The 45065-nt window shown below is 60.6% G+C and carries 35 protein-coding genes; 16 read left to right on the plus strand and 19 right to left on the minus strand.

Features of this window, described 5'->3' with window-relative positions; all coding sequences use genetic code 11:
- On the plus strand, positions 1 to 1069 hold a 1069-nt coding region (locus tag R3C19_25410), incomplete at its 5' end, for a Gfo/Idh/MocA family oxidoreductase (GenBank protein ID MEZ6063701.1).
- An 827-nt stretch (positions 1070 to 1896) separates the two neighbouring features.
- Here the strand turns inward: R3C19_25410 and R3C19_25415 are convergent.
- Both R3C19_25415 and R3C19_25420 read right to left on the minus strand, forming a co-directional pair.
- Positions 1897 to 2235, minus strand: coding sequence for a P-II family nitrogen regulator (locus tag R3C19_25415; protein MEZ6063702.1), 339 nt, complete (start codon positions 2233 to 2235; stop codon positions 1897 to 1899).
- Positions 2236 to 2440: 205 nt separating this feature from the next.
- Entirely contained in the window at positions 2441 to 3865 is a 1425-nt protein-coding gene (locus tag R3C19_25420) for an ammonium transporter (GenBank protein MEZ6063703.1), read from the minus strand.
- 400 nt (positions 3866 to 4265) lie between these two features.
- Between R3C19_25420 and R3C19_25425 the strand changes: the two genes are divergently transcribed.
- From R3C19_25425 to R3C19_25445, 5 genes are all read left to right on the plus strand, one after another.
- On the plus strand, positions 4266 to 5837 hold the full coding sequence (locus R3C19_25425) for a calcineurin-like phosphoesterase family protein (protein MEZ6063704.1): 1572 nt from the start codon (positions 4266 to 4268) through the stop codon (positions 5835 to 5837).
- 497 nt (positions 5838 to 6334) lie between these two features.
- Positions 6335 to 6640 (plus strand): hypothetical protein, encoded by a 306-nt coding sequence (locus tag R3C19_25430; protein ID MEZ6063705.1) that lies wholly within the window; start codon positions 6335 to 6337, stop codon positions 6638 to 6640.
- A gap of 77 nt (positions 6641 to 6717) precedes the next feature.
- Positions 6718 to 7545, plus strand: a complete 828-nt coding sequence (rlmB, locus tag R3C19_25435; GenBank protein ID MEZ6063706.1) for a 23S rRNA (guanosine(2251)-2'-O)-methyltransferase RlmB — start codon at positions 6718 to 6720, stop codon at positions 7543 to 7545.
- Positions 7546 to 7805: 260 nt separating this feature from the next.
- Positions 7806 to 8591 (plus strand): carbohydrate-binding family 9-like protein, encoded by a 786-nt coding sequence (locus R3C19_25440; GenBank protein MEZ6063707.1) that lies wholly within the window; start codon positions 7806 to 7808, stop codon positions 8589 to 8591.
- 953 nt (positions 8592 to 9544) lie between these two features.
- Entirely contained in the window at positions 9545 to 13141 is a 3597-nt protein-coding gene (locus R3C19_25445; GenBank protein ID MEZ6063708.1) for an FG-GAP-like repeat-containing protein, read from the plus strand.
- Positions 13142 to 13363: 222 nt separating this feature from the next.
- On the opposite strand, the gene R3C19_25450 is transcribed toward R3C19_25445, so the two are convergent.
- The 6 genes from R3C19_25450 to R3C19_25475 form a co-directional block, all read right to left on the minus strand.
- The gene (locus R3C19_25450; GenBank protein ID MEZ6063709.1) at positions 13364 to 15244 is read right to left on the minus strand and encodes a cytochrome c3 family protein; all 1881 of its coding nucleotides are present in this window, start codon (positions 15242 to 15244) and stop codon (positions 13364 to 13366) included.
- A gap of 424 nt (positions 15245 to 15668) precedes the next feature.
- Positions 15669 to 16997, minus strand: a complete 1329-nt coding sequence (locus R3C19_25455; protein MEZ6063710.1) for a tetratricopeptide repeat protein — start codon at positions 16995 to 16997, stop codon at positions 15669 to 15671.
- A complete protein-coding gene (locus R3C19_25460) occupies positions 16994 to 19912 on the minus strand; it encodes an FG-GAP-like repeat-containing protein (GenBank protein MEZ6063711.1) in 2919 nt (972 codons plus the stop codon). Before R3C19_25460 ends, R3C19_25455 begins: the two co-directional genes overlap by 4 nt.
- Before the next feature lie 84 nt (positions 19913 to 19996).
- Entirely contained in the window at positions 19997 to 21094 is a 1098-nt protein-coding gene (locus R3C19_25465) for a DUF1559 domain-containing protein (protein MEZ6063712.1), read from the minus strand.
- Between the two features lie 287 nt (positions 21095 to 21381).
- Positions 21382 to 22932, minus strand: coding sequence for a CRTAC1 family protein (locus R3C19_25470; protein ID MEZ6063713.1), 1551 nt, complete (start codon positions 22930 to 22932; stop codon positions 21382 to 21384).
- Positions 22933 to 23231: 299 nt separating this feature from the next.
- Positions 23232 to 24296 (minus strand): tetratricopeptide repeat protein, encoded by a 1065-nt coding sequence (locus tag R3C19_25475; GenBank protein MEZ6063714.1) that lies wholly within the window; start codon positions 24294 to 24296, stop codon positions 23232 to 23234.
- Positions 24297 to 24679: 383 nt separating this feature from the next.
- Between R3C19_25475 and R3C19_25480 the strand changes: the two genes are divergently transcribed.
- Complete coding sequence (locus R3C19_25480) at positions 24680 to 25006, plus strand: hypothetical protein (protein ID MEZ6063715.1); 327 nt, start codon at positions 24680 to 24682, stop codon at positions 25004 to 25006.
- Between the two features lie 289 nt (positions 25007 to 25295).
- Here R3C19_25480 and R3C19_25485 read toward each other — a convergent pair whose 3' ends face one another.
- The 6 genes from R3C19_25485 to xseB form a co-directional block, all read right to left on the minus strand.
- The gene (locus R3C19_25485; GenBank protein MEZ6063716.1) at positions 25296 to 26606 is read right to left on the minus strand and encodes an NAD(P)/FAD-dependent oxidoreductase; all 1311 of its coding nucleotides are present in this window, start codon (positions 26604 to 26606) and stop codon (positions 25296 to 25298) included.
- 70 nt (positions 26607 to 26676) lie between these two features.
- Positions 26677 to 27219, minus strand: a complete 543-nt coding sequence (locus R3C19_25490; GenBank protein ID MEZ6063717.1) for a hypothetical protein — start codon at positions 27217 to 27219, stop codon at positions 26677 to 26679.
- A 128-nt stretch (positions 27220 to 27347) separates the two neighbouring features.
- Positions 27348 to 28772 (minus strand): coproporphyrinogen-III oxidase family protein, encoded by a 1425-nt coding sequence (locus R3C19_25495; protein ID MEZ6063718.1) that lies wholly within the window; start codon positions 28770 to 28772, stop codon positions 27348 to 27350.
- Positions 28773 to 28917: 145 nt separating this feature from the next.
- Entirely contained in the window at positions 28918 to 30090 is a 1173-nt protein-coding gene (locus R3C19_25500) for a PQQ-binding-like beta-propeller repeat protein (GenBank protein MEZ6063719.1), read from the minus strand.
- A 159-nt stretch (positions 30091 to 30249) separates the two neighbouring features.
- On the minus strand, positions 30250 to 31413 hold the full coding sequence (locus R3C19_25505) for an iron-containing alcohol dehydrogenase (protein ID MEZ6063720.1): 1164 nt from the start codon (positions 31411 to 31413) through the stop codon (positions 30250 to 30252).
- A gap of 474 nt (positions 31414 to 31887) precedes the next feature.
- On the minus strand, positions 31888 to 32148 hold the full coding sequence (gene xseB, locus R3C19_25510) for an exodeoxyribonuclease VII small subunit (GenBank protein MEZ6063721.1): 261 nt from the start codon (positions 32146 to 32148) through the stop codon (positions 31888 to 31890).
- Positions 32149 to 32798: 650 nt separating this feature from the next.
- On the opposite strand from xseB, the gene R3C19_25515 reads away from it, so the two are divergent.
- The 9 genes from R3C19_25515 to R3C19_25555 all read left to right on the plus strand — a co-directional run bounded on the left by R3C19_25515 (position 32799) and on the right by R3C19_25555 (position 40636).
- The gene (locus R3C19_25515) at positions 32799 to 33944 is read left to right on the plus strand and encodes an RDD family protein (protein MEZ6063722.1); all 1146 of its coding nucleotides are present in this window, start codon (positions 32799 to 32801) and stop codon (positions 33942 to 33944) included.
- Positions 33941 to 34921 carry a stage II sporulation protein M gene (locus R3C19_25520; protein MEZ6063723.1) on the plus strand — a complete coding sequence of 327 codons (981 nt, stop codon included), beginning with the start codon at positions 33941 to 33943 and terminating at the stop codon, positions 34919 to 34921. The genes R3C19_25515 and R3C19_25520 overlap by 4 nt, the downstream gene beginning before the upstream one ends.
- Entirely contained in the window at positions 34918 to 35397 is a 480-nt protein-coding gene (locus R3C19_25525; protein ID MEZ6063724.1) for a hypothetical protein, read from the plus strand. Before R3C19_25520 ends, R3C19_25525 begins: the two co-directional genes overlap by 4 nt.
- Positions 35398 to 35480: 83 nt before the next feature.
- Positions 35481 to 35753 carry a hypothetical protein gene (locus R3C19_25530; GenBank protein ID MEZ6063725.1) on the plus strand — a complete coding sequence of 91 codons (273 nt, stop codon included), beginning with the start codon at positions 35481 to 35483 and terminating at the stop codon, positions 35751 to 35753.
- Positions 35750 to 36655, plus strand: coding sequence for a hypothetical protein (locus R3C19_25535; GenBank protein MEZ6063726.1), 906 nt, complete (start codon positions 35750 to 35752; stop codon positions 36653 to 36655). Before R3C19_25530 ends, R3C19_25535 begins: the two co-directional genes overlap by 4 nt.
- The gene (locus R3C19_25540) at positions 36624 to 37262 is read left to right on the plus strand and encodes a DUF4350 domain-containing protein (GenBank protein ID MEZ6063727.1); all 639 of its coding nucleotides are present in this window, start codon (positions 36624 to 36626) and stop codon (positions 37260 to 37262) included. The genes R3C19_25535 and R3C19_25540 overlap by 32 nt, the downstream gene beginning before the upstream one ends.
- A complete protein-coding gene (locus R3C19_25545) occupies positions 37216 to 38193 on the plus strand; it encodes a hypothetical protein (protein ID MEZ6063728.1) in 978 nt (325 codons plus the stop codon). Before R3C19_25540 ends, R3C19_25545 begins: the two co-directional genes overlap by 47 nt.
- Before the next feature lie 170 nt (positions 38194 to 38363).
- On the plus strand, positions 38364 to 39323 hold the full coding sequence (locus tag R3C19_25550; protein MEZ6063729.1) for a MoxR family ATPase: 960 nt from the start codon (positions 38364 to 38366) through the stop codon (positions 39321 to 39323).
- Positions 39320 to 40636 carry a DUF58 domain-containing protein gene (locus R3C19_25555; GenBank protein ID MEZ6063730.1) on the plus strand — a complete coding sequence of 439 codons (1317 nt, stop codon included), beginning with the start codon at positions 39320 to 39322 and terminating at the stop codon, positions 40634 to 40636. Before R3C19_25550 ends, R3C19_25555 begins: the two co-directional genes overlap by 4 nt.
- A gap of 75 nt (positions 40637 to 40711) precedes the next feature.
- On the opposite strand, the gene R3C19_25560 is transcribed toward R3C19_25555, so the two are convergent.
- The 5 genes from R3C19_25560 to R3C19_25580 all read right to left on the minus strand — a co-directional run.
- Positions 40712 to 41647 carry a hypothetical protein gene (locus R3C19_25560; protein ID MEZ6063731.1) on the minus strand — a complete coding sequence of 312 codons (936 nt, stop codon included), beginning with the start codon at positions 41645 to 41647 and terminating at the stop codon, positions 40712 to 40714.
- On the minus strand, positions 41634 to 41978 hold the full coding sequence (locus tag R3C19_25565; protein MEZ6063732.1) for a PadR family transcriptional regulator: 345 nt from the start codon (positions 41976 to 41978) through the stop codon (positions 41634 to 41636). The genes R3C19_25560 and R3C19_25565 overlap by 14 nt, the downstream gene beginning before the upstream one ends.
- Positions 41979 to 42144: 166 nt before the next feature.
- Positions 42145 to 43131 (minus strand): DNA polymerase III subunit delta, encoded by a 987-nt coding sequence (holA, locus tag R3C19_25570; GenBank protein ID MEZ6063733.1) that lies wholly within the window; start codon positions 43129 to 43131, stop codon positions 42145 to 42147.
- Between the two features lie 102 nt (positions 43132 to 43233).
- Positions 43234 to 44811 (minus strand): arylsulfatase, encoded by a 1578-nt coding sequence (locus R3C19_25575; GenBank protein MEZ6063734.1) that lies wholly within the window; start codon positions 44809 to 44811, stop codon positions 43234 to 43236.
- Between the two features lie 27 nt (positions 44812 to 44838).
- The coding region (locus R3C19_25580) for a hypothetical protein (protein MEZ6063735.1) at positions 44839 to 45065 on the minus strand (227 nt) is incomplete at its 5' end.

Consider the following 45065-nt stretch of genomic DNA (forward strand, 5'->3'; position numbering starts at 1 on the left):
GGAGTTCACTGACTTTCGCCGGATGCTGGATCAGGCCACGGATGTCGACGCCGTCCTGTGCGCGACTCCCGATCATACTCACGCGGTCGTCTCCGTGGCGGCGATGCGAGCCGGCAGGCACGTGTACTGCGAAAAGCCGCTGACTCATAACGTGGCCGAAGCCCGGCTGGTGGCGCGCGTGGCTCGTGAAACCGGCCTGGCGACTCAAATGGGCAACCAGGGACATTCCAATGACGGTATTCGCCAGACGGTGGAATGGGTTCAGGCCGGGGCGATTGGAAACGTCACCGCCGTGCACGCCTGGGTTCCGGCGACGCGCTGGAACGTCGGACTCAAGGGAGCGCCGACAACGGCAGATCGTCCGCCCGCGGGACTCGACTGGGACCTGTGGCTGGGTCCGCGAGACGACCGGCCCTTCCATTCCACGTATGCTCCCGTTTCGTGGCGCGATTACTGGCAGTTCGGCTGTGGAGCAATGGGTGACTTCGGCTGCCACGACTTGGATTCCGCCTGCTGGGCGTTAAACCTGAAGGCTCCGGATGTCGTGGAAATGCATCCTGCCGGTTACATGGACAAGGACATCGCTCCCTATGGCGAAATCGGTTACTTCGATTTCTCGGAACGTGGTGATCAGAAAGCTGTGCGAATCACCTGGTACAGCGGAGGTCTTCAGCCGCCGCGTCCAGGTGAACTGCCGGTCGGCCTGGAACTGCCGCGTCGCGGAGTCCTGTTTGTCGGCGACAGGGGCATTCTTGTCTGCGGCGGCGCGGGAGGACCGGCGGAACTGTTCCCGGAAAGCCGTCGCGCGGAATTCACTCCGCCGCAACCAACGATCCCGCGATCCAACGGCCATCATCGCGACTGGATTGATGCGATCAAAGGCGGTCCGGCAGCCAGTTCCAACTTTGAATACGGAGCCCGTCTGACGGAAATTACGCTGCTGGGAGTCGCGTCGCTGCGAACCGGCAAACGGCTTGTCTGGGATTACGACAACATGACGGCAAAGGGTGTACCCGAAGCGGAAGTGGTGCTGAACGGCAGTTATCGTCCCGGATGGAAGCCCGCGTAGTGCTTCGCCCGCCAGGCATTGATGGATCGCCCGCGCTCGAGAATCGGCAGAAGCTTTTCGCCGATCGGTGCCCGCGCCGTCGGGCGGCCGGAAACGACACCTTGCGCTGACTGAAACTGAGCCACAGATTTCGCAGATGGACACAGATTTTTTTGCCCTTCCGCGGAATGGGGGTATTGCTGAAGGATCGGTCGATGAAGGCTTGCTGATGTTCGCCGTCATTCCTGCGGAGACTTCGATCAGATCTGACGCTGCGATCCGACAAACTCGCGTTTCCGGTTGCTGATGCCCGGAGGGCAGCCACAACGTCAGCCGGAGCCGGCAGGCTTCCGGAAGCTGGTGTCTCCGCGTCCGCAGGCATGAAGGGCCGACACATGCACTGCGGATAATGCTGTATCGCCCCTCCGGGGCTTTTGCCAGGAATTCCGCACCTGACCGGTGGCTGACGCCACCGGCTGACGTTGTGTCGGCCCGCCGGGCCTGAAACGCTGTTCAAGCAACACCCCCATTTTCCGGATGAGTCGATTGTTTTGCCGTGTCAATCTGTGTGAATTTGCGAAATCTGTGGACAGACCTTCGCATGGCACGCAGCGCGCAGGCTGCTGCGGACGCGTTCCGTCGGACCATCAGCACCTGCTGCCTTGTCCATCGTGTTTCGATGTGTGCCACTGGCTTTGCCAGTGTGTTCAATGTTGCAGAGCACTGGCACGGCCAGTGGCACACGACCCATGTCGTCCCAATCGTGGCGACCAGCCGGTTACCGTGCTCTCTCGGGTGAGTCCGGTCCAGGCGATGACGGGAATCGCAGTTTCGCTGTGCAGCCGCGTTCAGAGCGCCTCTTCACCCATTTCTCCAGTTCGAATTCGCACGACGCGTTCGATGTTGGAGACAAAAATCTTTCCGTCACCGACCTGTCCGGTGCGAGCGGAAGTCACAATGGCTTCCAGAACCTTTTCCAGATCCTGATCCGCGACAATCACTTCCACTTTGACCTTGGGCATGAAATCCACGATGTATTCCGCGCCGCGGTAGGTTTCCTTGTGACCCTTCTGGCGTCCGAAACCGCGGACTTCGGTCACGGTCATGCCGTGGACACCGACTTCGGTCAGGGCTGACTTGACGTCTTCAAGTTTGAAGTGACGGACGATCGCTTCCACGCTCTTCATGGTTGGTTCTCCGGTTGGAATCTGTTCAACGGCGATGGTTGCCTGTGTCGAAATGCCCCGAGGACAAAGCCGCCGGCATGTGAGGTCATGTTCCTGATTTGCTGCGAAGTCTTGCACAGGCCGGGGCAACTGTCATGCGGCGACGAAAACCGAGACATCTCCGGTTGCCGGTCGACGCGATGGCCCGAACGACTGAACGGCTGCTTTACTGAAAAATGTAGCCTTCTTCACCGTGCTGACTCAGGTCGAGCCCGCGGATTTCGTCTTCCGTCGAAACACGCAGACCGATCACCGCGTCCACGATTTTCAGCAGCACAAATGATCCGATGACGGCGATGACCACCGCTGCGGCGATGCTGACAACCTGCGGCACCAGTTGACCGGGGCTGCCATCCAGCAGGCCGCCGCGGCCTCCCGTCACCGCGCTTGTGGCGAAGACGCCGGTCAGCAACGCTCCGAGTGCTCCGCCCGCGCCGTGAATACCGAACGCGTCGAGTGAATCATCGTAGCCGAACATGTTCTTCACCGTCGTACACATGACGAAGCAAAACGCGCCGGCTGCCAGACCGAGCACCAGACCGCCGACAGGAGTCACCGATCCGGCGGCCGGAGTTACGCAGACCAGTCCCGCGACGGCACCGGAACAGGCTCCGAGAATCCCCGCCTTGCCGTCCTTCATGCGTTCCAGCAGTGTCCAGCCAAGGATTCCAGCGGCCGCGGCAAAATGTGTCGCGACGAATGCGTTCACCGCCAGACCGTTGGATTTCAATGCGCTGCCGCCGTTGAAGCCAAACCAGCCGACCCACAACAGACCCGCTCCGATGCAGGTGTAGGTCAGGTTGTGCGGCGGCATGGGTTCCTTCATGAATCCGTGTCGTTTGCCAATCAGCAGAGCACAGACCAGGGCGGAAACTCCCGAACTGATATGCACCACGGTGCCTCCGGCAAAGTCGAGCGCCGGAAACGCGGCCGCTTCGTTCCATTCACACAGCCAGCCGGAGTCGGACCAGACCCAGTGGGCGATGGGACAGTACACGAAGGTTCCCCACAGCACAGAGAACGCGCACATGGCGGAAAACTTCATGCGTTCCGCGAACGCACCGCAGATCAGTGCCGGAGTAATGATGAAGAACATTCCCTGGAAGACCATGAAGATCATTTTGTCAGCCAGAGCATCGGGAGAACCGGCTTCCGCCGACGGAACGATGCCCCGCAGCAGCACGTGATCGAAGTTGCCGACGTACGGGTTGCTTCCGCCGAACGCCCAACTGTATCCGAAGACCGCCCAATAGACGGTCATCAGTCCCATCAGGAAGACGCACTGCATCATCACGCCGATGATGTTCTTCTTGCGAACCAGGCCGCCGTAGAACAATGCCAGTCCCGGACAGGTCATCATCAGCACAAAAGCCGACGACACCAGCATCCACGCGACGTTTCCGGTATCCGGAGCGGCCGATGCGTCGGCGCTGCCTTCCGAGGTCGCTGCGCCGGCGTCGGTTTCAGCGGATGTCGCGACATCGGGCAGGGACTCTGATGGATTGGCGGCATCCTGAGCCACCGCTGCCACTGTCCCCGACAAAAACGCAACCGCGCAGGCGGTCATAAAGAACCTGGTCAGAGTGTTCATCGTCAACTTCTCTCCCGCTCCGGACACATCCCCAGTAACGCGCGCACTGGCAGCGCAGACGGTTCTGACGGATCAAACTGAGAAACGTTTCTCGCCTGTTTCTCGCGCCGGTCGGGCGGGTTGGCCCGGGAATGGAAGTTGGATTCCGGCTGTCACTCCTGAACGCGGAATAACGAATCGACTGGCGATCTGCAACCTGACCGTGCGTCTTGCGAGTTTCGAAAGGTTCTCGCCGCGGGTTTTCTCGTGCCCGGTACGAATTCGGCCGCACGCCGTGGCAATCGCCGGGCGGACGGCAGCGGTTCCAGTCGTTCCCGACCAGACGGTTTCGAGCCCGCGGCATCCGAGTTACCATACCGGCCCTCCTGACGCTTCCCGCCTTTTTTCGGAACAGTCTGTGATGCGAATTCTGCCAGCTCTGGTCTTCACCGCCTGCCTGTTCGCCGCCATGCCGGAACCTGCCGGCGCTGACGAAAAAGCTCGCGGCACGGTCTTTGTCGACGCGAATTCAAACGGAATCCTGGACGCCGGAGAAACCGGTCTGGCGGGAGTAGCGGTTTCCAACGGCCGCGACGTCGTGAAGACCGATGCTGACGGGCACTATTCCATTTCCGTCACCGACGATTCGATTGTGTTCGTCATCAAGCCGCAGGGCTACCGCGCGCAGATGGACGAAAACCACCTTTCGCGGTTCTACTACATTCACAAGCCGAACGGTTCGCCGACGCATCTGAAATTCCCCGGAGTCGAACCGACGGGGCCGCTGCCTTCAAGCATCGATTTCGCGCTGACCCGGCAGGACGAACCGGCCGCGTTTGATGTCCTGTTCTTCGGCGATCCGCAGCCCCGTGATCAAAGGGAGATCGACTATATCGCTCACGATGTCGTCGAGGGCCTGATCGGCAGCGAAGCGGCATTCGGCGTGACTCTGGGTGACATTCTGTTTGACGACCTGAGCCTGTTCGACAGCTTCAACCGGACGATCGGACGGATCGGGATACCGTGGTACAACGTGATCGGCAACCACGACATCAACTTCGCCGCCGACCGCGATGAACTCAGCGACGAAACGTATGAACGAGTCTACGGGCCGGCGTACTACTCGTTCGACTATGGTCCCGTGCACTTTGTTGTCGTCGACGACGTCCACTGGATGTCCGACGGCGAAAAGATGTTCTACCGCTCCGGGCTGAGCGACGCGCAGCTTGATTTCATTCAGAACGATCTGGCGGTCGTGCCGCAGGATCGGCTGGTTGTCGCCATGATGCACATCCCGCTGGTGAAGTCGACTCCCTGGCTGGAACCGAAACGCGACCGTCTGTTCCGAATCCTGGAAAGCCGCGAACACTGTATCTCGCTGTCCGGCCATACTCACCACCACGAACACGTGATGATCGGCGGCGATGACGGCTGGCGGAAACCGAAGCCGCACCACCACATGATCAACGTTACGGTGTCCGGATCATGGTGGTCGGGCAAACCGGACGAACACGACATCCCGCACACGATGTGCGCCGACGGAACACCGAACGGTTACACGATCATGCACTTTGACGGGCTGAAGTACCTGCTGGAATACCGGGCCGCTCGCCGCGAATCGGACTACCAGATTCGAGTCATGGCGGATGAAGTCGTGCGCCGCGAAGACATCGGCACGAAGAAATTCCACGCCAATGTTTTCAACGCCATGCCTGGCGCTGACGTAACCTGGCGACTTGACGATCGTACCGATTGGAACGCGATGCAGAAAGTCGTGGAACCGGATCCTCTGTTCCTGAAACTCTGGACAGAAGAACAGCCGGACCCGGATTCTCTGGCGTGGCGAGCACTTCCCAAACCGATGCCATCGCCTCATCTTTGGCAGGCAGCGCTGCCGGAAGATCTGGAACCGGGCACGTTCACAATTCGCGTCAAAGCGGTCAATCCAAATGGTCAGACATTGCAGGGACAGCGGATTGTTCGGATTGAATAGTTCTTCGGTGCCGCATTCCCTGACAGCCGTTCACACCTGACCGGTGTCGTCGAACCGCCCGGCAAGACCGTCGACGGGACGACTCCCCACGTCCGCAGCACGATTCGCGCGCCGCAGGCAATGTTCTGCGGATTCACGATCGGCACGCCACTGCGAACAGCGAACGCAGCGCGGTCATCGGGGACGGCCGAACGGTGCGTTGCGTCGATCCGGCCGGAGCCTGCCGCGTTTTAGGACCGATCGCCAACATTCAGTGATGAAGTTCAAAATCACCGATGCTTGCGGAAGTTGCGGCTGCGAGAGTTCCAGTTACTTCGATCCTGCCGTTGGGCAATCTCATAGCGGCTGTGCGTGAGACCTGCCGTGGATGGAAGTGGACTCCGCTCCGGCGACGATACATTTCCTGCCGTTGCCGGACAGCGGCACATTCTGCGGTTCGCGTCCGGACGCCGTTTCGACATGCTCGACTTCACAGTCGCCTGACTTTCGGATAGCCCATGAATTCACCCGCTCCCGCATGTCTGAACCCGGCTTCGCCGTCGGAGATTCGCACGCTGGAACACGTGAGGGCATTTATCCACATCGCTCTTTGCCGCCGCGAAAACCTGCTCGAAAACCATTTTCCAATGACGGAACTGGTGCTGACGCAAAACGGTGTGCGATGCGGCATGCAGTTCGTTCTGCACGGCCCCCGCAGCGTTAAACTGGCGGCCGTCTGGGCGGAATCGAAGAACGAGATTCTGCTGTACGACGCCACCGGGAAGCGATTCAGTCGCATTCGACTGCCCAATCCGGTGAAATGAGCGCCGTCGCCACCCGTCAACGGCCTGTCGCCGCCGGGGCATCGGCGGTTTGGCGGATCATGCCCTGAATGCCGTGAATGTCTGAACGATCCGGAAAGCGCAAAAGCCGTCGCCGCCAGCTCCGGACGAGCCACCAGAAGAACTGGCTTGTCGGACGCTACTCCGTTCTGGAAACGCTTCGAGCAGGCCGCTGGCCGGTCGACGAACTGTTCGCTTCTGACGAACTGGATTCCGATTCCGCGAACGAAGTTCTGCAGTTGGCGGCGGACCGCGGCGTTTCCGTCGAAACCGTTTCGACGACCCGAATGTCGCAGCTTTGCCACACCGAACATCACCAGGGCCTGGCGGCTCGGATGGGCGAGTTTCCGTATTCCACGATGGCCGATCTGCTGCCGGAGTCGGGTTCCACCAGAACGGCGGCCGCCAGCGCAGCCGCCGGCGAACGATCGCCGCTGATTGTGATTTGCGACCGCATCCAGGACGCGTTCAACTTCGGAGCGATCCTGAGATGCTGCGATGCCATGCAGGTTGCGTCGGTCGTCATCGGAACGACGCAGCAGGTTTCCGTCACGCCGCAGGTGGCCAGGTCGTCCGCCGGTGCCGTGAACTATCAGCACATCATTCGCGTCGACGACATCGTTCCCGCAGCTCAGCAGATTCGCGACGCGGGTTTCAGACTTGTCGCAGCCACTGAAAAAGCGTCGGCGGCGGCGTGCGAAGCGGATTTGTCCGGTGACGTTGCATTGATCGTCGGCAGCGAAGCGTTTGGAGTTTCCCCGCCACTGCTGGAACTCTGTGACCTGCAGGTTGCAATCCCGATGCTGGGCCATGTCGCATCGCTGAACGCCGCCGTCGCCGCGGGAATCCTGCTGTACGAAATTCGAAGCCGGCAGATGCGAGGATAATCTGGCCGACGTTTTTCGGTGCGTCGGTCCGCAGTTTCCGACGGCCGCACCGCGCAGCTTCTGCGAAGATGCCGTACCCGGACTCGCTGCCAGGACGAACCGCAACGATCCTGGCCGAACACCGAGCCCTGTGCCCGCGACTTTGTCTTCAGCGAACCATGCACGCACGGCAGCGACTTCCGAATCGCGTTATCATCCGGCAAAATGGAAGTTCACAAAACGCCTTCGGCAATTTTCCAACCGAGTCACGGGAGCCAGCGATGACGCACAATTCGGGTTTCTTCCGGAAACTGTTTCAGGGCCGACCGCACATCGCACATGCGATCGCCGTCGCGGCGATGGCCGCACTTGGCGCGTCGTCTACACAAGCAATGGCCGACGAAAAGACCGTCGCCGAACGACCGACGATGACGGTCAAACACTGCAGCGACTTCAAAGTGAACGGCAAAGGTGATGCTGCCGCGTGGCAGACGACGGAGTGGGTCAGTCTCAACCGTCGGCCTCAGGCACAACACGACTACACGGCTCGCATCAAGATGCTGTATTCCGACACCGGTGTGTATGTCCTGTTTGACGGTACCGATACGAAGCTGACATCGACGATGCAGGAAGATTTTGCGGACCTGTGGAACGAAGACGTCTATGAATGCTTTTTCTGGACGGACGAAACTCACCCGGTGTACTTCGAGTATGAGATTTCGCCCTTGGGTTACGAACTGCCCATTCTGGTTCCGAATATGGACGGCACATTTCTGGGCTGGCGGCCGTGGCACTACGACGGCGTTCGCAGAATCCAGAAACACGTGTCAGCAACCGGAGGCAGCGTTGCGTCAATGTCGGAAGTTGAAGGCTGGCGGGCCGAAGTCTTCATTCCCAACGCGCTGCTGGCGCCCCTGAAGAATGTTCCGCCGAAACCGGGAACGAAGTGGCGAGCCAACTTCTACCGCATGGACTATGACGGCGGCGGGAAATCGCAGTGGGACTGGGCTCGCGTCGGTCCGAGCTTCCATGAATTCAAAAGCTTCGGCACGCTGGTCTTTGAGTGACGCCGTCCACCGCGCCGCGTACCACATCTTCGAAGAAGTTGTGCGGCGCAGCCATCGGAAAGCGTTGTGGGACGTTTTGCCGCCATCAGAATTGCGGTTCGAATTAGCCGTCCACGGATTTCACAGATTCACACAGATGGCAGCCTCGGGAGGGCGAAGCTCCTGCTGAGCCGCTGCCGCAACGGACGTCCTCTGGCACACGCGGCTCGGCAGGAGCCTCGCCCTCCCGGACGTTCGATCGCCGTCTGGGTACCACATCTTCGAAGAAGCTGCGCAGCAGCCGTCGGAAAGCGTTGTGGGACGTTTTGCTGCGATCAAACGTTGCGGTCCGAATTGGCCATCCACGGATTTCACAGATTCACACAGATGGTACCAATGGGAGGGGCGAGGCTCCTGCCGAGCCGCTGCCACGATGGGCGTCTTTCGGCACACACGGCTCGGCAGGAGCCTCGCCCTCCCGGACATGCCCTCCCCGGGTACCACATCTTCGAAGAAGCTGGCGGCGCAGCCGTCGAAAAGCGTTGGAGACGTGATGGCTCGATCCAGAATTGCGGTTCGAATTAGCCGTCCACGGATTTCACAGATTCATACAGATGGCAGCCTCGGGAGGGCGAAGCTCCTGCTGAGCCGCTGCCGCAACGGACGTCCTCTGAGCACACGCGGCTCAGCAGGAGCTTCGCCCTCCCGGACATGCGCCCTCTCCGGGTACCACATCTTCGCAGACGTTGTGGTACCGGCGGCGATGCCAATTGCGCCGTGCCGCCGCATCAGAACTGGTCCTCACATGCGGCGAAATACTCACGCCAGTCCTCGCCTGCGCGGGCGTTCACCCCGGCTTGGCAGGGAAAATGCCTGATCTTCCGCCGCTGAGTGGTTTTCCTCTACCATCCCGGTACGGCTTGAGTCTGCACCTATGCTCAACTGAATGACTTTTCCGGACAAAGGATTTTCCGATGGTGGCTGACTGGATGCGGACGTTGCGTGACGAATTGCTGCTTCTGAACCGTGGGGGATTTCAGCGAGCGTACGCGTTGACCGCCCGGCGGCGGAGATCGCGCACCGGAGGGCAGAGGCGGTCGGCGGAGCTGCTGGAATCGCGATTGCTGCTGGCGGGAGTCATCGGAGACGTCACTTCGGAATCGAAGATCAGCGACACGGCCGGCAATTTCACCGCGACGCTCGACAACAGCGATTTTCTCGGCAACGCCGTCGCGTCACTGGGCGATCTGGATGGCGACGGAATTCAGGATCTGATCGCCGGTGCCTATCTGGACGACGACGTCCCGAGCGGAAGCGGGGCGGCTTATGTTCTGTTCATGAACAACGACGGCAGCGTGAGGTCCGATCAGAAGATCAGCGGAACTCAGGGAGGTTTCACCGGCGTTCTGGAAAACGCGGATCGCTTCGGACGTTCGCTGACGAACATTGGAGACCTGGACTCTGACGGCGTCACGGACATTGCCGTGGGCGTTCCCGGCGACGATGACGGCGGCAGCAACCGGGGAGCCGTCTATATTCTGTTTCTGAATTCCGACGGTACGGTCAAATCGCATCAGAAGATCAGCACCACAACCGGCGGCTTCACGGGTGCCGTCGAGAACTTTGACGAATTCGGAAGTTCTCTGGCCTCGCCCGGCGACCTCGATGGCGACGGCGTCTTGGATCTGATTGTCGGAGCGCGGCTGGACGACGATGGCGGGCCGAATCGGGGAGCGGTCTACGTCCTGCTGCTGAACTCGGACGGTACGGTCAAGTCTCAGCAGAAGATCAGCGACACGTCAGGAGGACTGGCGGCGACACTCGGCGATTCCGACTTTTTCGGCAACGCGATGGCTGTTTCGGGCGACCTGGACGGTGACGGCGTCAACGACGTTGTTGTCGGCGCCTACAACAGCGACGACGGCGGCACCGATCGCGGGGCAGTCTACGTGCTGTTTCTGAATTCCAGCGGCACGGTCAAAGCGGAACAGAAGATCAGCAACACGTCCGGCGGTTTGTCAGCGACTCTTGACGACAGCGACCAGTTCGGCAGTTCCATCACCAACATGGGCGACATCAACGGCGACGGAATCGACGACCTGGTGATCGGAGCACGGCATGATGACGACGGCGGCACTGATCGCGGTGCCGCGTATGTTCTGTTCATGAATTCCACCGGAACAGTGAAGTCTCACAGAAAGATCAGCAACACCAGCGGCAACCTGACGGCGACTCTGGACAATTCGGATTTCTTCGGAACATCGGTGGCGAACGTTGGCGACATCGACGGTGACGGGCTGAATGATCTGGCCGTCGGTGCATACGGTGATGACGACGGCGGAGCCTCACGCGGGGCCGTCTACATCCTGCACCTGAATGCCATCCCGAATCCGGGAGTTATCGACGAGACCTACAGGATCAGCGACACAAGCGGCAGCCTGTCAGCCGCTCTGGACAACGGTGACCAGTTCGGCCGCGCTCTGACGAATATCGGCGACCTGGACGGCGACGGAGTTCCCGATCTGGTTGTGAGTGCCATCGGTGACTCCGACGGAGGCAGCGGTCGCGGCGCCGCGTATGTTCTGTTCATGAACGCGGACGGTACGGTCAAGTCCGAACAGAAGATCAGCGACACCGCCGGAGGCTTCACGGGAATTCTTGACGACGGTGACCAGTTCGGAAGTTCACTGACCGCCATTGGCGATCTGGACGGCGACGGAGTCACGGAGCTGGTCGTCGGCGTGGCCAACGATGACGACGGCGGCACGAACCGCGGGGCGATTTACACGCTGTTCATGAATGCCGACGGCACCGTCAAGTCATTTCAGAAGGCCAGCGATACCGAAGGAAACTTCACGGCCGTCCTGGACGATTCGGACTTCTTCGGCAGTTCCGTGACTGGTCTGGGCGACCTGGACGGCGACGGAATCGAAGACGTGGCAGTGGGAGCCCGGCTGGACGACGACGGCGGCATCAATCGCGGAGCGGCGTATGTCCTGTTCATGAACGCCGACGGCACCGTCAAAGCTCACCAGAAGATTAGCGACACAGCGGGCGGATTCACTGGCGGGTTGAACAACGGTGATTCCTTCGGAAACTCGATGGCAAATATCGGCGACCTCGACGGCGACGGAATCACCGATCTGGCGGTCGGCGCCTATACCGACGACGACGGAGGAATGGATCGCGGAGCAATGTACGTGCTGTTCATGAATGCCGACGGCACGGTCAAAGGCCAGCAGAAGATCAGCAGTACATCCGGCAACTTCACGGCAGCACTTGATGACGGTGATGAATTCGGCAGCGCCATCACCAGCCCCGGCGATCTTGACGGCGACGGAATCCCGGACCTGACGGTGGCCGCTCGCGCGGACGACGATGGCGGGCCGAATCGCGGAGCTGTCTATGTCCTGCTGATGAACGCTGACGGCACCGTCAAAGCGCACCAGAAGATCAGCGACACGCAGGGAAATCTCGGCGGAACGCTCGCCGACGGAGATCTCTTTGGCGCGGCACTGACCAGTCTGGGTGATCTGAACGGCGACGGAATCTCCGAACTGGCTGTTGGAATGCCCAACGGCGATGACGGAGGAACCGACCGCGGTGCTCTGTTCATCCTGACGCTGGAAGGCGTCGCTCCGCTGCGAATCACCGACGTCAAAGTTTCCTCATCGCTGTGGGCGGCCGACTTTAAGGACGCTCTCGACGGGCAGGTCATCGGTTCCGGGAAAGGTGTTGGCTATTCCATTCCGACCGGTTCGGCGAGCCAGACAAAGTCCCTTCCCTGGTCCCGAATCGATCAACTGATTGTGACGCTGGCTGATGAGATCGATGAATCGACAGTCACGGCCAACACCAATGTCCTGCTGCACAGCACTTTGGCCGGTCCCGCGATCAGCTCCGTCGTTGTTGACGGCAAGCAGTTGCAGATCAACCTCAGTGCAGCACTGAAGGTGAACGCGTTTCGACTGGAGATCCAGGACACCGTCACCAGCGTGGCGGGACTGCCGCTGGATGGTGATTTCACGAACAATTCGACGTCGCTCAGTTCCGGAGGGCCGGCTCCTGTCGGCAGTCCGCTGAACGATTTCAACTTCCACATTTCCACGAATCCCGGTGATTCGAATCAGGACGGCATCGTCAACATCAGCGACGCCGTTCGTGTGTTCCAGAATTTTCTCGCGCTGCCGGGCGGCGCGGGTTACTCCGTGTTTACGGACATGACCGGCGACGGGATCATCAACATTTCTGACGCGGTTCTGGTGTTCCAGAACTTCCTGTCCCTGCCACCGACGACGTTCCCGGCACTGCTTCTCGGGAGTGGGCCAGGCGGCGGATTCCAGCTACCGGCGACGACCGCTCCGCCCGCAACCGCTCCCGCAACCGCGCCGACTTCGGCTCCTTCGGGCATGGAGCAACCCGGCGGTTCGCTGCTGACCGCCGGTGCTCCCGCAGCGACCGGCGTGCCCGCAGCGGCAACCGGTCAGGACGCTTCGCCCAACCAGCAACAGACGTGGACGGACAACGAATTGTCCGTTCTGGATGAGATCCTTCCCGATGTCTTGAGTTAACGAAGACTGTTCCGCACCTTCCGTCGCGCCGGGTACCGCCTCTTTGCAGGATTCCTGCAGCCCAGCCGCCGGAACCTGCAAAGCACACGGGCGCGATCATCGGGCGGGCAAGGCTCCTGCCGAGCCGCTGCCGCCACCGGACGTCATTTTGCGCACGCGGCTCGGCCGGAGCCTCTCCCTCCCGGCCGCTGCCGCAAGGGGCGTCCTACTGGCACATGCCGGTCAGCGACCGCCGGCCTCGCGCAGCAGAGCGGTGGCGATGTTGCTGTGCCGCGCTTCCTGTTCGGTATCACCCGTCAGCCGGTAAAGCGCAGAAAGTGCCACATGACCTGCGTGATTCTTCGGGTTGATGTCGACCGACTTTTGCAGGGCCTCGATGGCCTCATCGGTGCGATCCAGGTTTTGAGCGGTGACGCCTCGGAAGAACCAATATCGGGCGTCACGGCGGGCTTCGGTCAGTTCGCGAAAGCCGTCGTAGGCGGCGGCGAACTTCTGCTGATTGAACTGCAGTTCCGAAAGCTGAGCGAGCGCGGATAGCCGGGCGTCGGACGGGGAAGCGTCCATCGCGATGGCTCGCGTCGCCCAGACTTCGACCATGTCGTTCCACCCGATGTCGTGAGCAATCGTCGCCAGGCCCGCGGCGACTTCCGCATCTCCGGCTCCCATCCGCCAGGCGTCGTCCAGAGCTTCCTGAGCCGACCGCATCGCCTTTTCGTGGTTCAGATCAGGAAGCGTCAGATACAGATTCAGCCACGCAAGGCCCTCATTGCGGCGCTGGTCGGCTTCAGACAGCGACGTGTTGGGAAGGAACGCGATGAGCTGCGCCGGTGCGTCGGAAGAGTTGACTTCTCCGCCTTCCGCTGACGTGTGGATGCCGATTCGATGATGCGTGAACGCCACGTGCGGCACTTCCGTCGCGGCGGAGGGCATGTGGCATGCGACGCAGGAATCGCCGGCCGCATCTCGCGCTGCGTGATCTTCGCGGCAGGCATCTTCTGCGTGACATTCCAGACACGTCTTTCGGTATTTCGCTTCCGGGGGAAGTGCATCGGCGGCGGGATGCGGACTGTGGCAGGTGATGCATGTCAGCGTTTCCGACTGACGGTAACACTCGCTGAGATGCATCTGTTCGACGTGTCCGACAATCGTCATGTCTTCCGACTGCCGGATCTGGTAGTCGATTCGAAAATCCTGCAGCGGAAGTCCGGGTCGGAAGGAGTCGAACTGTCGACCGCGAATTTCCACCTGAGCCTTGCCCTGCAGATGACACTGCTGGCACACCGCTTCCGAAAGTTCGCGGGAAAGATGCCCGGGATTGACGATCGTCAGATCAGGTTCGGCATCACTGAGGGCAGCCGTCAGTGATTCGCGAGCTTCGACGTGACGTTCTCCCGGGCCGTGACAGCGTTCGCACGTGACCGACATTTCATGCACATTCATGCGAAACGCGTTGTTGCCGATCGATTCCACATGTCCGGCGTGGCAGTAAAGACACCGGGCGGAAACGGCTCTTCGAAACGACGACTGGCCAGCCATGTCAAACCCCGGTGACAGTCCCCACTCCTTTCTCGGAGAGTACCAGGTCAGAGGTGACTGAATCAGAAATCCGTCAAGTTTCGTCAGGAAGCTTTTTCCGAAGTGGCCGCTGCCCATCACGAAGTCGATTTTCACGTCGCGGGTTTCGGTCTGCGCGCCGCTAATCACTGCGGTTTCTGACTGCAGCAGCGTTCCGTCGACGCAGGTTGTCGCATAGTGATACCCGGAAAGCGGATGGTCGATCACGGCATCGGGAAGATCTTCACTGCCTGCGGCGGACATGGACTGGCTGTGTCGAGTCAGCAGGAAGGAACGGTGAGCGTCGCCGTGACATTCAACGCACTTCGCCGTTCCCACCGATTTGACGTCGGGTGCTGTGTTCAGCCACGGCGATGATGACACCTGCGGAAGCGGCAGCGCCGGAACGTCTTCGATCACCGGTGACTCCGGCACGGCCGACACTTCCCGGTCGCTGCGGACGCTCGTTTCCGAGCGCGTCAGAAACCAGATCGCCGCGCCGCCTGCCGACAGCAGCAAGACCAGCGCAAGTGTCCAAATCACCTTCATTGTCGTCTTTCGGTAGCGTTAAGGCCGGCGGCCGATGAGAACGTACCCTCCCGTTTCAACGGCAGGGTCGAAGTTGGATCGCCGTGCAGGCGATCAAACAAGGGGAGGGCGTCCGCCGTGCGCAGGGAGTTCCCCGTGCATGGCCTTCTCCCCGCGATCGAACGCCTGTTCGATCGGCGACCCTCCCGTTGAAACGGGAGAGTGAAGCAAGTGTCGCTCTGCATTGGTCAATTCTCATCTGCCGATCGCCTTACGGCCGGCGTCGTGACGAAGACATTGATGCTGGCCGCGGCGAACGCTGATACTTTTCGCACTTCTTCATGCCGCGAGCCAGAATACCTCAATCTGCCCCGCTCGGGGTATAACATTCCGCCTTCGCGTACCGCGAACGAAGACCGCGGCCCGTGGATTCCGGTGCCGCAATTTACGGTGCGATCCGGCTGCGGAGAAGGTTCGCACGGTCGGGCTCCCCGCGGTGTTCGTAGTATTCCGCCAGCATTTCGTTGGCGGCACGATCATCCGGCGATGTCTGCAGCACGGATTCCAGGTACTGCCATCCCATGGACCGCGAATAATGTTTCATCATCAGCACGCCGATCTGACTTCGAAGTCCGGCGTCCTGCGGATTCGGCTTCAGTTCATTCAGCAGTGATTCCATCTTCACGATCGCCTCGTCAGCCGCTTTCCAGCGAACAGCGACCTCCTCCGCCTGATCGCTTTCTCCAAGCTGAACAAGCACCTGACCGTAGGCGTACAGCGTGTGAGCATCTTCAGGCCAGTCGCGAAGCAGTTCTTCCAGCTTCTGACGAGCGGCAGCCGGGTTCCCGTCGGCCGCATCCGCTTCCGCCAGGGCCAGCTTTGCTTCGAAGTGATTGCTGTCAAGTTTCAGGCACGCTTCGTAGGCGGCGCGAGATTCGTCGCTCAGCCCGAGTTCATGGCAGCATTGTGCCAGTCCCAGCCACGCAGACAGCAGTTCCGGATCATTTTTCGTTGCCGTCTGAAATGCGCTGCGAGCGCCGTCAGCGTCGTTAAGTTCCAGCAGACACTGCCCGAGACGAACCTGCGTTGTCGCTCGACGATCGCCCCGCGCAATGGCGGTTTGAAACGCGGCGGACGCGTCGTCCCATTCCGTCAGCATTTGAAAGATCACGCCGCGGTGGAACTCCACGCGATAGTCATCGGGCGCGTCCTGTTCCCACGCGTCCAGCAGCCGGTGAGCTTCCGGAAACCGATAGTTCAGCCGATACCCGATCACGAACGCTTCGCAGACATCGCGTTCATCAAGTTCGGTGCTCGACAGCATGTCGGGAAGCTGCGGTTCGGCTTCCTGAATCTGTCCCGCGCGAGCGTAGTTCAGCAGCGTTTCCTGTCGCAGCCGATCTGAATCGCCGATCAGCAGTCGATTGTCGTCGAGCGTCGTCAGCGAATCCTGCAGGCGATCCAGTTGCCGCAGCGTCCGCACCATCAGCAGCGTCAGCCGTGCGTCCTCTCCCACGCGCCCGGAGTCCGACAGCACCTGATACGCGGGCTGCAACTGTCCGGCGTTCAGCAGGGCCAGAGCTTTGGTGCGAACGAAATAATCCTGCACGGAAGCGGACTGCCAGATCGCTGCCGCGATCGCCACGACGGTCAGTCCCGCCGCACCCAGCCACAGCAGAGTCGCTGACCGACGGTCTGAACGGCGGGGTGATTCTCCGTCAGAACCAGAGGACGACGGCTCGTCCGTCGCGGAATTTCCGGAAGGGTTGCTCATGGTGCCATTTCAAACAGGCGGTCGCGGCCTTCCACGATGCGAACCACGCGGTTGGCCGGAACGTCGTGAAACTGCTGCACGATTCCCGAAGGCCAGGCCACTTCCAGTACGTCGACGCGTGTGTCGTCGGCCAGGCCGGCGATCATCGTCCAGCCACTGGAGCAATAGTAGCCGTTGCCCGCCATTCGCTGAATCACAATCCGGCGATTGCCAATCCGCAGCCGCACTTCCGCGCCGACGGCCGGCCGCGACGATTGCGTGCCGATCAGTTGCACGGCCAGAAAATTTCCGGAGCCGTTCGATTCGTTCGACAGCAAAGCCGGAGCCCCGTCGAGATGAGTTGTCACGACGTCTTCCCGGCCGTCACTGTTCCAGTCCAGTTTTGCCATGCTGCGTCCAAGGCGGGCTTCGGAACCGTATGTTCCCAGGCAATCCGAATTCTCCAGTTGGAAGACACCGCTGCCGTTGTTTGTGTAGAGCTGCGGAGCCATCTTCCAGGGAATGTCCATGTGCAGAAAGTTATCGACGTGGCCATTCACAATCAGGATGTCCGGGTCGCCATCCAGGTCGGCGTCGACGAACTGCGTGCCGAATCCCAGCATTCGCCGCGACGACGCTCCCAGCGACGCGGTGTCCGTGCTGTCGCGAAAGAAGTGTCCGTCCAGGTTTGTGTACAGCGTGTTGGTTTCTTCGTAGAAGTTGGTCACGAACAAGTCGATCCGGCCATCGCCGTTGACGTCGCCGGCGGCGATTCCCATGCAGGCTTCGATGCGGCCGTCGCCGCTGGACGCGACTCCCGCCGGACCGCCCATTTCCGTAAAAAGCGGTGAATGATCGCTGCGTTCATCGTCCGGCTCGAGCAGACCGCCAAGCAGCAGATGATTCGGTGTCATGTCGTTGCTGATGAACAGATCCACCGCCCCGTTGGCATCAAAGTCCGCGGCGACGATCCCCAGTCCGCGACCAGCCTCCGACGGCAGACCGGCGAATTCCGTGACATCCCGGAACGTGCCGTCGCCGAGTCCCTGCAGCACTCGATCGCCCGCAGCGTCGAAGAACGTCGGCTTGCAGCCTCGGATGAGCTGTTCGGCACCGCTGCGGCAGACTCGTGTAAACGGTTCCTGACCGGCCACGTAGTTGACGTCGTAGAGATCGTCGATTCCGTCGCCGTCGAGATCCGCCATCAGGCAGCTTGTTGTCCATTCAGAATTGGCCGCCGACGGAAGAAAATTCGCTTCGTCAAATGTCCCGTCGCCGTTATTCAGCAGCAACCGATTCGTCCCGATCGCGGCAACATACAGGTCGGCAAAACCGTCGCTGTTTATGTCGCCAACCGCCACACCCTGGCCAAACGCGTGATCGTGCGGGATGGCAGCACCAGTGACATCCGCAAAACGGTCGCCGACGTTTCGATAAAGCTGGTCCTGACTGCGAGGATCGTCCGGCAACTCCGGCCAGACGCTGCCCTGCACGAACAGCAGATCCGGACGCCCGTCGGAATCCGCATCGATGACGGCGACTCCGCCGCCGAACTGCTGATAGATCCACAGGCCGTTTTCGGGAGAATCGAATCCTCCGAAATAGGGAGTCGTCAGCCCGGTCTGCTGACTGACATCGCGAAACCGGATGGATGCCGGCACCGACTCCTCACCATCGTTTCCGGAACTTGTCGGTGACGGAAGGTCCGGCCACTTCACATCGAACGTCAGCGCCGCCTGCAGTTCTGCGTCGGCCTGCTGAGCCCCCGCCAGCATTCGCTTCCGCGCGGCCTGTGCTCGCTGTGAGGCGACGGACGCGTGCTCGGGATGCTGTTGCGCGACCAGAGTCCACCAGGCATATTCTTCCTGCGGACGATTCAGTTCACCAAGCAGCGCGGCGACTCGCAGTTTCGATTCCGCGGTGGAATCACCGAACAGAATGTCGTGCAGTCTTCGTTCCAGTTCGTCCAGACGCAGCGCGCGTTCGCGCAGGACGGCGGCCTGCGATTCAGCGTCCGTTTGTGAAAGCAACTGCGCAAGCTGCTGACAGGCCGCTCGATGATTCGGATCCAGTTGGATGGCGGTGACAAGTTGTCCGGCCGCGTCGGCTGGCAGAGCGTTGCTGAGGGAAAGTCTCGCCAGCACGTACTGCGTGTCCGGATGTTCGCGCGCTGACCGCGGAAGCTGGTGTTGCCAGTCGGCCAGTTGCTGCCAGCGTTCGGTCTGCAGCAGCATCAGCCCGAGTCCCGCCCACGCTTCGCGATTCCGAGAGTCCGCATCGATGGCCTGCTGAAAGTGGTCGATCGCTTCGTCCGGCTTCTGACGGAACTCGGCCAGATATCCCAGACCTGTCAGCGGGCCGGGACCGGATTCGATCACGATGGCCCGGCGCAGCACCTGTTCGTCTTCCAGCAATTCCAGGCGGCTGCCCAGCATGACAAGTTCGTCCAGGTGAATTCGTCCGGTGTCCAGCAGTCGGCGCAGCAGTGGCTGTGCTTCCCAGTGCCGGCCGTGAGTCAGCAGCAGCGTCGCCAGTTCTCGAATGGCGAATTCGCTGTCGGGCCGGCGATCAAGCTCCCATCGCAGAAACGCTTCGGCCGATGAATGCAGACCGGCGGCGATGAATTTCGAAATCGATCTGTCCGGAACGGCCTGGTCGGGCGATTCCGCCAGCGACAACAGCGTCGTGTAGAACTCGGCCGCTTCAGGAAGCTGGTTCCGGGCGGCAGCAGCGTCCGCGGCAATCCGCAGCGCCGACGGGTTTCGCGGTTCTGTTTCCAGAATTCGAGTGGCGAGTTCCGACGCGGCTGCCGGATCGCGGTACACATTGCGTCGAGCAACCGCAAGCTGCTGTTCCAGCGACGGGGAGCGAAACCACCAGACGGCCGCACCGCAGGCAATCACGACAACAACCGCGCCGGCGATCAAACGGGACATGACGGATCGGTGACCCCGAAAACAAAAAAAGCCGATGGGAAGCATGCCTTCCCATCGGCCAATCTTACGCAGCGAACTCAGGGTTTAGAATTCGCCGACGGTTTCACTTCCGGCTCGGGTACCCAGAGCACCCCAAACGCCGTATGGGCTGCGTCCGCCGACCGGTCCCGGATCGGGAGCGGTCTTGCTGCCGGCGTCGATGTTTTCTGAGATGAAGCGGCAGGAGCCGTCACCCAGAAGAACCTGAACACCACCGGTGTGGCGGCTCTGTGCCGAATAAATGCCCCAGCGACCGTCCCAGCCGTCTTCTGTACAACGTGGTCCGTTGGGAGGCAACACAGTGCTGAACCCGGTCATCGACGTGTTGGCGTCGTTGTACCGGTCGCCAGACCAGCCATAGTAAGTCGTTCCCGGCAACCACTGACGTGTGTTGTTCGGGTCAATCTGTGCCAGACAAAGGCTTGGGTTTGTGTCCGTGGCGGAGACCTGAGCCGTGCCGCCAAGCACAGACAACGTGCCGCCGTCAGCGCGGACCAATTCCGACATCAGCAGCGTGTTGCTGCTGCCGTCGATACAGTCACGAAGACCGAAGCAAATCGCGTACGTGAACATGCCGCGGTCCGGTGTGAGCGATTCCTGCACACCGACGATGGAGTCGCCGCAGGAGAACGCGTAGTTCGTCTTCGCACAGGGGCTGCGTCCGCCGTCCCAGCCCTGATACGGCTGTCCGTCAGATGGGCACAGATAAGCGGGAACCTGCGTACGCCATGGCGTGTAGGCGGTTTCCCACGGATATGGTCCACCTGGCTGCCAGGTGATGCCGTTGAATGTTCCGCCACCCTGAATCTGGTTGTACAGCGGAGCCTGTTCCATGTACGGCAGCAGCGGGACGAGTCCACTGATGCGTCGCCAGTTGCCCTGCTGCGACTGCGGCAGGTCGCCGCCGTCGGTGCCGCCCTTGCCGTAACAGAACACGCCAAAGACGTCGTGGTAGTTGTGCAGTGCCAACCCAAGCTGCTTCAGGTTGTTCTTACACTGCGTGCGGCGAGCCGCCTCGCGCGCCTGCTGCACAGCCGGCAGCAGCAGCGCAATCAGAATTGCGATAATTGCGATCACGACGAGCAACTCAATCAGGGTGAACCCCAACTTGAGCTTTCGACGCTTTCCAGACACCTGTTCCATAAGTTACCTCCTTCGACGGGAAGAGTAGAGAAATTGCCTGAGCGGCAAGTACACGACGGGATTGCCAGAAAGGCGGGGTGCAGCGGCGCGGTCAAAATGCAACCGCTATGATTAGTGAAATTGCCCCCCTTGCGATCATTCTGTGAAATTGTCGCTAAGAATTCAATGAGTTTGCACCCAGGAGTTCACCGAAACTGCGATGTTCCGGCTATTTGTTGTGACTTTCATCACAAACGGAGACGTGGTTAACGCAGATTTCCGACGGTTTTCCGTCTCCGTCGACCGTGTTATTCGGGAATTCGCCAGAATCGGAGCCGCCCGCCGTGCTGTGACAGTGCCACGGCGCTTCCCGCAGGAACCTCGGAGATTTTCTGGCGGGAACCATCCGGCCACGCCACAGACACAACAAACGGCCCGCGGTCGGTTCCCAGTCCGAAGCTCAACAGACTTTCGTTGGCCGCCTGAAAGCCTCCTCCACCGACAATTTTCATCCGCAAAAACTGATCGGCGTTGTCTCCGATTCCGGTCACGGTGACAGTTGCACCGGAGGCCGGTCGAGCCGCCTGTTCACCCACCAGTTGAATCTGCAGCCAGTGGCAGTCCGTTCTCGTGGCGTTTTCCAGCAGGCACGATGCTTCGTCCAGCAGGCCAACCACCAGATCCTGCTTTCCGTCGCGATTCCAGTCCATAGTCGCCAGGCTTCGGCCAACGTGTCCGCTCGTGAGAAACTCGCCTGTCAATTCCACGGGCAGAAAGCTGTTCCCCTGCCGATTTCGAAAGAACTGCATCGGCATACGATAGGCCACGCCGTCGGCAGACATGTCGTCAATGTGTCCGTTGGCCACCGCCAGGTCGTCGAATCCATCCAGATCCAGATCAATCGGCTGCGTGCCGAAGCCCAGCATCGAAAGACTGGGTTGAGTCAATTGAAGCGAATTGGTCCGGTCCACAAACAGCCCTGGCGCCATGCCAAGGTACATCGTGTTCGTTTCGTGCAGAAAATTTGTCACAAACACGTCCGGGATCCGGTTGTGATCAAAGTCGGAAACGGCGACTCCCATGCACGCCTGCGGTGCTCCGAACTCGCTGACCGCCACGCCGGCCGCGAACGCATGTTCGATGAATTGAGGCGTTTCGGTTCCGTCGGATGTGCCCTGATTCAGCAGCATGAAGTTCGGTACGGCATCATTCGCGACAAACAGGTCGATGGAACCATTGCCGTCGAAGTCCGCGGCGACGAGCCCGAGACCTCGTCCGTCACTGTGAATGATGCCGGAAGTCTGCGAGACGTCCTGAAACGTGCCATCGCCGCTGTTCAGCAGCAGTTGATCGTCAGCCGCCGCGAAATCGCCGGATGCGCAGCGTTTCAGTTTGCCGTTTTCGTGACAGATGTCCGCGGCCGCGTCTTCCAGCGACAGATAGTTGACGACATACAGATCGTCCAGGCCATCGGCGTTCAGGTCCGCAAACACGCAACTGGTTGACCATTCTTTTCCCCGGATGTCAGCGCCGGAGGTGGCGTCGGAAAACGTGCCGTCGCCGTTGTTGCGAAGCAGGCGGTTTTGTCCCACGTTGGCGATGAACACATCCGGAAACCCGTCGGCGTCGATATCGCCGATGGCGATACCCTGGCTGAAATCCGTGTCACCGGCGCCGGCCAGCGGCGTGACGCTGGTCAAACGCTGTCCGCGCAGGTTGCGGAACAACTGATCGCTGACGGGAGGTTTGGTGGCTTCGGAGTTCACCGGCCATTCGCCGCCCTGAGTCATCAGGATGTCGGGCCAGGAATCGTGGTCGAAATCAATGATCCCGCAGCCTCCGCCGTTGGACTGCACCATGCGTCGCCGGAGTGACGTCGCCGGAGAATTCACGTACCGGAACGCAAAGCCGATTTCGTCGGCTCGCCGCACGAACTCGATCGCGTCCGGCGTCGGTTCCGGAGCAGCAGCGTGAGCGACCGCTCGCGGCTCGGGAAGCGGCAGCCGGCTAACGTCAATGGACGCCAGCAGGTCTTCCACAAGCTGCCGCTCGTCCGACGCCGTCTGCAATTCGGATTTGAAGGAAGCCGCGATGCCCGGTCCGAAGCGTTCTTCTCCCAGCCGAATCCAGTTGGCGGCTTCCGCTCGCCGTCCCGTGGTCAGCAGCAGCGGAACAATCTGCGCCAGCGTTTCGCGAGGCTGCTTGTCGTCGTACAGGTCATCCAGCAGCAGTTCGATCTTCCGGAAGTTTGCCGATCGTTCGCGACACGCGGCCGCCGCTTCCGAAGCTCCAAGCTGATCCAGAGCGATTGCCAGGTGAGTCGTCGCTTCAGCAAACGCAGGTTCCCGCGACACAGCTTCCGCATATCCTCGCGCTCTTCGTCCCACAGGGCCTGACGTTCCGCAAACAGGCCCTTCAGCATCCAGACGGCGGAATGTTCGCGGCAGGCATCCGGCAGGTCCGTGTACCAGTTCACGAACTGCGATTCGTCTTCGTCGATCAGAATGCTTCCCAGCGCGACCTGAGCGTCGATGCAATCGGGATATCGTTCCAGCACGAACCGCAGATCGTTCGCGGCCCGAGCCGTGTTCCCGTCGACGATTTCTTCGCGAGCCATCGCGATCAGCGGCAGACGGTCGTTTCGAAGAGTCGACATGTGATCCTTCAGCGAATCCGGAAACGCTCGCTGCCGCGACGGATAGCCGTAGTTCAGTACCTGGTCGAAGTCGGCGGTGTTGGAATCGACTCGCTTCTTCAGCAACTCGCGGGATTCCAGCAGCCGCCCTTCGGTGCGCAACAGGATTTCCAGCCGACTCTGCGCCAGACCGTTTTCGAAATCCAGCGACATCGCCTGGCGATAAGCGTTTTCGGCGGTCGACAACTGCCCGATCTGAACGGCGGCTTCTGCGAAGTAAACCAGATTCTGCGATCGCGGCCTGTCTTCATCCGTCCAGTCGATGGCCCTCTGATAGTATTCCATCGCGTCGGCAAACCGCTCCTGCCGCGACGCCGCTTCTCCGGCGATCAGCGCAGCGGCGGCGTTGTCTTCGTCTTCGATCAATGCCGCAGCCAGCTCTTCCGCCTGAGCAAACCGGTGTGCCCGCAGGGCGATCCTGGCGGCTCGCAAACGTTCCGCAGAACTGAGCGATGGAGTCATCATCTGCCAGCACAGGATCGCTGCAATGGCGGCAAGCAGCAGCACGGGAGGAAGATACTTTCGCAATGACAAATCTTTCGAGCTGCCGGAAGTCCGTGATCCGATGATGCCGCAGGTGGTCAGAGAAAACGTACGATTTCCGTTTTCGTGCGACAGAAAACGTGCCACATGTTCCCGCGGACCGGGAAGCCTGATCGTAGGCGAATCGTTCTCGCACAACCATTCTTAACCGCGTGCTCCAGCCCCCTGTTCTCGTTCCGCGGCTACCGGCTGCAGTCTCGTTCCAGGGCTGGAGCCCTGGAACGAGTCACTTGCGGGGCGCGATGACTTTGGTGTTTTCTGTACGATCGAACGCTTAGACTGCCGTCAGCACGCAGCAGCGCCGGTCGCAATCGGCTGCTTGCTTCGCGGAACTGTTCGGCGCGTCTTCGACGGTTGGGAAGAATTCGATGAGCGAACCTCTGCATCTCACCGCTGCGCACGCCGCGGCATCCTGCGTGATCAACGTCACCGGCCGGACGAACCGACTGTCTCGCGCGCTGCCAGCTCAGTGCCGGCGATGGATGATGGTCGGCGCGCTATTGACCGCAACAGCGGTGCTGCCGGGCTGCGGCGGGGCAAACACCGTTGAGATTCCGGAGAACCCGATTCCGTTCCCGGGCGCTCCTCAGGCGGTCGAGGACCCCGATGCGAAACACGTCTCCGTGGCCGGCGAAGATCCGGAGCATCAGAGTCAGGAACCACCGAACGACGCGCCGGACTCCCGCAACGAATAGCAAGCTCCGAAGCAGCTCCTGACTTTGTGTCGTTGTGCCTCTGTGTGAGACCCGGTCCGATCGCGTCGCAAGCCGGAATGCGGAATGTGATCTCCCGGATCGGTGTGTGATCTTTCGAGGCCCGGAATGCTGGAATGGGCCAGGATTAAAGCGCGGTCGGGGTTCTCTCACAGAGACACAGAGGCACGGAGGAATCTCTGACCTTTGTGTGAGACCAACGCTTTCGCGGGGCGACGGTTCTCGGACGACGGCCGGATCGTAAGGCGAGAAGGCGCGTTGCGTTGTCCTGCTATTTCGCCGCGGCAACTCTTGGAGGCGCGTCGAGCGGTGGTTCCACGATTCCCATGGCGTCGAAGATGTCGCCGACGCCCGGTTTGAACACGTCGCCCACCAGGATGTCGACCATGTTTGACTTGTACTGCGGATTGTCTCGCAGAAACGTCCCGAAGCTGAATTCCGGAGCGTAAAACGCGTACACCAGCTTGCGGAAGTTTTCGAGCCCCTGCCGGTACAGCGGCTGCCATTGTCCCAGCCGAGCCGCCGACACATCCGTTCGTTCCAGAGCATCGTGGATGGCGTCGGCCGCGAATTCTCCGCCTTTCAGAGCCAGAAAGACACCGCTGGAATACACCGGATCGATGAAACCAAACGCGTCGCCGACCAGCACCCAGCCGTTGCCGGATCCTTTTCGAGAATAGTACGAAAAGTCTTTTGTCGTGAAGAAATCGGTGCAGCGTTCGGCGTCGGTCAGGCGGGATTTCATCGCCGGACAGCGATCGAGTTCACGCTGATAGACGGCGGACGGGTCTCCCGCATCGCCGCCGAACATGTAATTCATGCTGCCGGTGCAGCCGATGCTGACGACGTTGTCCGGCAGCGGGATGTACCAGAACCAGGACTGTTTGCCTTCGGTCTGCATGATAAGCGTCGCGCCTTCGTCGCGTCCGGAATCGCGGCGGGCGTTTTTCCAATACGTCCAGATCGTTCCTTTTCGCAGATGAGGATCGCGGTCGCGTTCGTTGCGCCGGCTGGAAATGAACGACGTCTGTCCGGTGGCGTCCACGACGACTTTGGAGGCGATCCGCCGTTCGGTGCGGCCGCCGTCTTCATTCAGCAGCCGACACTTCACACCAACGGCGGTGTCGTCTTCGAAGATCACTTCGGTGACGTGCGCCGAGGTATGGACGACGGCTCCCAGTTCCGTGGCGCGGTCCAGCAGCATCTGGTCGAACGGGCCTCGCACCACCTGCCACGTGACGCTGCTTTCGTGGGAGTTGTATTCGTCGAAATAGAACGGCGCCGATTCCTTGATGCCGTCGCTGACGAACTGCACGCTGTATTTGCGGGGAAACGCCGACTGTTTCAGCCGTTCGATCAGGCCCAGTCGTTTCAGCGGCCAGTAGGTTTCGGGAATCAGAGATTCTCCGACATGAAACCGAGGCAGTTCGGCGCGTTCCAGCAGCAGAACACTGTGCCCGTACTCGGCCACCAGTGCGGCCGTCGTGCTTCCCGCCGGGCCGCCGCCAACAACGATGACATCGTAGCTTTCGCTGATGGCGGGAAGATAATTGACGGGGACATCTGGATTGATCTGGATCATGGAACCCGGACTCTGCGAGCGTACCTGGAAGCGAATCGAAGTGCTGCCGGAATGATAGTCGAATTCGGTTCTAGTCCAGTGGTGCGGAGATTTCCAACAAATCGACAGCGGGAGCACCGTTGCAGAAAATTGTCGCCATGCGCCCGAAGGTGGCTTCGCCGACCGGCATCTGCAGATAGCGGCTCAATCCGGGTCCCGCCGTGAATTTCAGGATGGCACCCAGATCGATGTGCCGCAGAACGTTGTGAGCGATTAACACGCGTCCCAGCGGAATTTCACCGGATTCGATTTCGCGGCGGACGGGTTCCGTCACATATTGAAAATTGAACCGGACGATGCCGAACTGCACGGGAACCGACGTCCCGTGGCGGTTCAGCAGGATCTTGCGGCAATAGGTGTCGTCGACGTAGCGGGAATCGATGACGGCAACGTCGACGGAACAGTCGTGGTACGATTCCATCGTCACGGTCATGTGATGTTCGTGGACCAGCATTCGCCGGTAAGGTTCGGGAGTCGCTTCGCGCGGCACATGTTCCGCCGACAGGTAAAGCGGTTCGCCATCGGGTTCGGGAAACAGCGAACACAGTTGTTTCAGTTCAATCAGCGGATTCACGGGCAGCGGATTTCACGGCGGGTGGAGATTGGCGAGGCGACGTCAGATCGGCGGACGGTCGGTTTGGCTGCAGCCACGGGAATCCGGTGAAGCCCCTGCCGCAGGAACGAAACTCGACGACCGGTCGGCTATGTGTACCGGACGGATCTGTGTTCTTCTTCGAAGTATTCGGGCAGCAGACTATCAACCTGCAGCAGACCTTTGCGAGTCAGCCGGATCTGATCACCGTCGACGACCAGGTAACCGGCGGCCTGCTGGTTCCGAAACGGATCGGCGAACTCTTTGAAGATGTTGACGCCGTACTTCCTGTTCAGCCGTCCGCCGTCGACCTGACCTTCCTTCATCAGCAGCACCAGTTCACGGATCAGCAGTTGATGAGGCGTCGGCCGCAGCGCGCGGTTGACCGGCAGTTCCCCGCGGCCGACGGTTTCCATGTAGTCTTCGATCTGATCCAGATTCTGATAATGCACTCCCTGAAAATGCCCGAACGAAGAGACCCCCGTGGCGATCAGATCGGCTCCCCGAAACAGATTGTCCCGATAGATGAAGTGATCCGTTTCCGGGTTGCGAACCAGTTCATTGCCGCTGGAAATGTGATAGCCGGCCTGCTGCAGGCGGTCGATGGCTTCACTGACCCAGCGGCGTTTGGTGGGCCAGTCGGCGACGGGAGAATCCAGTCCCTGCTCCTTCATTTCCCGCGAATACACCGTGTTGAACGGCAGTTCCATCTGATACATGGTGATGTTGTCCGGCTGCATTTCGATGGTCTGTTCGATGCAGCGGTGCCAGTTTTCATCGGTTTCGCCGACCATGCCGGCGATCAGATCGATGTTGACCTGTGGAAACCCAACCTGCTGAATCCAGCCGTAGGCTCTCATCACTTCCGGCGACAGGTGAGCACGTCCATTCTGTTCCAGAATGCTGTCGTCGAAGTTTTCGACTCCCAGGGAAATGCGGGTGATGCCGATGTCCTTCAGCGTCTGAACCTTCTCCAGGCTAAGCGTGCCCGGTTCGCATTCAAACGTGACTTCGCGGGCATTGTCCCATGTCACGTGTTCGCTCATGCGTTCCCGCAGAGACTGCAGTTGCCGCGAACTGAGATACGACGGAGTGCCGCCGCCGAAGTACACGACACTTAGTTCGCGACCGCCGACCGCCGGTTTGCGGCTGATGATTTCGATCTCACTGATCAGCGCCTGAACGTAGTCTTCGATCGCTTTCGCGTTCTGGTTGGTGTAAACGCGGAAGTAGCAGAACTTGCAGCGCTTGCGGCAGAACGGAATGTGAATGTACAGCCCCAGCGGCGTCTGGCGAGTTTCCGTCAGCGGCCGTTCGAGCGCTTCGAAGACATCCGGCACGTGTTCGCCGGTCCACAGCGAAAACGGCGGATAGTTGGAAATGAAATAGCTGCCGACTTCCGTGGTTGTCGCCGTGTCTGCCGCGGACATGTCGCGTCCACCTTCTGCTGAAAAATCAAAGTAAATGTCGAAAACCGGGCCGCCGCGAAAATCGTCCGGATCGCGCTGCGTCACTCCTTCAGGCAGCGCTGTCAAGCACTGTCACGTGATATGACGCAACTGGTTTGGTGATCGGTACCGTGGAGTCCGGGGAACCTGCAACTCGCAACGACCTGGCCTCCCGCCACGGGTCAAACGATTCAGAATTCATGCCGGTTTCGCCTTGCCGTTTCGCCGGTGATTATCCGAAGCACCGCAGACGACCGTTCTGGTCATCTTCGCCGACCACCAGACAGCCTTCGCCGATGGCGACTCCGGCAGTGATCGCCTTTCCGGCGCTGAACTTCCAGACCTCCGATCCGTCGTCGATCGATACTCCGTAAAGATTTCGGTCCGCGGATCCGAAGAACAGCCGATTGTCGACGACTGCCGCGGAGCTTTCAATTCGCGCATTCGTGGAAAACGTCCAGCGGCCTTCGCCGGTCCGGCGGTCAATCGCGTGCATCAGTTTGTCGTGGCTGCCGACCATCACCAGATCATCCGTCACTGCGGCCGACGCGTAATACGGCATCGGCCGGTCGCCCGTGTATCGCCAGGCAATCTCGCCGGTGCGGCAGTTGACGGCCAGCACGTCGCCGTTGTGAGTGCCGACATACAGCATGTCGCCGACGATTGCCGGTGACGCGATCAGGATCGACTTCAGCGGCAGGTCCAGTGTTTCCATACCGTTGCGGACGTCGATGATCCGCAGGTGTTCATCACATCCTGACACGAATGTCAGGTTACCCGACAGTGCCGGTGAGCAATTGATGCGGTCATTCGTCTGGAACTTCCAGACCTCTTCGCCCTGCTTCGTCAGGCAGTACAGAAAGCTGTCGTGAGACGCCAGCAGCAGTTCATTTTCGTACGGCGTGACTCCGCCGGCGATTTCTCCGCCGGTTTCAAACTTCCACATGCCGCGGCCGTCGGTTCGACTGACGGCGTGCAGCGTTCCGTCTTCGTCTCCCGCATAGACCGCATCAGCCGTGACCAGAGGTGCCGCCTTGAATCCCGGCGCGAACGCTTTTTCGTCCGGATTCTCGATCGAACGGTACTTCCAGAGTTCGCGGCCGGTATCGCGGTGAAAGCAGTGCAGATAGCCTCGCAGCGCGGGAGCGTAGACGTGTTCGCCGGCGATCGCACAGGTGGCGACCCAGCCGTCGCGGGAAACGACTTCCCATTTCAACTTTGGGTTGTCGGTCAATTTGGTGTTTGCGATTCCCCGCTGCTGCGGACCGTTGCGGAACGATGACCACGCTGACGCCGCCGGAGTTGTCAAAGCGGGCGGATCGTCAGCTCCGATTCGCGGCGTCGCAACGGCCGTCAGAGAAGCACTGGTGATCGTGATCAGAGCATCGCGGCGACTCATCGACATGGGCGTTCCTTTCGAAGGTCCGAACCGGCGGCACACCGTCGAGCCGCCTGGTACTCTGTGTTGTGAAACCTGCGTGCCGTCACGCAAACGTCGCTCCGGCACGCTCGACACCACGCATTCCGCACAATGCGGTCGACACGTCCCGATCCGGTCGATTCACTACATCGCATTCCGATAGATCTGAACGTAGCCGGTCGGATTCATTGTTCGCGGATTGAAGGTCCCCGTCCACTGTTGAGCGGCTTCTTCGGAAAGTGTGAGCAGCATTTCGTCGGAGATCTTCGGTTTGACGGCTTGAGTCAGCGTGGTGGGAGCTCCGGCCAGCCGGACCAGTTCCGTGAATCCCGACTGCAGGCTTTCGACCGCGTCGTCAACCGAATCACCAGCGTCGCTCCAGCCGGCGGCGATGGCCAGTTCCCGATACAGCGGACCGACCTCTTCCGCGTTCCATTGAATCACGTGCGGCAGCAGCAGTCCCACGGCATATCCGTGAGTGGTCTCAAAGTGAGCCGACAGCGGATTGGCTGCGGCATGGGTGGCTCCCAGCATGCTGTTTTCAATGGCCGCTCCCGCCAGGTGAGCACCCAGTTGCATCCGGCCCCGGGCGTCGATGTTTTCCGGTTCCTGCAGCACGACGGGAAACGCGCGGCTGAGCAGTGACCAGGCGTCCCGCGCGAACATCTGGGACACGAAGTTGCGTTTGGTGGTGACGTAACTTTCGATCGCGTGAGTCATCGCGTCGATGCCCGTTGCCGCCGCGACGGCTCGCGGCATTGTGACGGTCAGTTCCGGATCCAGGATCGCAACGCGGCACGCGGCCTTCGGATCGCCGCACGCCATTTTCATGTGAGTCTTCGCGTCGGCGATCACCGCGAACGACTGCGCTTCGCTGCCGGTTCCCGATGTCGTCGGAACAGCGATCATCGGCAGCATCGTCCGGGACGCTCTTCCGACGCCGCGATAATCTCGCATCTGCCCGCCGTTGCTCAGCAGGAAATTGGCTCCCTTGGCGCAATCCATGCTGCTGCCGCCGCCCAGCCCGACGATGGTGTCGATGTTCAGCGACCGGGCGAATTCGACGCAGCGGTCCACGTGTTCCGTCGTCGGATTCGGCGCCACCTGGTCGAAGACAAACACCTGCAATCCGGCAGACGTCAGGTTTTCGACGGCGTGGTCAAGGTGACCGGCGTTTTTCAGTCCGGAATCCGTCACCAGCAGAATTCGCTTCGCCGAAAGCTCCGACGCGACGCTTCCCAGCCGAGCGAATGCACCGCCGCCATAGACGACTCGCGTCCGCGGCTGGTAATCAAATGCGGCAGCCACAGTCGGCAGGCTCGCCGTCGCGAGCGATGTAGGAGTGGCTGATTGCATATGCGACAGATTGACGATGCGGGCGGCTGGAAAAATGCAGGCGGGTTGAGTCTGCCGACAGATTGTAGAGCCGTCCAGCACTCAGGCTCGCAAGGATAATCAGATTCCCGCATTCCGGCCACCGAACGCCACCGACACGCCCTCCCGGACCGTCCGTCTCACCGGCTACCACATCTTCGCAGAAGTTGTGCGGCGCAGCCGTCGGAAAGCGTTACGAGACGCGCTGCCGCCATCGAACGTCCTCCGGCGCAACCATCGGGAGGGCGAGGCTCCCGCCGAGCCGGTGCCGCAACGGACGTCCTCTGGCCCACTTTGGCCCACGCGGCTCGGCAGGTGCCTCGCCGTCCCGGACAGGCGATCGCCGGTTCAGAACAGGCTGCGGCTGTCGTCCGGGGCTTTTCCGCTCGCGCGATGGATGCGGTTCCGTCAAAGTCTGTCGTTTCGACGGAGCCGTCTGCGGTCAGGCGAGTCACCAGTTCTATTCGCCCCTGCGGCGGCGTCGAGAATGGCGTGGCACCGGCGCAGCAATTTCATGCCGCGTTCGAACTGCTGCAGCGATTCTTCCAGCGGAGCCTGCCCGGATTCCAGCAACCCCACAATGTCGCTCAGTTCCGACATCGCCGCTTCGACCGTGATCTCGGAATCCTCGCCGCTGGGTGAATCGGGTTTTGACTTTTTCTTCGCCATGTTCACCAAATAGCAATGTCGTCCAATTAGGCCTGCGGAAGATGAGAATAGACCCTCCCGTTTCAACGGGAGGGTCGAAGTTTGATCGCCGTTCAGGCGATCAAACGAGGGGAGGGCGTCCGCGCAACGGGAGTTCCCAGTGCGTCACTCTCCCCGCGATCGAACGCCTGAACGGCCTTCGATCGGCGACCCTCCCGTTGAAACGGGAGGGTGAAGCAATGGCCGCTCTGCACTGGAAAATTTTCATTTGCCGAACGCCCCAATCATCACCGGTTCGCAAGTCGCCCGTTGATTCGTGCTGCGCGTCTGGTCGACCAGTGTACGGAAATTGACCGTTGCGTGGGAATCGTGCGGCTCGCGGTTTCCAACGGCCGCAACCGGGCTTCGGAAAAAACGGCACGCTGTTCTGAACGGATTGGCTGTTCGGCCACCGATTCGACCAATCGGGAACGTCGACTTCGTTGTGCGGGCAATTCTCGTTCCTCCGCCGGAAATTGGCGGGAACGGCGGTGCTTGCAACGAGTAAATTGATCTGTCATCTTGGCCGAGCCGTTGTCGCGGCATGAACCGTGTTTGCAGACCGGAATGTTCAATGTTGCCGCAGGAAACCGCGGTGTCCCGGATTCTGTTCCTGTGATCTGTGGATTTCCATGAGCAGCCAACTGATCGTCGACACGCGAGTGACCGTGGAAACGCCCGAAGGCGTCGACTTTCGGTTTGTGATCGCCGGACCCGGCAAGCGCGGCATGGCATTTGTGATGGACACCGTTCTGGTGACGGTTGTCTCCATCGCGATCATCTGGCTGGTGTCGATCCTGATGGCCTTCAGCGGCACGGTTTCGGGAGCGATGATGGGAGTGATCCTGCTGGTCATCTTCGTCGCACAATGGCTGTATCGAGCCCTGTTTGAAGCGTTCTGGAACGGACAGACTCCTGGAAAACGATCGGCGGGCCTGCGAGTCGTGCGGACGAACGGCACACCCATCGGCTGGTTTGAAGCCTTCGGCCGCAGCGTGCTGCTGGTTGCCGACGGGTTCGTGCTGGTTCCCGTTCATCCTGACATTCCGCCATTTATTCCCACTTACAGCGTGGCGCTGCTGTCGATGTTCGCGACGGCTCGAATGCAGCGGCTGGGCGACATCTTCTTCGACACAATGGTGATCGACGAGTCGCGGGAATTCATCAGCCGCGCAGCCGGCGTGACTCACGGAATTGAGCCGATCGCGCGAACCGAGTGTTCCGGCCGCTACCATGTTCCGGAACGAACTCTGGCCGTGATTGAGCGGCTGTTCGAAGGCGATCGCATCATCACCGACGGACGCCGTGAAGAGATCGCTCGACCACTGTCCTCCGCACTGCGGCGGCAACTGGGGTTTGCCGAGCCGCCCGTTGATCCTCGCAACCCCAACACGTATTTTCGAGACGCGCCGGTGCAGCACACGGCGTTCTTGCGGCGCATTCTGAAGACGTTTTCCGAAGACCCGCGCGAGAAGAAGACAACCGACCGCGATGCCGCCGCGGCGCAGGATTCCCTGGATCACACCGCGATTTCTCACATCGCCGAACGATCCCGGCAGAATCGTCGTGAACACAACCCGTTCGCGCAGCCGGGCAGGGCTTCCGCCGTCGGAACGAATGCAGCCGCGTCCACCGTCGCAGCAGCGGCAATTCCGCCAGAAGCCGCGCAACACAGCGGCGAACCGCGGGACGGAATTCAGTCGCTACAGGAAGTCGCCGACGAAGACACGTCCCGTGATCAGCCGCCGACAGGCAACCGTCCGGAGGATCTTCTGTGAATCGCGAACGGTTCATCAAGCAGCGCCGCGGCGACTGGCAGCAGTTCGAAGCTCTGCTTCAGCGCATGAAGGGTTCCCGGCTGGGCCGGTGGAGCGGTCGCGACATCGGCAACCTGTCGCGACTGTACCGTTCAATCTGCTACGACCTGTCGCTGGTCCAGTCGCGTGAATGGGGAGCCCGGCTGGAACAGTACCTGAACGACCTGGTCGCTCAGGGCCACAACTGCCTGTACCGGTCGCCGCCGCGATCGATTCACGGAGTGCTGAAGTTTCTGGCCGAAGATTATCCGCGGCTGCTGCGAGCCAGGAAGGAGTTTTTCTTCGTGGCGCTGGCCCTGTTTGTGGTGCCGTTCCTGGTATCGATGATCGTGGCGACGATCGACCCGGTGCTGGCCGAACAGCTTGTCGACAGGGTCGTGATGGAAGAAGCCGGTGAAAGCTATGAGAAGGATTTCTACGAGGACGGCGACGTCAGCTATGCCGACCAGCGATCCGCGATGGCCGGCTTCTATGTGCAGCACAACGTCGGCATCGCGCTGCAGTGTTTTGGTCTGGGAGTCTTCTTCGGCGTGGGAACGGCGGTGACGCTGTTGTTCAACGGCATCGCTCTGGGCGCGATTACGGGCTTCATTATCAACCAGGGACATTCCGACCGATTCTTCAGCTTCGCGATTTCGCACGGTTCGTTTGAACTGACGGCGATTGTCATTTCCGGAGCCGCCGGGCTGCTGATCGGCTGGGGCATGATTCATCCCGGCAACCGGACTCGCATGGAATCGCTGCGGTACCACGGTCTGGAAGCGATCAAGCTGGCCAGCGGAGCCGCCGTGATGCTGCTGATCGCCGCATTAATCGAAGCCTACTTTTCGCCGATGCCCGGAATTCCTCACGCCGTCAAGTATGCGGTGGGCACGATGCTGTGGATCCTGGTGATCGCTTACCTTGGATTCGCCGGACGGGAGGCTGATGCGGCATGAAGGTGGAAGACTGCATCGTCAGTGTCGAACGACGCTCGCTGGGCGGCTGCCTGGACCTGGCGTTTGTGTTCGCTCGACATTTCGCGGCTCCGATTGCCCGGCTGACGCTGATGTTTGCGATTCCGTCCTGTGCGCTGGTGTGGCTGCTGACCAGTCGCGCGACGGACATGCTGATTCCGTCCATCCTGATCTTTCTGTTCTTCAATGCTGATGAGCGGTGCTTTGGTGGCCAGTATCGGACCGCAGGTCTTCGGCGTTCCGATCACGACATCCGCCGCGCTGAAGGGAGTGCGCAGCCGGTTGTTTTCGTATCTGTTTCTGACTCTGGTTGCCCGGTTTCTGCAGATCTTCACCGGGTTCTGCATGGTGCTGCCGTCGGTGTTTGTCACGGCATACTTCGGACATCTGCCGGAAGTCATGCTGCTGGAACGCACTCGGTTCAGCCAGGTCACTCAGCGGCTGTCGTGGCTGGGTAAGGGCGGCGGCTATTCGCGAAATCTGGGTCGGCTGGTTTCGCTGCTGGTGTTCTGGGGTATCGCCAAGCGCCGGGATTTTTCGCATGATCGACATGCTGAGCGATACGTTGTTCAATTCACCGATCTTCTTCAACACGATCTCCAACAGCCCCGACATCGCCGACGCGCTGATGGGAAGGCTGATCGACGATCCCGGCGTGCTGACACTGCTGCAGGTTTCTCTGTGGATTCCGTACCCCGTCATTCGGCTGGCGTGGTTCTTCTGTTACCTGGACCAGCGGATTCGCAACGAATGCTGGGATCTGGAACTGCAATTTCGAGTCGAAACGAACCGCCTGGAGGAACAGGCCGCATGAACAGAATGCCGGCGCTGATTATTGCTGCCTGCCTGCACTGGGCCGTTTGCGCGAACGCCGCCTTTGCGATCGACGTCAGCCAGACGGCGGAATCGCGTCTTCTGCCAATCGGCGGCGTGCAGGCGCTGACGCTGGCGCAGAACGACCTGCCGTCCGAACAGATTCGCGACGCCGCTCGTCGAGTCATGCAGCAGAACGAGTACCGCTCAGTGCGTCGGCGAGTCCTGGAGAACATTCCGGAAAACGACGCCGACAAGGGATTTCTGGAAGGCATGACCAGCAGCATCGGCACGGCGATCGGCGACGCCATCGACAGCGTCCTGACCTGGTTTTCCAGCCTGTTTTCGTCCCGCCGCCAAAGACCGAATACGCAATCGGTCAACATGCCATCCAGCGGGCTTTCGATCGGTCTGTCACAGGTGCTGTTGTACGTCGCCGTGATCGCTCTGGTGGGAGCCGCCATCTGGATCATCGCCGCAATTGTTCGGACGTCCGACGGGCGAAATCATTCCCGGGATCGCAGCTTTTTGAACACGGAAGAAGATCTGGAAAACCTGAGCGTGCCTCCCGGCGAACTGGCCGCGTCGACCTACGAATCGCGAGCCCTGCAGTTTGCGGCGGACGGAAACTTTCGCGCGGCGATTCGCGAACTGCTGCTGGGCAGCATGAGCTGGATTGAACGAGCGGGGCTGATTCGTTTCCGCCGGGGACTGACCAACCGCGACTATGTGCGCGCCGTCTGGCGTCAGGAAGTTCGTCGCGACGCGTATGGCGTGACGGCTCTGGAATTCGAACGCGTTTATTTCGGCCGCCGTGATGCCACCGAAGAAATGTTCCGGCACTGTCTGACCTCCTTTCAGAAAGCCTTCCGTGAAGAAGCCGCGACGACTGCAGAAGTCTGACACCTGCTGGCTGCTGGCCGCGGCGGCTCTGGTGCTGCTGCAGTTCTGGTGGCTTCCCGGCGACCCGGGGACTCCCGACGATTCCTACAGCAACGCCATCGAGGGCAAACGCGGGCTGTTCGAAACGCTGCACGACCTGTCAACCGCCGGCGTGCTGCCACCCGTTCGACGAGAATCGAACCGGCTGATCCCGGACGGCAATGCCACGCTGCTGGTGCTCAGCCCCGATCGCTATCCCAACACGCACGAACAGTCCGAACTCGCCACCTGGGTCTACAACGGCGGCACACTGCTGTTCGCTCCGAACTGGAGCAACCCGGACTGCTCCGTTTTTCAGCTCAGCATTTCCATCCAGGCTCAGCCGTATTTTCAGCAACAGGCCACCGTCAGCCCAACTGCCGCGCCGGGTTCTTCCGGTACGACTCCCGCTGAAAGTCCGGCGACAACCGGCGACGCGGTTGAAAGCGGAAACACCGCTGCTCCTGAAACGTCGATTCCTGCAGAAGCCCCGGAATCCGGCACTTCACCGGAACCTCCCGCTTCGGAAACGCCGGCGGTCGATGCTTCGGCCGCGCTTCGGAACCTCCGCTTCGGAAACGACCGCTGAGCTTGCGCCGGCGGTCGATGCTTCGGCCGCGCAGTCTGCCGCAGCACCACCAGGTACTGCGAACGCCGAGGATGACGAAGACGACATTGATCTGAACAAGACCCCCAGTCTGCTGCCGAAGCAGGGAACGGAAGCGATCATCGAAAACGCCGACGAATCGTCCGTTCGAGTTTCCGAAATCGAATCCAGCAGCACGCTCGTCCAGGGTTCGGTTCCCTGGCGAACGCGAGCCACCATGACGACGCCTCCCAGCCGCGCGACAACGCTGGTGCAGGGACCGTCCGGCGAAGTTCAGGCCGCTTCCTGGAAATACGGCAACGGACTGGTTGTGGTGTCCGCCAGTCCCGATGTGTTTTCCAATCGAGCCATGCTGGACGAAACCCAGGCCGAACTGGCCGTGCGGCTGGTGGAGTACGCTCACGCGGATCACGCCGGCAACAACCGCGGCGGCGCGACGATCGTCGTCAGCGAATTCCTGAATTCCACCGACTCGTACCGCGGAACGGCCGTGCTGATGAGCCCCGGGCTGCGGTCCGGAACGCTGCAACTGATCCTGATCGCGATGCTGGCCGGCTGGTATGGATTCCATCGGTTCGGTCCGCCCGTGAAGACACAGAACCTGCAGCGCCGCAGCCTGACCGACAGCGCCATCGCGGTCGGCAATCTGCAGTTTCGCTCCACCGGATCGGCCGAGTCGGTGCGCTGTTACACCGAATATCTGAAAAGTGTGCTGCGGCGACTGTTCGGCGGCACCGTCAGACTGGAAGATTTCACCGCCGTGGCTCATCGCACCGGACTGTCACCGGAAGAAGTGCAGCAGCGAGTCACCACGGCGGAAGATCTCGGAGCCAACCGACACACCAATCCCGCGCGAGCCGCTGCCGCCATTCGAGGACTCGCGGACCTGCACGCCCGGCTGACGGGAAGTTAAGACGTCGCTTCGAAACCCGCAAGACAAAAATCACCGCCTGCCTGATCCGGCAGCAGTCAGACGGCGGCACTCTCAACTCTCAACTCTCAACTCTCAACTCTCAACTCTCAACTCTCAACTCTCAACCCTCAACCCTCAACTCTCAACTCTCAACCCAGCGTCCGAACCTCATGCAACTCACAGACGTTTCGAATTCATTCAACGCGGCCGTTGAGCAGATCGGCAAGGTGGTTGTCGGTCAGATCGAGCTGGTCGAAGGCGTGCTCGTAGCGCTGTTTTCCGAAGGCAGCGTGCTGATTGAAGGCCCGCCGGGACTCGGCAAAACGCTGCTGGTCAACGTGCTGGCGTCGACGGTGTCATGCAGCTTTCGGCGAGTTCAGTTTACTCCCGACCTGATGCCGTCCGATCTGACCGGACACAGCATTTACGACATGAAGGACCAGGTCTTTCGTTTCAATCAGGGACCGGTATTCACCAACATTCTGCTGGCCGACGAAATCAACCGCTCGCCCCCGAAAACTCAGGCGGCGCTGCTGGAAGTCATGCAGGAACATCAGGTGACCGTCGACGGCACGACGCACCGGCTGGACAGCCCGTTTCTGGTCATCGCGACTCAGAATCCGATCGAACACGAAGGCACGTACCCGCTTCCCGAAGCGCAGGTCGACCGCTTTATGTTCAAGTTGCTGGTCGACTATCCGCCTCATGCTGACGAAGTTGACATCCTGCGGCTGTATTCTTCTGGACGCGATCCGCGGCATCTGAGCGACTTCGGTCTGCAGCAGGTGATGAAGGCCGAAGACGTCGTTGCCGTGCAGGAAGCCGTGAAGCAGGTGATCGTCGAAGAGAAGCTGCTGAAGTACATCGTGGACATCGTTTCGTCCGCGCGAACGTGGGGTTCGGTCAGCGTCGGTCCCAGTCCGCGAGCGGGAGTGAACCTGCTGATCGCCGCGCGAACGCTGGCGGCGTGCCGGGGGCGAGACTTCGTGACTCCCGACGACATCAAGGAACTCGCGCCGTGGGTTCTGCGGCATCGCGTGCGGCTCCGCCCGGAAGCGGAAATCGAAGGCAGCACCGCCGACGAAACCGTTCGCCAGATCATGGACAGTGTTGAGGCACCCCGGTCGTGATTCCTTCCCGGCTGCTGATTTTCTTAGCGCTGATGCTGGCTCTGCCACTGATGTTCGGCGGTCTGCGCCGAGACGTGGCCGATATCGCGTTGCTGCTGAACGTCGTGCTGGTCGTGGTTGCGGGAGTCGATCTGCTGATCAGCGGAGCACCTTCCGATATCGAAGTCGAGCGCGAGATCTCCGATGTGCTGAGCGTCGGAACTCCCAACCCCGCTCGACTGGTGCTGCGCAATCGATCCCGCCTGCCGCTGACCGTGAATGTTCACGATGACCCCGGCCCGCTGTGCGACACTGACCCGGATCGTATGCCGCAAACCGTGGCCCTGAACCCGTGGAAGGAAGCCACGGTCAGCTATTCCGTCACGCCGCTGCGCCGCGGAGCTTCCGAATTGCCGGCCGTGCACATTCGCTTTCCGACAACACTGAAACTGTGGACGCGGCACGAAGTCCGGCCGCTGAAGACTCCCGTGCGGATTTATCCCGACATTCGCGCTGTCTATCGCTACGAACTGATGGCCAGCCGTAATCGCCTGGCGGAAATCGGAGTTCGCATGCTGCGAATGCCCGGCCAGGGACGCGAATTCGAACGGCTGCGGGAATACCGCTACGGCGACGAAATCCGCCAGATCGACTGGAAAGCGACCTCCCGCCAGAGAACTCTGATCAGCCGCGAATTCAACGTCGAACGCAATCAGAATCTGGTGCTGATGATCGACTGCGGCCGGTTCATGCGCAACGAAACCGACGGCATTTCCTACCTGGACCGCGCGCTGAATTCCGCCATCATGCTCAGCTATATCGCTCTGGGGCAGGGCGACAACGTGTCGCTGATGGCGTTTTCGAATCGCATCGAACGCTTCATTCGCCCGGTCCGCGGCAAGCCGGGAATTCAGACAATTCTGCGTTCCACCTACGACATCCAGGCATCCACAAAAGCGGCCGACTTCAGCCTGGCTCTGGAATACCTGGCCATGGTTCAGCGAAAGCGAGCCCTGGTGATTCTGATCACGTTTGTGACCGACGAAATTCAGCTTAGCGTGATCGGCGAAAGCCTGAAGCTGCAGTCGCTGCCCTATCTGCCGATGTGCGTGCTGCTGCAGGACGTTGGTCTGCGAGCGATGGCGGACCGGATTCCCGCCGACGACATCGACGCCTTCCACACCTCCGCAGCCGCTCAGATTCTGACCGGGCAGGCTCAACAGGTCGCCGCTCTGCGCGACAACGGAGTCATGATGGTCGATACGCCGCCCGACCTGCTGACCGAGCGGCTGATCAACGAATACCTGAGCGTCAAGATGCGGAACCTGATGTAACGCATTTGACGCAGTCACAGGCTCGCCGCGGACGATCGAATTCCTGCCCGGCCGGAATCAGCGGATTGCCGCCGTTCAGTTTTCTTCGGGCGAAATCTCTGCCTCCGCCGCCGCTTCCAAAGCAGGCTCGTTTGCCGGTGGCGTGTCTGTCGACGATCCCAGGTGGAGTTGATTCAGCGTGGTTTCGAAGAACTGCTTTGTGATCTCTTCCACCTGCTCCGAGGCTTCCGCGGAATTGACGGTTCCGCGCAGGACGACGCTGTCCTTCAGATAGACGACCTGAATCTTGCTGTCGGGAAACAGGCTTGCCAGAAGTTCCTGGACCTTCGCGGATTGCTGAGTCTGGACACTGTCTCTCGCGGCGCCGACACCGGGATAGGCTGATACCGCACCGGGATAGCCGCCGGCACTCATGCCGCCTCCCATCATCATCGGTGACATCCCCGAATCGAAGCCGCCACTGCCACCGGCATAGCCGCCTCCTGGATAACCCGTGCCCATACCGCCGTTGTCTGCGGATGCTGCCATCATCTCCATCATTGACGAACCACCGTACGCGGCGTCTGAAGTTTCGGGGCGACTCTTGCCGATCTGTGCCGCGAGTTCGCTGAGGGTCTGACTTTGTCTGGACAGACTCTGCTGCAGCAACTGGATGTGCTGAGTCAGTCCGGCGACGCGCGCACTGGACTCTTCCGCGATGTACAGCATGGCGAACATCCCGACTCCGGCCGCCAGAACACATGTCGTCACGGCCGCGATCCTGAGTTTGCGATTCATCATCTGCCCTTTCGTCGAATCCCACCAAAGTCGTCTCGCGAGTTTTCCCGGATCGCCGAATCGGTCCAGGACGCGAGTCTCTGCTCGCCGTTCGTCACCGTCCCGCAGCAGTTCACGATTCATGGAACAGGTCAGGTGATCGGCCAGTTCATCCCGTATGTCGTCGCGCAGGTCCGCCGGGTCGTCCGGAGCGGGCTGCGGCAATGCCATGTCAATTTCGTCATCCCATCGCATAAGCGTCTCCCGGCAAAGCGCCCAGCACTCCGTTGACTCCGCGAGCAAAGTCCAGCCACGACTTGCGCCGCTGATCCAGCGACTTCTTACCCGCCGCCGTAATTCGATAGTACTTGCGTCGCCGGCCGTCGTGTTCCTGCCAGAATGATGTCAGCAGCTTCTGACGTTCCAGACGATGCAGCGCCGGATACAGACTGCCTTCCTTCAGTTCGAAGGTGCCTTCCGAACGACTGAAAACCTGCTGCGTGATGTCATAGCCGTAGGACGGCCCGGCCGAAATGACTTCCAGCAGCAGTAGATCCAGAGTTCCCGCCAGTTGTTTCGGGTCCATTTCAGTGCCCTTACCTTGCGTGTCTATGCATATGTGTAGACTGTCGATGTATGCGTGTCAAGGATTCCTCGGAAGCTTTGCCTGACGCCCCGAATTCGGGCGACGCGGTGCTATTCGCTGCCTCCCGGTGGCGGGCGGCTATTCGCTGCCTTCGGGCGGCGGGCTGCTATCCGGCCAGTTGCACAAACAGCCGTTCCAACTGCAGTCTGGGCTCGACTCGACTGCCGCCCTTCAGGTTGTGATCCGCTTCGACCAGCCACTGCAGCAGTTGGCAGGCTTTGTCGTAGCCGATTCGCCGCAGGTATTTTTCGGAAGCGGCAACCGCGCCCGGGAACACGCCGGCAGTCCTGAGAGCGCCTGGCAGGTCGCGGGTTTGGCGAGCGATCTCCGTGGCTTCGGCGTACTTGCGGAACACAAAGGTCACGCCGCCGAGAATTTTGATCGGGTGTTCGCCGGAGACGATCAGCTTGTCGAGATTCTCAATGGCAAACGCCACGTTTCCGTCGCGGACGGCGTCCAGCATGTGCCACGTGGTTTCCAGCCGCCAGCCGCCGACGACTCGCGTGACGTCGTCTTCCGTGATTGTCTGGTTGTCACCGACCAGAGCGGCCAGCTTGGCCAGTTCCTGCTCCAGCATCCCCAGGCTGTCTCCGGCCAGTTGAATCATCAGCGCCGCGGCGGAGGGAACCAGGACCTTTCCGAATTCTTCCGTCGCTGATTTCTCCAGCCACTTCAGCAGTACAGCGCCGGTCAGAGGAGTGCATTCCACGGCAAGACCGGTCTTTTCCACGGCCTTCGCCAGCTTGGTATTCTTCGGCCACGACTTCACGTCCAGAATCAGCAGCGACGCTTTGGACGGGTGAGCGACGTACTTTTCGAGTCCCGGACGGTTGTCTTTGATGAAGTCGTCCGCGTCGTCGATCATGACGATTCGCTGATCGCCGAACATCGACACGGTCAGCAGTTCGTCGACCACGCTGCGCAGATCGGCATCCTTTCCGGGGACCCGCGTGAGTTCCACATCGTCGCCGCCGCTGAAACCGGGAATCCGCTTCAGAGCTTCCAGCTTCAGGTACCGCTCACTGCCGTACACGACCACCACGGGAACGTGGCTGTAGGCGTGTTTTCGAGAAAGGAAGTCCGTGGCATGCATTGAAAAACAGCTTCAGCTTCACCGTTGCAATCTGAAATCTGAAATCTGAAATCTGAAATCTCAGATCTCAGATCTCAACCCTCAACTCTCAACTCCCCCCACCTAACGATCAATCAGTTTCAGCGGAAACAGGTCCGACGGCACGTGCTGTTCGGCCATTGTTTGTTCCAGCCGCGCGACGACGTCGGGGTGTTGCCTGGCCACATCGTGTTGTTCACCGATGTCCTCGGCGATGTTGTACAGTTCCGTCCTGACCGTGGCGTCCTGCTGATTGCGGCGGTTCAGATTCTGTCGGACGGCCTTCCAGTTTCCGACTCGAACAATTTGCTGACCGCCGTAGCCGGCGAATTCGCGGTACAGGAACGGGCGTTCCGGTTGTTCCTGTCCCAGCAATGTCGGCAGCAGGCTGATTCCGTCGCAGTCAGCCGGAACCGTGTCAGCCGCATCGACGGATTCCAGAATTGTCGGCAGCCAGTCTTCAAACCCGCTGATCCGGCTGCTTTCGGAGCCGGCGGCGACCCTGCCGGGCCAGCGCACGATGGTGGGGACGCGAATGCCGCCTTCGTATAGCGATCCCTTCAGTCCGCGAAGCTCGCCGACGCTTTCGAAGAACGTGTAGTCGACCTCCTGATCCAGGTGAGTCGTGCCGTTGTCGGAACTGAAGACCACCAGCGTGTTGTCGGCCAGGTCGAGTTCCTCCAGCAGATTCAGCACGTTGCCGACGTACCGGTCCAGGCGGGAGATCATCGCCGCATAGGCGGCTCGCGGCGTGAAGTGCGGCGTGTAGCCTCCATTGGCGCGAGTAAATGGCGGATCGTTCCAGCCCAGTATCAGATACGGCTGCAATTCTTCATCCGGCACATGCAGCGCGACGTGAGGAATCACCGTGGGGTAGTAGCAGAAGAACGGTTCGTCACTGTGGCTGCGAATGAAGTCCAGTACCTGCGCGTTGATGCGATCGGGAGCGTAGTCGGTTCCCTTGAACGGGTCGTAGCTGCGGGGATCGTTCGGGTCGGCGCCTTCCGCCAGTCCGGCGTGGCCGGGAATCGGCGGGTTGTTCTGCAGTTCAATGCTGCCGTTGTCGACTCGCAGAAACGAAGGGTAATAGCTGTGAGCGTGTGCCTGGCAAAGATAGCCAAAGAAGCGATCGAAGCCCTGGTTCAGCGGGACGCCACTGGAATCCGGCCCGCCGAGTCCCCATTTTCCGAAGACTCCCGTCTTGTAGCCGCGGGCCTGCATGAGTTCGCCCAGTGTGATTTCGGAATCCGGAATCGGCTGCTGTCCTTCGGGCGGCGTCGACCGATTATCGCGAACGAATGCGTGGCCGGGGTGCTTTCCGGTCATCAGCACGCACCGGGACGGAGCGCAGACCGCGTTGCCGCAGTAGTGCTGAGTCAGCTTCATTCCCTGCGATGCGAGCCGATCCAGATTCGGCGTTTTGATCAGCTTTTGACCGAAACAGCCCAATTCGCGATAACCCAGATCGTCGGCAAGGATGAAGACGATATTCGGCGTCTCAGCATTCGCCGCCCCGGCATTCGGCGCGGCAGTGATCGGCGTGGCGGCGACGGCGGGCGTGACAAAGCGCCCGCAGCAAAACGCCAGCAGGACGATCGCGGGGAAGATGTGCCTGAACATCAGCGGCGACTCCCAGGTGAAGGTACACACGTGAAGAATCATGGCGAAACGTTTCGTGGCGGGCTGCGATCACAGTGTGATCTTTTGGCATCGGGAGTCAAACCGCCCGCGGCAATTCGGGTTAGCCGAGCGGCGCGGGAGATTATACTGCTCACGGGTAAGAATGAGGCGTTCGGGCTCGTGAGTTATGCCGCGGGCGGGGAAAAACGAGGCATTCAGGCTCGCGACCGCAAGGCGATCGGCAGATGAGAATTTACCAATGCAGAGCGACAATTGCTTCACCCTCCCGTTTCGAC

It is taken from the genome of Planctomycetaceae bacterium (genome assembly GCA_041398785.1).
GTDB lineage: Bacteria > Planctomycetota > Planctomycetia > Planctomycetales > Planctomycetaceae > JAWKUA01.

Excerpts from the sequence above, each read along its gene's own strand:
- R3C19_25500 (MEZ6063719.1), bottom strand. The coding sequence starts at position 30,090 with ATGTCGATGAGTCGCCGCGATGCTCTGATCACGATCACCAGTGCTTCT.
- R3C19_25560 (MEZ6063731.1), bottom strand. The coding sequence starts at position 41,647 with ATGCGATGGGATGACGAAATTGACATGGCATTGCCGCAGCCCGCTCCG.
- R3C19_25430 (MEZ6063705.1), top strand. The coding sequence starts at position 6,335 with ATGAATTCACCCGCTCCCGCATGTCTGAACCCGGCTTCGCCGTCGGAG.
- R3C19_25415 (MEZ6063702.1), bottom strand. The coding sequence starts at position 2,235 with ATGAAGAGCGTGGAAGCGATCGTCCGTCACTTCAAACTTGAAGACGTC.
- R3C19_25470 (MEZ6063713.1), bottom strand. The coding sequence starts at position 22,932 with ATGGTGCAGTCCAACGGCGGAGGCTGCGGGATCATTGATTTCGACCAC.
- R3C19_25535 (MEZ6063726.1), top strand. The coding sequence starts at position 35,750 with ATGAACAGAATGCCGGCGCTGATTATTGCTGCCTGCCTGCACTGGGCC.
- R3C19_25485 (MEZ6063716.1), bottom strand. The coding sequence starts at position 26,606 with ATGATCCAGATCAATCCAGATGTCCCCGTCAATTATCTTCCCGCCATC.
- R3C19_25445 (MEZ6063708.1), top strand. The coding sequence starts at position 9,545 with ATGGTGGCTGACTGGATGCGGACGTTGCGTGACGAATTGCTGCTTCTG.
- xseB (MEZ6063721.1), bottom strand. The coding sequence starts at position 32,148 with ATGGCGAAGAAAAAGTCAAAACCCGATTCACCCAGCGGCGAGGATTCC.
- R3C19_25565 (MEZ6063732.1), bottom strand. The coding sequence starts at position 41,978 with ATGGACCCGAAACAACTGGCGGGAACTCTGGATCTACTGCTGCTGGAA.
- R3C19_25525 (MEZ6063724.1), top strand. The coding sequence starts at position 34,918 with ATGAAGGTGGAAGACTGCATCGTCAGTGTCGAACGACGCTCGCTGGGC.
- R3C19_25480 (MEZ6063715.1), top strand. The coding sequence starts at position 24,680 with ATGAGCGAACCTCTGCATCTCACCGCTGCGCACGCCGCGGCATCCTGC.
- R3C19_25515 (MEZ6063722.1), top strand. The coding sequence starts at position 32,799 with ATGAGCAGCCAACTGATCGTCGACACGCGAGTGACCGTGGAAACGCCC.
- R3C19_25440 (MEZ6063707.1), top strand. The coding sequence starts at position 7,806 with ATGACGCACAATTCGGGTTTCTTCCGGAAACTGTTTCAGGGCCGACCG.
- R3C19_25450 (MEZ6063709.1), bottom strand. The coding sequence starts at position 15,244 with ATGAAGGTGATTTGGACACTTGCGCTGGTCTTGCTGCTGTCGGCAGGC.
- R3C19_25420 (MEZ6063703.1), bottom strand. The coding sequence starts at position 3,865 with ATGAACACTCTGACCAGGTTCTTTATGACCGCCTGCGCGGTTGCGTTT.
- R3C19_25455 (MEZ6063710.1), bottom strand. The coding sequence starts at position 16,997 with ATGAGCAACCCTTCCGGAAATTCCGCGACGGACGAGCCGTCGTCCTCT.
- R3C19_25425 (MEZ6063704.1), top strand. The coding sequence starts at position 4,266 with ATGCGAATTCTGCCAGCTCTGGTCTTCACCGCCTGCCTGTTCGCCGCC.
- R3C19_25460 (MEZ6063711.1), bottom strand. The coding sequence starts at position 19,912 with ATGTCCCGTTTGATCGCCGGCGCGGTTGTTGTCGTGATTGCCTGCGGT.
- R3C19_25575 (MEZ6063734.1), bottom strand. The coding sequence starts at position 44,811 with ATGATTCTTCACGTGTGTACCTTCACCTGGGAGTCGCCGCTGATGTTC.
- rlmB (MEZ6063706.1), top strand. The coding sequence starts at position 6,718 with ATGTCTGAACGATCCGGAAAGCGCAAAAGCCGTCGCCGCCAGCTCCGG.
- R3C19_25550 (MEZ6063729.1), top strand. The coding sequence starts at position 38,364 with ATGCAACTCACAGACGTTTCGAATTCATTCAACGCGGCCGTTGAGCAG.
- R3C19_25465 (MEZ6063712.1), bottom strand. The coding sequence starts at position 21,094 with ATGGAACAGGTGTCTGGAAAGCGTCGAAAGCTCAAGTTGGGGTTCACC.
- holA (MEZ6063733.1), bottom strand. The coding sequence starts at position 43,131 with ATGCATGCCACGGACTTCCTTTCTCGAAAACACGCCTACAGCCACGTT.
- R3C19_25530 (MEZ6063725.1), top strand. The coding sequence starts at position 35,481 with ATGATCGACATGCTGAGCGATACGTTGTTCAATTCACCGATCTTCTTC.
- R3C19_25545 (MEZ6063728.1), top strand. The coding sequence starts at position 37,216 with ATGCTTCGGCCGCGCTTCGGAACCTCCGCTTCGGAAACGACCGCTGAG.